At 58.6% G+C, this 56,068-nt stretch carries 57 protein-coding genes, 1 other RNA gene and 3 pseudogenes; 37 read left to right on the forward strand and 24 right to left on the reverse strand.

Annotated features, from left to right (window positions below; genetic code table 11):
• The first annotated feature begins 324 nt into the window (after positions 1-324).
• Both tmaR and G113_RS00695 read left to right on the forward strand, forming a co-directional pair.
• A complete protein-coding gene (tmaR, locus tag G113_RS00690) occupies positions 325-642 on the forward strand; it encodes a PTS system regulator TmaR (RefSeq protein ID WP_005890992.1) in 318 nt (105 codons plus the stop codon).
• A 205-nt stretch (positions 643-847) separates the two neighbouring features.
• A complete protein-coding gene (locus G113_RS00695; RefSeq protein ID WP_005890995.1) occupies positions 848-3,946 on the forward strand; it encodes a transglycosylase domain-containing protein in 3,099 nt (1,032 codons plus the stop codon).
• 70 nt (positions 3,947-4,016) lie between these two features.
• Here the strand turns inward: G113_RS00695 and yjgA are convergent, their stop codons facing one another.
• Positions 4,017-4,541: a ribosome biogenesis factor YjgA gene (gene yjgA / locus G113_RS00700; RefSeq protein WP_005890998.1), complete on the reverse strand. Its 525-nt coding sequence runs from the start codon at positions 4,539-4,541 to the stop codon at positions 4,017-4,019.
• A 112-nt stretch (positions 4,542-4,653) separates the two neighbouring features.
• Here yjgA and pmbA point away from each other — a divergent pair, with 112 nt between their 5' ends.
• Positions 4,654-5,997, forward strand: coding sequence for a metalloprotease PmbA (gene pmbA / locus G113_RS00705; protein WP_005891001.1), 1,344 nt, complete (start codon positions 4,654-4,656; stop codon positions 5,995-5,997).
• A 75-nt stretch (positions 5,998-6,072) separates the two neighbouring features.
• Here the strand turns inward: pmbA and murA are convergent, their stop codons facing one another.
• Genes murA through mlaF form a run of 7 tightly spaced genes read right to left on the reverse strand, consistent with a single transcriptional unit; the run spans position 6,073 to position 10,592 of the window.
• A complete protein-coding gene (gene murA / locus G113_RS00710) occupies positions 6,073-7,329 on the reverse strand; it encodes a UDP-N-acetylglucosamine 1-carboxyvinyltransferase (protein ID WP_005891004.1) in 1,257 nt (418 codons plus the stop codon).
• A gap of 17 nt (positions 7,330-7,346) precedes the next feature.
• The gene (ibaG, locus tag G113_RS00715; RefSeq protein WP_005891007.1) at positions 7,347-7,604 is read right to left on the reverse strand and encodes a BolA family iron metabolism protein IbaG; all 258 of its coding nucleotides are present in this window, start codon (positions 7,602-7,604) and stop codon (positions 7,347-7,349) included.
• A complete protein-coding gene (locus tag G113_RS00720; RefSeq protein ID WP_040318788.1) occupies positions 7,604-7,876 on the reverse strand; it encodes an STAS domain-containing protein in 273 nt (90 codons plus the stop codon). The genes ibaG and G113_RS00720 overlap by 1 nt, the downstream gene beginning before the upstream one ends.
• Positions 7,873-8,505: a phospholipid-binding protein MlaC gene (mlaC, locus tag G113_RS00725; protein WP_005891012.1), complete on the reverse strand. Its 633-nt coding sequence runs from the start codon at positions 8,503-8,505 to the stop codon at positions 7,873-7,875. Before mlaC ends, G113_RS00720 begins: the two co-directional genes overlap by 4 nt.
• A gap of 2 nt (positions 8,506-8,507) precedes the next feature.
• On the reverse strand, positions 8,508-9,005 hold the full coding sequence (mlaD, locus tag G113_RS00730; protein WP_005891014.1) for an outer membrane lipid asymmetry maintenance protein MlaD: 498 nt from the start codon (positions 9,003-9,005) through the stop codon (positions 8,508-8,510).
• A gap of 7 nt (positions 9,006-9,012) precedes the next feature.
• Positions 9,013-9,792, reverse strand: coding sequence for a lipid asymmetry maintenance ABC transporter permease subunit MlaE (gene mlaE, locus G113_RS00735; protein WP_005891016.1), 780 nt, complete (start codon positions 9,790-9,792; stop codon positions 9,013-9,015).
• Complete coding sequence (mlaF, locus tag G113_RS00740) at positions 9,792-10,592, reverse strand: phospholipid ABC transporter ATP-binding protein MlaF (RefSeq protein WP_040318789.1); 801 nt, start codon at positions 10,590-10,592, stop codon at positions 9,792-9,794. The genes mlaE and mlaF overlap by 1 nt, the downstream gene beginning before the upstream one ends.
• Before the next feature lie 205 nt (positions 10,593-10,797).
• On the opposite strand from mlaF, the gene G113_RS00745 reads away from it, so the two are divergent.
• The 10 genes from G113_RS00745 (at position 10,798) to npr (ending at position 17,616) form a co-directional block, all read left to right on the forward strand.
• Positions 10,798-11,793, forward strand: a complete 996-nt coding sequence (locus G113_RS00745; protein ID WP_005891020.1) for a KpsF/GutQ family sugar-phosphate isomerase — start codon at positions 10,798-10,800, stop codon at positions 11,791-11,793.
• Complete coding sequence (kdsC, locus tag G113_RS00750; protein WP_005891023.1) at positions 11,793-12,347, forward strand: 3-deoxy-manno-octulosonate-8-phosphatase KdsC; 555 nt, start codon at positions 11,793-11,795, stop codon at positions 12,345-12,347. The genes G113_RS00745 and kdsC overlap by 1 nt, the downstream gene beginning before the upstream one ends.
• Entirely contained in the window at positions 12,347-12,907 is a 561-nt protein-coding gene (gene lptC, locus G113_RS00755; protein ID WP_040318793.1) for an LPS export ABC transporter periplasmic protein LptC, read from the forward strand. Before kdsC ends, lptC begins: the two co-directional genes overlap by 1 nt.
• On the forward strand, positions 12,894-13,418 hold the full coding sequence (gene lptA, locus G113_RS00760) for a lipopolysaccharide transport periplasmic protein LptA (RefSeq protein WP_005891029.1): 525 nt from the start codon (positions 12,894-12,896) through the stop codon (positions 13,416-13,418). The genes lptC and lptA overlap by 14 nt, the downstream gene beginning before the upstream one ends.
• Positions 13,419-13,421: 3 nt before the next feature.
• Positions 13,422-14,147 (forward strand): LPS export ABC transporter ATP-binding protein, encoded by a 726-nt coding sequence (gene lptB, locus G113_RS00765; RefSeq protein ID WP_005891032.1) that lies wholly within the window; start codon positions 13,422-13,424, stop codon positions 14,145-14,147.
• A gap of 65 nt (positions 14,148-14,212) precedes the next feature.
• Entirely contained in the window at positions 14,213-15,652 is a 1,440-nt protein-coding gene (locus G113_RS00770; RefSeq protein ID WP_005891034.1) for an RNA polymerase factor sigma-54, read from the forward strand.
• Between the two features lie 21 nt (positions 15,653-15,673).
• Positions 15,674-15,961: a ribosome hibernation promoting factor gene (hpf, locus tag G113_RS00775; RefSeq protein ID WP_005891038.1), complete on the forward strand. Its 288-nt coding sequence runs from the start codon at positions 15,674-15,676 to the stop codon at positions 15,959-15,961.
• 2 nt (positions 15,962-15,963) lie between these two features.
• On the forward strand, positions 15,964-16,410 hold the full coding sequence (ptsN, locus tag G113_RS00780; protein ID WP_005891040.1) for a PTS IIA-like nitrogen regulatory protein PtsN: 447 nt from the start codon (positions 15,964-15,966) through the stop codon (positions 16,408-16,410).
• Positions 16,411-16,457: 47 nt separating this feature from the next.
• Complete coding sequence (gene rapZ / locus G113_RS00785; RefSeq protein WP_005891043.1) at positions 16,458-17,324, forward strand: RNase adapter RapZ; 867 nt, start codon at positions 16,458-16,460, stop codon at positions 17,322-17,324.
• Between the two features lie 19 nt (positions 17,325-17,343).
• The gene (npr, locus tag G113_RS00790; protein ID WP_005891045.1) at positions 17,344-17,616 is read left to right on the forward strand and encodes a PTS phosphocarrier protein NPr; all 273 of its coding nucleotides are present in this window, start codon (positions 17,344-17,346) and stop codon (positions 17,614-17,616) included.
• 15 nt (positions 17,617-17,631) lie between these two features.
• Here npr and G113_RS00795 read toward each other — a convergent pair whose 3' ends face one another.
• The 12 genes from G113_RS00795 to G113_RS00850 all read right to left on the reverse strand — a co-directional run bounded on the left by G113_RS00795 (position 17,632) and on the right by G113_RS00850 (position 28,558).
• Entirely contained in the window at positions 17,632-19,536 is a 1,905-nt protein-coding gene (locus G113_RS00795; protein ID WP_005891047.1) for a BglG family transcription antiterminator, read from the reverse strand.
• Positions 19,537-19,662: 126 nt separating this feature from the next.
• Positions 19,663-20,403: a 2-dehydro-3-deoxy-phosphogluconate aldolase gene (gene dagF, locus G113_RS00800; protein ID WP_005891049.1), complete on the reverse strand. Its 741-nt coding sequence runs from the start codon at positions 20,401-20,403 to the stop codon at positions 19,663-19,665.
• Positions 20,403-21,518, reverse strand: coding sequence for a DgaE family pyridoxal phosphate-dependent ammonia lyase (locus tag G113_RS00805; protein ID WP_005891051.1), 1,116 nt, complete (start codon positions 21,516-21,518; stop codon positions 20,403-20,405). The genes dagF and G113_RS00805 overlap by 1 nt, the downstream gene beginning before the upstream one ends.
• On the reverse strand, positions 21,502-22,638 hold the full coding sequence (locus tag G113_RS00810; RefSeq protein ID WP_005891053.1) for an amidohydrolase/deacetylase family metallohydrolase: 1,137 nt from the start codon (positions 22,636-22,638) through the stop codon (positions 21,502-21,504). Before G113_RS00810 ends, G113_RS00805 begins: the two co-directional genes overlap by 17 nt.
• Before the next feature lie 50 nt (positions 22,639-22,688).
• Positions 22,689-23,339, reverse strand: coding sequence for a DUF4310 family protein (locus G113_RS00815; protein WP_005891055.1), 651 nt, complete (start codon positions 23,337-23,339; stop codon positions 22,689-22,691).
• 10 nt (positions 23,340-23,349) lie between these two features.
• Entirely contained in the window at positions 23,350-24,126 is a 777-nt protein-coding gene (locus G113_RS00820; RefSeq protein ID WP_005891057.1) for a DUF4311 domain-containing protein, read from the reverse strand.
• 24 nt (positions 24,127-24,150) lie between these two features.
• Positions 24,151-24,447, reverse strand: coding sequence for a DUF4312 family protein (locus tag G113_RS00825; protein WP_005891059.1), 297 nt, complete (start codon positions 24,445-24,447; stop codon positions 24,151-24,153).
• Positions 24,447-24,812, reverse strand: coding sequence for an SFCGS family glycine-rich protein (locus G113_RS00830; RefSeq protein ID WP_005891061.1), 366 nt, complete (start codon positions 24,810-24,812; stop codon positions 24,447-24,449). Before G113_RS00830 ends, G113_RS00825 begins: the two co-directional genes overlap by 1 nt.
• On the reverse strand, positions 24,813-25,169 hold the full coding sequence (locus G113_RS00835; protein ID WP_005891063.1) for a transcriptional regulator: 357 nt from the start codon (positions 25,167-25,169) through the stop codon (positions 24,813-24,815).
• A 328-nt stretch (positions 25,170-25,497) separates the two neighbouring features.
• Positions 25,498-26,622: an outer membrane-stress sensor serine endopeptidase DegS gene (gene degS / locus G113_RS00840; protein ID WP_005891066.1), complete on the reverse strand. Its 1,125-nt coding sequence runs from the start codon at positions 26,620-26,622 to the stop codon at positions 25,498-25,500.
• 115 nt (positions 26,623-26,737) lie between these two features.
• Positions 26,738-28,096: a Do family serine endopeptidase gene (locus G113_RS00845; protein WP_005891069.1), complete on the reverse strand. Its 1,359-nt coding sequence runs from the start codon at positions 28,094-28,096 to the stop codon at positions 26,738-26,740.
• An 81-nt stretch (positions 28,097-28,177) separates the two neighbouring features.
• Entirely contained in the window at positions 28,178-28,558 is a 381-nt protein-coding gene (locus tag G113_RS00850) for a YhcB family protein (RefSeq protein WP_005891072.1), read from the reverse strand.
• Positions 28,559-28,697: 139 nt separating this feature from the next.
• Here G113_RS00850 and zapE point away from each other — a divergent pair.
• From zapE to G113_RS00890, 8 genes and pseudogenes are all read left to right on the forward strand, one after another.
• Positions 28,698-29,791, forward strand: a pseudogene (gene zapE, locus G113_RS00855) (cell division protein ZapE).
• 267 nt (positions 29,792-30,058) lie between these two features.
• Positions 30,059-30,487: a 50S ribosomal protein L13 gene (gene rplM / locus G113_RS00860; protein WP_005891081.1), complete on the forward strand. Its 429-nt coding sequence runs from the start codon at positions 30,059-30,061 to the stop codon at positions 30,485-30,487.
• A 15-nt stretch (positions 30,488-30,502) separates the two neighbouring features.
• A complete protein-coding gene (gene rpsI, locus G113_RS00865) occupies positions 30,503-30,895 on the forward strand; it encodes a 30S ribosomal protein S9 (protein ID WP_005891084.1) in 393 nt (130 codons plus the stop codon).
• A 288-nt stretch (positions 30,896-31,183) separates the two neighbouring features.
• The gene (gene petA, locus G113_RS00870) at positions 31,184-31,774 is read left to right on the forward strand and encodes a ubiquinol-cytochrome c reductase iron-sulfur subunit (protein ID WP_005891087.1); all 591 of its coding nucleotides are present in this window, start codon (positions 31,184-31,186) and stop codon (positions 31,772-31,774) included.
• A 2-nt stretch (positions 31,775-31,776) separates the two neighbouring features.
• The gene (locus G113_RS00875; protein ID WP_005891090.1) at positions 31,777-32,994 is read left to right on the forward strand and encodes a cytochrome b; all 1,218 of its coding nucleotides are present in this window, start codon (positions 31,777-31,779) and stop codon (positions 32,992-32,994) included.
• Positions 32,991-33,725: a cytochrome c1 gene (locus tag G113_RS00880; protein WP_005891093.1), complete on the forward strand. Its 735-nt coding sequence runs from the start codon at positions 32,991-32,993 to the stop codon at positions 33,723-33,725. Before G113_RS00875 ends, G113_RS00880 begins: the two co-directional genes overlap by 4 nt.
• Positions 33,726-33,812: 87 nt before the next feature.
• On the forward strand, positions 33,813-34,442 hold the full coding sequence (sspA, locus tag G113_RS00885) for a stringent starvation protein SspA (protein WP_005891096.1): 630 nt from the start codon (positions 33,813-33,815) through the stop codon (positions 34,440-34,442).
• The gene (locus G113_RS00890; protein WP_040318791.1) at positions 34,439-34,867 is read left to right on the forward strand and encodes a ClpXP protease specificity-enhancing factor; all 429 of its coding nucleotides are present in this window, start codon (positions 34,439-34,441) and stop codon (positions 34,865-34,867) included. Before sspA ends, G113_RS00890 begins: the two co-directional genes overlap by 4 nt.
• A 66-nt stretch (positions 34,868-34,933) precedes the next feature.
• Here the strand turns inward: G113_RS00890 and dolP are convergent, their stop codons facing one another.
• Genes dolP through G113_RS00910 form a run of 4 tightly spaced genes read right to left on the reverse strand, consistent with a single transcriptional unit; the run spans position 34,934 to position 38,373 of the window.
• Positions 34,934-35,491, reverse strand: coding sequence for a division/outer membrane stress-associated lipid-binding lipoprotein (dolP, locus tag G113_RS00895; RefSeq protein WP_407919092.1), 558 nt, complete (start codon positions 35,489-35,491; stop codon positions 34,934-34,936).
• Between the two features lie 25 nt (positions 35,492-35,516).
• Positions 35,517-36,107, reverse strand: a complete 591-nt coding sequence (locus G113_RS00900) for a D-sedoheptulose-7-phosphate isomerase (RefSeq protein WP_005891102.1) — start codon at positions 36,105-36,107, stop codon at positions 35,517-35,519.
• Between the two features lie 9 nt (positions 36,108-36,116).
• On the reverse strand, positions 36,117-36,518 hold the full coding sequence (locus tag G113_RS00905) for a YraN family protein (protein ID WP_083940338.1): 402 nt from the start codon (positions 36,516-36,518) through the stop codon (positions 36,117-36,119).
• On the reverse strand, positions 36,430-38,373 hold the full coding sequence (locus tag G113_RS00910) for a penicillin-binding protein activator (protein ID WP_005891106.1): 1,944 nt from the start codon (positions 38,371-38,373) through the stop codon (positions 36,430-36,432). Before G113_RS00910 ends, G113_RS00905 begins: the two co-directional genes overlap by 89 nt.
• Before the next feature lie 79 nt (positions 38,374-38,452).
• On the opposite strand from G113_RS00910, the gene rsmI reads away from it, so the two are divergent.
• From rsmI to ftsZ, 16 genes and pseudogenes are all read left to right on the forward strand, one after another.
• Positions 38,453-39,295, forward strand: coding sequence for a 16S rRNA (cytidine(1402)-2'-O)-methyltransferase (gene rsmI, locus G113_RS00915; protein WP_005891108.1), 843 nt, complete (start codon positions 38,453-38,455; stop codon positions 39,293-39,295).
• A gap of 208 nt (positions 39,296-39,503) precedes the next feature.
• Positions 39,504-39,889: RNase P RNA component class A (gene rnpB / locus G113_RS20200), an RNA gene on the forward strand.
• A gap of 376 nt (positions 39,890-40,265) precedes the next feature.
• Positions 40,266-40,723: pseudogene (gene mraZ / locus G113_RS00920) on the forward strand (division/cell wall cluster transcriptional repressor MraZ).
• Positions 40,724-41,662, forward strand: a complete 939-nt coding sequence (rsmH, locus tag G113_RS00925; protein WP_005891112.1) for a 16S rRNA (cytosine(1402)-N(4))-methyltransferase RsmH — start codon at positions 40,724-40,726, stop codon at positions 41,660-41,662.
• A gap of 3 nt (positions 41,663-41,665) precedes the next feature.
• Positions 41,666-41,980 carry a cell division protein FtsL gene (gene ftsL / locus G113_RS00930; RefSeq protein WP_005891115.1) on the forward strand — a complete coding sequence of 105 codons (315 nt, stop codon included), beginning with the start codon at positions 41,666-41,668 and terminating at the stop codon, positions 41,978-41,980.
• Positions 41,977-43,722 carry a peptidoglycan glycosyltransferase FtsI gene (locus tag G113_RS00935; protein ID WP_005891119.1) on the forward strand — a complete coding sequence of 582 codons (1,746 nt, stop codon included), beginning with the start codon at positions 41,977-41,979 and terminating at the stop codon, positions 43,720-43,722. The genes ftsL and G113_RS00935 overlap by 4 nt, the downstream gene beginning before the upstream one ends.
• A pseudogene (gene murE / locus G113_RS00940) lies at positions 43,667-45,198 on the forward strand (UDP-N-acetylmuramoyl-L-alanyl-D-glutamate--2,6-diaminopimelate ligase). The gene G113_RS00935 and the pseudogene murE overlap by 56 nt, the downstream one beginning before the upstream one ends.
• On the forward strand, positions 45,195-46,550 hold the full coding sequence (locus tag G113_RS00945; RefSeq protein WP_005891126.1) for a UDP-N-acetylmuramoyl-tripeptide--D-alanyl-D-alanine ligase: 1,356 nt from the start codon (positions 45,195-45,197) through the stop codon (positions 46,548-46,550). Before murE ends, G113_RS00945 begins: the two are co-directional and overlap by 4 nt.
• Entirely contained in the window at positions 46,544-47,626 is a 1,083-nt protein-coding gene (mraY, locus tag G113_RS00950; protein ID WP_005891129.1) for a phospho-N-acetylmuramoyl-pentapeptide-transferase, read from the forward strand. Before G113_RS00945 ends, mraY begins: the two co-directional genes overlap by 7 nt.
• Before the next feature lie 2 nt (positions 47,627-47,628).
• Positions 47,629-48,912 (forward strand): UDP-N-acetylmuramoyl-L-alanine--D-glutamate ligase, encoded by a 1,284-nt coding sequence (gene murD / locus G113_RS00955; RefSeq protein WP_005891132.1) that lies wholly within the window; start codon positions 47,629-47,631, stop codon positions 48,910-48,912.
• The gene (ftsW, locus tag G113_RS00960) at positions 48,909-50,093 is read left to right on the forward strand and encodes a cell division protein FtsW (protein ID WP_005891135.1); all 1,185 of its coding nucleotides are present in this window, start codon (positions 48,909-48,911) and stop codon (positions 50,091-50,093) included. The genes murD and ftsW overlap by 4 nt, the downstream gene beginning before the upstream one ends.
• Entirely contained in the window at positions 50,090-51,184 is a 1,095-nt protein-coding gene (gene murG, locus G113_RS00965; RefSeq protein WP_005891138.1) for an undecaprenyldiphospho-muramoylpentapeptide beta-N-acetylglucosaminyltransferase, read from the forward strand. Before ftsW ends, murG begins: the two co-directional genes overlap by 4 nt.
• 108 nt (positions 51,185-51,292) lie before the next feature.
• A complete protein-coding gene (gene murC, locus G113_RS00970; protein WP_005891140.1) occupies positions 51,293-52,747 on the forward strand; it encodes a UDP-N-acetylmuramate--L-alanine ligase in 1,455 nt (484 codons plus the stop codon).
• A gap of 96 nt (positions 52,748-52,843) precedes the next feature.
• Positions 52,844-53,596, forward strand: a complete 753-nt coding sequence (locus G113_RS00975; protein ID WP_005891142.1) for a cell division protein FtsQ/DivIB — start codon at positions 52,844-52,846, stop codon at positions 53,594-53,596.
• Positions 53,577-54,836 carry a cell division protein FtsA gene (gene ftsA, locus G113_RS00980; protein WP_005891144.1) on the forward strand — a complete coding sequence of 420 codons (1,260 nt, stop codon included), beginning with the start codon at positions 53,577-53,579 and terminating at the stop codon, positions 54,834-54,836. Before G113_RS00975 ends, ftsA begins: the two co-directional genes overlap by 20 nt.
• A gap of 40 nt (positions 54,837-54,876) precedes the next feature.
• Positions 54,877-56,028, forward strand: a complete 1,152-nt coding sequence (ftsZ, locus tag G113_RS00985) for a cell division protein FtsZ (RefSeq protein ID WP_005891146.1) — start codon at positions 54,877-54,879, stop codon at positions 56,026-56,028.
• Positions 56,029-56,068 lie beyond the last annotated feature (40 nt).

Genomic DNA, 56,068 nt, shown 5'->3' on the forward strand with positions numbered 1-56,068 from the left:
CAGTCGCAGCGATGTGACTGGCCAGAAGAAGCGGATGCTTCTTATTGGTAGCAAGACCTTAAAAGCCCGCTCTCACGAGCGGGCTTTTTTGATGCCTGCGATTTGGGAAAGAATAGATCCGTCATGTTACCTTCTGCTTACTTCCTCTTTCCAAATCATATGTTTACTGGCAAGACCTCTGGCGTTAGCACGCAATAGGCTTGTATCTGTCATATAACTCGGTAGAGTAAAGACATGTGATGTTCGCCTGCTTTTCCGATGATAGTCTTTCGCATCAGGTGTAACCTTCCCCGCTTTTATCAACCTTGAGTCAGTGGTATCGATATGGAACAAGTAAATAAATCTACTTTTAGCGATGTATTGGAATACGTGCGTATGTCTCGTCGTCAGAACAAGCTCAAGCGCGAGATCACCGATAATGAGAAAAAGATCCGTGATAACCAGAAGCGGGTACTGCTGCTCGATAACCTGAGTGACTACATTAAACAGGGCATGAGCATCGATGAAGTTCAGGCCATCATTGCCAACATGCGCACCGACTATGAAGAGCGGGTTGATGATCATATCATCAAGAATGCAGAGCTCTCCAAGGAGCGCAAAGAGCTGAGTACCAAGCTGAAAGCGATGAGCTCGCATAAATAATCCATCCAGGATAGATATATTGAACACCGGCTTATCGCCGGTGTTTTTGCATGAGTAGAGAGGGTTGGCGCGAGACAATTGACTCCCATTTTGGAAGTAGGCTTGTTACCATCGGCACGAAGCGGTGAATAGTTTTCAAGCCATTGACTTGAAAAGACTAAGCTTGAGTGAAACACAATAAATTGCGTAACCATGGTGGGCAAATATGGGCGCATTACAACGGACGGATCTGGATACAGTGGCACCTCAAGAGTTTCCCGTCCCGCCAGAGGGCGGTTCCAAAAAGCGCAAGCGTCGCCCCTGGTGGCGTTGGTTGCTTTGTCTGTTCATCTTGCTCTGCCTGATAGCGGCAGGCCTGTTGATCGCTTACGAAATGAAAACCTCCAAGTTGCAGTCGCAAGAGATTTCCCGCTATGCGACTAGGCTGACCTATCAGGTCGAACCTGGGCCGAGCAAACAGATTATCTTCCCGGACGATGGTCCCTTTGATAAACGGTTAGGCTATGTCTTGTTGCCCATGATGCAGGAGCGTTTGCTTCAGCGGGGCTATGAGGTGAGCGCACAGGTACGTTTCTCCGATGCGCTCTACGACTATGCCAAGCGCGGTTTCTTTGTGCCATATACCGAAAAGGTGCAGGCTGGTCTGACCTTGCATGACTGCCGAGCCGAAGCTTTCTACGATTTCCATTATCCCAGTTATTACTACCCGGATTTTGCCTCGATCCCGCCTCTGGTCGTGCAGTCTTTGTTGTTTATTGAGAATCGCGATCTGCTTAGTAATGAGGAGCCTTTGGCTAATCCCGCCGTTGACTGGCCACGTTTTACCAAGGCGGCCGTCTCCCAACTTGGCAAGGCGCTGGATATGGAAGGGCAGTCTGCGGGTGGCAGTACCCTGGCTACCCAGGTGGAGAAATACCGGCACTCACCCGATGGCTTGACGGTCTCGCCGACCGAGAAGATCCGTCAGATGATTTCAGCCAGCGTGCGGGCTTATCGCCTGGGTCCCGAGACGCTGGAGGCGCGCAAACTGGTTGCCTGGGCCTACCTCAACTCTGTTCCCTTGTCGGCGGCGCCTGGCCATGGCGAAGTGCATGGGCTGGGAGATGGTCTCTGGGTATGGTTTGGTGCCGATGTGGCCGAAGTGAATCGTCTGCTCGACCCCTCTCTCAATCAGGATGCCTCTCTGGACGATAAGGGGTTGGCGCTGCGTCAGGTGGTCTCCTTGATGATCGCTCACCGTCGCCCCTCCTACTACCTAGCCCAGGGGCGTGATGCCCTGTCCACTCTCACCGACAGCTATCTGCGTCTCTTTGTGCAAGAGGGCATGATTACCCCGGATCTGATGGCTGCCGCGTTGAAGGCCAACATCAAATACCGGGATTTCCTGCAGTCTCCGGCCATTACCAAAGTCAACAACAACAAGGGATTGCAAGTCGCTCGCACTCGCTTGAGCCGCCAGCTCGGGGTACAGCTGTACGATCTGGATCGTATGGATTTGACCGCCGAGACCAGCCTTAACATGCCACTGCAAAAAGAGATCACGGGCTACCTGCATCAGCTGGCCGATCCTGTCTTTGCCGAGAAGGTTGGTTTATTTGGTGAGCGGTTACTCTCGCCGGAGAAGACGGGGGATGTGCGTTATAGCTTTACCTTGTTCGAAAAATCCCAGGATGGTTTCAAGGTTCGGGTACAGACGGACAACACGGATCAGCCTTTTGACATCAACGAAGGCAGCAAGCTGGAACTGGGCTCTACCGCCAAGTTGCGGGTGCTGACGACCTATCTGCAGATAGTTGCCGAACTGCATGACAGCTATGCGACTATGCCGGTCGAGAGCCTGCGCAAGCTGGATCTATCTCCTCAGGACAATATCAGCCGCTGGGCTGTATCCTATCTGGCCTCGGCCAAGGATAAGAGCCTGCCCGCCATGCTGGAGGTCGCACTGGACCGCAAATATTCAGCCAGCCCCTATGAAGGCTTCTTCACCGGCGGCGGCATGCACACCTTCAACAACTTCAACAAGTACGATAACAATCGCAATCCCTCGATCCGTGATGCGCTGCGCGAGTCTCTCAACTTGCCATTCGTGCGTCTGATGCGCGATCTAGTGCGCTACACCCTTTACAAGGAAGGTAACCGTACTCAGCTGCTCAAGGATGACCGGGATCCGCGCCGTACCGAGTACCTCACCCGGTTTGCCGACAAAGAGGGGCAGACCTATCTGTTGCGCTTCTGGCGCAAATATCGCGGCAAGACGCCGACCGAGCAGATAGATACCTTCCTGGACGGCTTGAGGCCCAGCGCCAGCCGTCTGGCGGCGGTGCATCGCTATCTCTATCCGAATGCGGATCTGCCGACCTTTACCGCCTTCCTGGATGCCCGTCTGCCCAAGGTGCTGCGCATCAAGCTCAATGACAAGCGTATCGCCCAGCTCTATGACTCTTATGGTCCTGGTCAGTATTCACTACCGGATCAGGGCTATATCGCTCGGGTGCATCCCCTCGAGCTCTGGCTGGTTTCCTATCTCAAGGCCTATGAGAAGGCGACCTTCGCCGATGCGGTCATGGCGAGCCGGGATGAGCGTCAGGAGGTTTATAGCTGGCTGTTCAAGACCCGTCATCGCAGCGCTCGGGATACCCGGGTTCGCACCATGCTGGAGGTGGAGGCCTTCCTCGATATCCATCAGCGTTGGGTCAAGCTCGGCTATCCGTTTGATCACCTGGTGCCCTCTCTGGCCACAGCGTTGGGCAGCTCGGGCGACAGGCCAGCGGCTCTGGCCGAGCTGATGGGCATCATTCAGAATGATGGTATCCGGGCACCTACCTTGCGCATCGACCACCTGTCGTTTGCCAAGGGCACGCCATTCGAGACCGAGTTCGAGCCACTCCATACTCAAGGTGAGCGAGTACTACCCTCAGAGGTGGCGACAGCCCTGCGAGGAGCCTTGTCCAGGGTCGTGGAAGGCGGTACGGCCCGGCGCATCTCGGGTGCTTTTACCCTGGCCGATGGCACTGTACTGACGATGGGGGGCAAGACGGGGACAGGGGACAACAGGCTCGAAACCGTAGGGCGCTATGGCAATGTCACCAGCTCTTTGGCTCGCAACCGCACGGCAACCTTCGTGTTCTACATAGGAGAGGATCACTTCGGTACCCTGACCGCCTATGTACCCGGCAGTCAGTCAGACAAGTTCCGCTTCACGTCGGCGCTGCCGGTACAGGTACTCAAGGGCATGGCTCCCTTGCTCACACCGTATCTGGTGCCTGGAACCCAGACCCAGTGTCTGGCGCCAGTGCCTGGTTGAGAAGATGCTAGATATGAAAACGGGGCCTTTCGGCCCCGCTTTTTATGGTGCTACTCGTCCAGCAGTCAGCTTACAGCTGGTCTTCTATCTCGCCACGCAGGTACTGATAGATCTCGCGAAACGCCGCAGGCGGCTTGTTATGTTCGCGCTCTTTCTTGGCATTGCGGATCAACTGACGCAGCTTCTGGCGATCCAGTTCATGGAACTGTGACATCAGCTCGTTGAGTGCCTCGTCCCCTTCATTGATCAAGCGCTCGCGCCACTGCTCGAGACGGTGCAGGCGAGCATTGATGGTGGAGTGGCGATTCTTGAAAATCGACAGCGCTTCAGTGATGGGCGCAATGTCGCGACTGCGCATCAGTTTACCGATGAACTGCAGGTGACGGCGGTATGACTCATCCTTCTTGGGCTTGAGTTTACGACCCAGTTCGATGGCGTCGGCCAGCTCTTCGTCCAGTGTGATGCGTTCCAGCTCACTGTGGCTGAGATCGACGAGATCATCACCCATTTGCTGCAGTATCTCGGCCTCGCGCTTCAACTGGCTCTTGCTGGGGCCCCAGTCATCCAACTCTTGCTCATCGTTAAAGTGGCTCATTATTCTTCATATCCTGTCATTCGCGTTTGGTTGATATGTTACCAGTTTCTCCCGCTGGGCGCAGGGGTCTGATATGCTTAGCCCCCTTCCTTTCTTCACGCAGACTTGAGTTATGACGCAGCAAGACGAAATCCGCCAGGATCAGACGCAACTGGAGGCCGTGGTGGCCGAGGCGCTTGAGATTGCCAAAGGGCTGGGCGCCTCGTTGGCGGAGGTCTCTATCAGCAAGCAGACCGGTTTGTCGGTCAATACCCGCGGCTGCGAATTGGAAAGCATCGAATTCAACAAGGACGGGGCCTTGGGCATCGCCGTTTACCGCAATGGCTGCAAGGGCTCCTCCTCGACCACGGATCTGAGCAAGTCAGCCATCCGCGCGGCTGTCGAGGCGGCCATCGAGATTGCCCGTCACACCTCGGCCGATGATTGTGCTGGCCTGGCCGAGCCCGATCTGCTCGCCTGGGATGCCCCGGATTTGCAGCTCTGCCACCCCATAGAGCTGGATCCCCAGCGCGGCATCGCGCTGGCAATCGAGTGCGAGCGTCTGGCCCTGAATCGCGACAGCCGGATCAAGCACTCCGATGGCGCCGGTTTCTCCAGTCACCTCGGCATCAAGGTCTATGGCAACAGTCACGGTTTTGTGAAGGGTTATGCGGCCTCGCGCAATTCCCTGAGCTGCATGCTGATCGGCGAGCAAGATGGCGACATGCAGCGCGATTATGGTTACTCCTCCAGTCGTGATCTTGCCGGGCTCTGGAGCCCGCAGCGCATCGCGGACGAGGCGGTAGAGCGAACTGTCGCCCGCCTTGGTGCCCGCAAGATAACGACCCGCCATGCCCCCGTGCTCTTTCACCCCGATACCGCAGCTGGCCTGTGGGGGCATTTGGTCATGGCCATCAGTGGCGGCAATCTCTATCGCAAGTCGAGCTTCCTGCAAGGTCGGCTGGGCGAACAGATCCTGCCTGCGTGGCTCAGGATCCAGGAGTTCCCTCATCTGCTGGGTGGCTTGGCCAGCTCGCCCTTCGATGGTGAGGGGGTTCGAACCCAGGATCGCGACATCATCCGCGATGGCAGCCTGATGAGCTGGTTGCTCACCTCCTACTCCGCGCGCAAGCTGGGATTAACCACCACGGGCCATGCCGGTGGCATCCACAACTGGCAGGTGTCAAATACGGGTCAGGATTTCCAGACACTGCTCAAGGAGATGGGCACGGGTCTGCTGGTGACCGAGCTGATGGGGCAGGGCGTCAATATCGTCAATGGTGACTACTCTCGTGGTGCGGCAGGGTTCTGGGTCGAGAATGGCGAGATAGCCTACCCGGTCGAGGAGATCACCATCGCGGGCAACCTCAATGACATGTACCGCCAGATAGTGGCGGTCGGTACCGACGAGGATGAACGTTCCAGCCTCAAGACAGGTTCAGTGCTGGTTGAGAATATGAAGCTGGCCGGCCACTGAGTCTTGCCCAGCACGGCAAAATAAAACGGCCCCCTCGCCAGGCGAGGGGGCCGTTTTTGTTGGCCGAAAGAGCGTTTACTCTTTGATGCGCTCGATACGGCCACCCAGGGCCTGCAGCTTGTGCTCTATGTCTTCGTAGCCACGGTCGATGTGATAGATACGCTCGACTATGGTCGTGCCTTCGGCGACGAAACCGGCCAGTACCAGGCTGGCTGAGGCACGCAGGTCGGTGGCCATGACCTGGGCACCCTTGAGCTGTTCGGTATCACGGCAGATGGCAACGTTGCCCTGCAGCTCGATGTCTGCCCCCATACGTACCAGCTCTGGCACGTGCATGAAGCGGTTCTCGAAGATGGTCTCGGTGACCATGCCGGTGCCTTTGGCGACGGCGTTCAACACGGTGAACTGAGCCTGCATATCGGTCGGGAAGGCCGGGTAGGGGGCCGTCTTGATGGTGACCGGCTTGAGGGTGCGGCCTGTCATATCCAGGCTGATCCAGTCTGAGCCCTTCTCGATGAGCGCGCCCGCCTCCTCCAGCTTGACCAGCACAGCTTCCAGCAGGGAAGGATCCGTCTTGCGGCAGACAACTTTACCGCCAGTGACGGCGGCACCGACCAGGAAGGTACCGGTTTCGATGCGATCCGGCTGGACGCTGTAGGCGCCTCCGTGCAGCTTCTCAACCCCGTCGATGGTCAGGGTATCTGTGCCTGCTCCCTGAACCTTGGCGCCGAGCGTGTTGAGGAAGTTGGCCAGATCGACCACTTCCGGCTCACGGGCGGCGTTTTCGATCACGGTACGACCCTCAGCCAGGGCTGCGGCCATCATCAGGTTCTCGGTGCCGGTGACGGAGATCATATCCATCAGTATGTGGGCACCCTTGAGGCGACCATCGACGCGAGCCTTGATGTAGCCATCTTCGATGGCAATCTTGGCACCCATCAGCTCCAGACCGTGCACGTGCAGGTTGACCGGACGGGCCCCAATGGCGCAACCGCCAGGCAGGGAGACATCTGCGGCACCGAAGCGTGCGGCCAGGGGGCCGAGCGCCAGGATGGAGGCTCGCATGGTCTTGACCAGCTCATAGGGGGCGACGTGGTTGTTGACGGCTCCGGTCAGCACGGTCACGTTGCCATTGACCTTGGTGCTGGCACCCAGCATCTCTAGCAGCTTGAGGGTGGTGCCGACGTCTTTGAGGCGGGGCACGTTGGAGAGCTGGATCTCTTCGTCACACAGCAAGGTGGCGAACAGGATCGGCAGGGCAGCGTTTTTGGCGCCGGAGATGGTCACTTCGCCGTTGAGGGTGCAACGACCATCGATCTTGAATTTGTCCATGTTACTTAAATACCAAATCAGGAGGGCAGGATAAATTTGCGTTCACGGGCCCACTCGGTCGGCGTAAAGGCCTTGATGGAGAGGGCATGAATGGCGTTGGTGGCGATCTTGTCCATCAGCGGGGCGTAGATGGCCTGCTGCTTCTTGACTCGACTCATGCCGTCGAACATGTCGCCGACGGCGATCACCTGATAGTGACTGCCATCCCCTTTGACGTGCACTTCGGACAGGGGCAATGCCTCTAGGAGTAGTGCTTCAATTTCAGAGACTTGCATTATGCGTCCTCGGTTTGTTGCGCAATGGGTTGAAAAAGACCGACGACCCCGTACAGGGTCGCCAGGGTATATATGTCGGCGGTGGCGTTGATCAACTGAGGTTGACTACCCCTTGCCAGTGCGGCCTTGGCCCACTTGACCAGCAGTGCCAGTCCGGCGGAGTCGAGCCGCTCGACCCGGCTCAGGTCCAGACTATCTTGCTGCCACCACTGGTCGCGGCTCTGCCACAGAGTGATGACCTGCTCGGATTGCAGGTCGGTACCGAACATCATGATTTGAGGGCCAGCGGCTTGGCATTGTGGGCCTGCAGCTGGGCAATCACGGCGTCTATGCCATTCTGGCGGATCAGGCCACCGAGCTCGCTCTGCTTGGCGGAGAGCAGGCTGATGCCTTCGGCCACCATGTCGAATGCTTTCCACTCACCGGTCTTGTTGTTCTTGCGCAGCTTGAATTCGAGGAAGAGATCGGGCTTGCCACTCTCCTTGACGCTGACGCTGACCGCCGTGATGCTGCCGGTCGCGGGCTTGCCCGGTTCGACCTTGACCACTTGTTTGTCAAAATGGGCAAGGGCATCGGCATAGGAGCTGACCATGTATTCGGTGAACACCTGCACGAAGGCATCACGCTGGGCCGGGGTGGTCTCTTTGATCTGGTTGCCGAGCACCTTGTAGGCGGCAAAGCGGGTATCTATGTAAGGCAGCAGCTCTTCACGAATGATGACCCGCAGATGATCCGGGTTCTGCTTGATCTGACTCTGATCGGCCTTCAGGCGAGCGAACGTCTGCTTGGCGGCGGTATCGACCAAGGCGTAGGGGTCGCTCGGGTAGCTCTCTGCCTGGGCAACCAAGGAGAACAGTATGCTGGCCATCAGCCCGAACAGCAGGGTCATTTTTTTCAACATGGTTACTCCTTGTTGGTATCGTCTTTGCTATCGGAAGACTGGCTGTACAGGAATTTGCCAATCAGGTCCTCGAGCACTATGGCGGACTTGGTGTCTTCTATGGTGTCGCCATTCTTGAGCATGCCCGTTCCCATCTCCTCGTCGGAGAAACCGGGTACCAGACCAATATACTGCTCGCCGAGCAGACCAGAGGTCAGGATGGAGAGCGTGCTGGTTTCAGAGAATTCTCCGGCGCTCTTTTGCATCTCCAGAGTGACAACGGGCACCTGGTTTTTGCTGTCCAGAGTGATATCACTGACTCGACCGACTACCACACCGCCCACCTTGACCGGCGAACGTACTTTCAGGCCGCCGATATTATCGAAATGGGCGCGCAGGGTATAGGTTTCTCCCTCCGGTTTAAAGCTCAAACCTGCGACTTGCAGTGCCAAAGCCAGAATGGCTGCGATGCCGGCCAGCATGAAGGCGCCAACCAGGAATTCTACTTTGCTGAACTTCATCTTTACCTTATCCAAACATGATTGCGGTGAGTATAAAATCCAGGCCGAGCACGGCCAGGGAGGAGTTGACCACGGTGCGGGTCGTGGCCTGGCTTATCCCAGCCGAGGTGGGCTTGGCATCATAGCCGTTAAAGAGCGCAATCCAGGTGACGACCAAGGCGAAGATCACACTCTTGATGGCGCCCTGCATTATGTCGTCCTGCCAGTCTACCGCGGCCTGCATGGCTGACCAGAAGCCACCCTCATCGACTCCTAGCCAGTCTACACCGACTAATTTGGCACCCATGATGCCGACCAGGCTGAACATGAAGGCCAGCAACGGCATGCTGATGACGCCTGCCCAGAAACGGGGCGCTACCACACGGCGCAGGGGATCGACCGCCATCATCTCCAGGCTGGAGAGCTGTTCGGTCGCCTTCATCAAGCCTATCTCGGCGGTGAGCGCTGAACCGGCTCGCCCTGCGAACAGCAGAGCCGTCACCACAGGACCCAGTTCACGGAGCAGGGAGAGGGAGACCAGCGGCCCCAGACTGCCTTCCGCACCGAAGTCTTTCAGTACGTTGTAACCCTGCAAGGAGAGCACCATACCGATGAAGAGACCGGAGACCAGGATGATGGCGACCGATTGCACCCCCACTACATAGAGCTGCTGGATAAGCAGCGGGAAGTGTTTGCACGGTTGCGGGCGACCAGCCAGGGCGTGAAACAGCATGATGGTCGCTCGTCCCATGGCGGTCAGAGACTGGATCCCGGATCGCCCCAACTGGGTTATTTGACTTATCAACATCATAGATCCTGTAGCAGTTCGCCAGCCGGGAAATGAAATGGAACCGGACCATCGGGCAGCCCCTGCAGGAACTGTTCGACCTCTGGGTTGCTGTCTTCCCGCAGCTGTTGGGGGGTGCCCTGGGCCACTATCTTGCGATTGGCGATGATATAAGCGTAATCGGCAATGCTCATCACCTCGGTGACATCGTGAGTGACGATCACGGAGGTGATGCCGAGGGCGTCATTGAGCTCGCGGATGAGTTTGACCAGCACCCCCATGGTGATGGGATCCTGGCCGACAAAGGGCTCATCGAACATGATGAGGTCCGGATCCAGGGCGATCGCTCTGGCCAGGGCCGCACGTCTGGCCATGCCGCCAGATAGCTGGGAAGGCATCAGGGATGCTGCACCGCGCAGGCCGACCGCTTCCAGCTTCATCATGGCGATGGTGTGGATCAGCTCCTCGGGCAATCCGGAGTGCTCACGCAGGGGGAAGGCCACGTTGTCAAACACCGTCATACCGGTAAAGAGGGCACCACTCTGGAACAGCATGCTCATCCGCTTGCGCAGGGTATAGAGGCGGCTGCGCGACAGGCTGGGCACATCCTCACCGTCAAACAATATGGTACCGGCATCGGGTTTGAGTTGACCGCCGATCAGCCGCAGCAGCGTGGTCTTGCCGATCCCGCTTGGCCCCATCACAGCAGTCACCTTGCCACGGGGTATGGTGAGGCTGATGTTGTCGTAGAGCAGGCGATCGCCGTGACTGAAGCTGAGATCGGAGATGGTGATCAGATCGTTGTTCAAACAATTGTCCATCGGGTGCAAATGAAGAGCGAATTTTATGGGCTAGTCTAGGTCTAAGCAACAGTAAGGAACAACTATTGAGCAGGCAGGCCCGCTTTGTCGGTGACAGTTTCCGGCCTTTACTCCCCATCATGTTCGCCAGAAACCATCAGATTCGCTTATCTGGGCAGACTTTTTTATAATCCCGCAGCTAATTTCGGCCCGGAGCTGTCCCTATATGTCTGTCAAGCCTGAAAACCTGTCTGAAATGTTCGATTTTCGTCGCAGTGCCAAAGCGGTGCTGAACATAGAGAAACAAGCCATTGAGGGCTTGCATCAGTACCTGGATGAGACGTTCGTGCGAGCCTGCCAGCTGATGCTGAGCTGCGCTGGCAAGATAGTCGTCACTGGCATGGGCAAGTCCGGCCATATAGGCAACAAGATTGCCGCCACCCTTGCCAGCACTGGCACTCCCGCCTTCTTCTTACACCCCGGTGAAGCCAGTCATGGCGATCTTGGCATGATCTCGGCTGGGGATCTCATCATCGCCATCTCCAATTCAGGGGAGAGCGACGAGATCCTGGCCCTGCTGCCGGTACTCAAGCGCCGTGGTATACCGCTCATTTGCATGACCGGTAACCCGACCTCTACCATGGCCAAAGAGGCGAATGTGCATCTCTGCGTCAGGGTCGAGCAGGAGGCCTGTCCCCTGGGACTGGCTCCCACCTCCAGCACCACGGCTACGTTGGTGATGGGGGATGCCCTGGCGGTTGCTCTGCTTGAAGCCAGGGGGTTCACCGCCGATGACTTCGCGCTCTCCCATCCGGGGGGATCCCTGGGCAAGCGTCTGCTGCTGCGGGTTGGCGATTTGATGCATGCCGGAGATCTGTTGCCCCAGGTGGGGATAGATGCCACCATCAGTCAGGCCTTGCTGGAGGTGAGCAGCAAGGGTCTCGGCATGACGGCCGTAGTCGATGCCGATGGTCTGCTGGCTGGCCTGTTCACCGATGGAGACCTGCGCCGCATTCTGGATTTGCGGGTGGATATCCACAGCACGTCTATCGCGCAGGTGATGACAGCCAACTGTGTTACCGTAAGACCAGAGATGATGGCTGCCGAGGCGGTAAAGCTGATGGAAACCAAAAAAATCAATGGCTTGTTGGTAGTTGATGCGGACAAACGACCGCTCGGTGCCTTCAACATGCACGATCTGCTTAAGGCGGGAGTGATTTGATGCAACAGATTGCGACGCCTTATGGTCCAGTGACGGCAGGCCAGTATGAGAAGGCTGCCCGTATTCGCCTGCTGGTGTGCGATGTGGATGGCGTACTCTCCAATGGCCTCATCTATATGGGCAATGATGGCGAAGAGCTCAAGACCTTCTGTACCCGGGATGGGGCAGGCATGAAGGCCCTGATGAAGGCGGGGATTGAGATAGCCATCATCACCGGCCGCAACTCGCGGATCGTCAGCAACCGGATGGCGAGCCTCGGAGTCAAGCATCTGGTACAGGGGGCGGAGCAGAAGTTGCCCCATTTTGAAGCCCTACTGGTCAAGCTGGGTCTGGATGCCACCCAGGCAGCTTATATGGGGGATGACACCATAGACCTGCCCGTGATGCAGGCTTGTGGTTTGGGGGTTGCGGTTGCCGATGCCCATCCGCTGGTGACCTCCCGCGCCGATCTCGTCACCCGTTTGGGAGGCGGTATGGGGGCTGTACGCGAGCTGTGCGATCTCATCTTGCAAGCTCAGGGTCATGCCGATGAGCTGGCTGAGGTATCGGCATGATCAATCGCCAGACCCTGCTGTTCGCCGTGCTCTTCCTGGTTACCTTGGCCATCTGGCAGCTGGGGGACGTCACCCTGGCGCCGCCGGCCGCGACCAAGACAGAGCATTATCAGCCGGACTTCATTGCCAAGGATCTGGTGACTACCCGCTTCGACGAGACAGGCAAGCGTAGCGAGCGGCTGGAATCTGTCTATGCAGAGTATTTTCAGCTGCTCGAGCAGGCTACGTTCGACAAGCCCATCGTCTATCTGTTCGATGACAAGGGCAAGGAAGAGTGGAAGGTGACCGCCGAGACAGGAGTGCTCAACACGGACGACAACGTGATACTGCGCGACAAGGTGCATCTCGATGGCCTCTTGCCTACCTCCTTCATTTCCACTCTGGATACACCCTATCTGGAACTGGACTTGGTGACTCAGGATGTGAGAAGTAATCGGCAGGTCAACATAGTTGCCAAAGAGTTCCAGACCGAGGGCGTAGGCCTGAAGGGCCATCTGGATCGCAAATATTTCGAATTACTGGATCAAGGTCATGCCATCTATTTCAATGAAAAACGTTAACCTGGCCGTCCTGGCGCTGCTGCTGTGTGGCGGCGTCCATGCTAAAGAGTCCGACTTCGCCGAGAAGGTGTATGTGGATGCAGTCAAGCAGATCGCCGAGATGCAAGACAACCGTGTCACCTTCAGTGATGATGTGATCATTACCCAGGGCACCATCAAGATTAAGGCCGACAAGGTCGTGGTGATCCGCTCCGGCGAGCGGGGGGCCGAGGTGATGACAGCCTATGGCAAGCCAGCCACCTTCTTCCAGATCCTGGACAACGGCAAGCCGGTCAATGCGCACGGTGACAGCATTCGCTATGAGCTGAAGAACCGTCTGGTGACCATCACTGGCAATGGCGAGCTCAAGCAGGAGGACAGCCAGGTCAACGGGGACCTCATCCGCTATGACATCGTCAAGCAGAAGATGATTGCCGAGAGCAAGGGTGAGACCAATCGTGTCAAGACGGTGTTCCTGCCTGACCAGGTTGAGAACTTCGACAAGCCCGCCGACAAGAAGCAGGACAAATAAATCATGGCCGTGTTGAAAGCAGCAGGGCTGCAGAAGAGCTACAAAAAGCGCATGGTGGTCAGTGATGTCAGCCTGGAAGTTGGTACCGGTCAGATAGTGGGCCTGCTCGGTCCTAACGGTGCGGGCAAAACCACCTCTTTTTACATGATCGTCGGCCTGGTGCAGCGCGATGCGGGCCTCATCACCATAGATGAGCAGGATATCAGTCTGCAGCCCATGCATATCCGTGCCCGCAATGGCATCGGCTATTTGCCTCAGGAAGCGTCCATCTTTCGCCGTCTCTCCGTCTATGACAACCTCATGGGGGTCATGCAGACCCGCAAGGAGTTGAGTCGGGAGGAGCGCGAAGACAAGGTTGAGCAGCTGCTGGAAGAGTTCAGCATCACCCACATTCGCGACAACCTGGGCCAGAGCCTGTCCGGTGGCGAGCGCCGCCGGGTCGAGATTGCCCGTGCCCTGGCCGCCGAACCGCGCTTCATCCTGCTGGATGAACCCTTTGCCGGGGTGGATCCCATCTCAGTCATCGACATCAAGAAGATCATCCAGCACCTCAAGGAACGGGGCTTGGGTGTGCTTATCACGGACCACAACGTGCGAGAGACGCTGGACGTATGTGAGAAGGCCTATATCGTCAGCCATGGCCAGATGATAGCGGAAGGCACCCCTGCCGAGATCCTGGCCGATGAACAGGTCAAGCGTGTCTATTTGGGCGATCAATTCAGTCTATAGTAAGGGGAAATTGCCCTTTGCTTGCTGATGACCGCCTCGCTGAATATAAGGATATCCCGACGTAGATGAAGCCGACACTCCAGTTGCGCCTCGGTCAGCAATTGACCATGACGCCACAGTTACAACAAGCGATTCGTCTGCTCCAGCTCTCCACATTGGAACTTCAGCAGGAGATCCAGCAAGCCCTCGACAACAACCCCCTGCTCGAGCAAGAAGAGGCCGAGCTTCAGGAGACCCATGCAGAGGTCAAGCAAGACGAGAGTCAGCTCGACAGCAGCGATGCCATGGCCCAGGAACAGATGCCCGATGAGTTGCCGGTCGACAGCAGCTGGGATGACGTCTACTCCGCTGGTACCGGTCAGAGTGCGGGTCCTGTCTTTGAGGGAGAAGACAGCGTCTACCAAGGTGAAACCACCGAGAACCTGCAAGATTACCTGCTGTGGCAGATGCGACTCACCCCTTTTAGCGATGTTGATGCCGCCATCGCCCTGGCCATCATCGATGGCATTGACGAGTCCGGTTACCTGACCAGTACCCTGGAGGATATTCGGCAGGCGGTGACCAGCGAAGAGGTTGAGGTCGAGCTCGACGAGGTTGAAGCCGTGCTCAAGCGGGTGCAGCATTTCGATCCGGTTGGCATCGCCGCGCGCTCTGTGCAAGAGTGTCTGTTGATCCAGCTTGGCCAATTCAGCCCAGATCTGCCCTGGCTGGCCGAGGCGCAGGAGGTGATTGGCGAGCACATGGATTTGCTGGGCAATCGTGACTATCGCACCCTGGCGCGCAAGACCCGTCTCAAGGAGGGGGATCTCAAGGAGGTCATCGACCTTATCCAGCAGCTCGAGCCGAGGCCCGGCAACAGGGTAGTGCAGAGTGACTCTCAATATGTGATCCCGGATGTGTCTGTCATCAAGCGTCAGAATCGCTGGGTGGTGGAGCTCAATCCGGATTCGGCACCGCGCATTCGGGTCAACGAGACCTATGCGGCCATGGCCCGCCAGGCGCGTACCAGTCAGGATACCCAATTCATTCGCTCCCATCTGCAAGATGCAAAATGGTTCATCAAGAGTCTGGAGAGCCGCAATGAAACTCTGCTGAAAGTAGCCACTTGCATAGTGGAGCAGCAGCAGGGGTTCTTTGAATATGGCGAAGAGGCCATGAAACCCATGGTGCTCAACGACATCGCCGAGGCGGTCGAGATGCATGAATCGACTATTTCCCGGGTGACGACCCAGAAGTACATGCATACCCCGCGCGGCATCTTCGAACTGAAATATTTCTTCTCAAGTCACGTCAATACCGAAGGAGGAGGTGAATGCTCATCGACTGCAATTCGCGCCTTGATCAAGAAGCTGGTGACGGCGGAGAACCCGGCGAAACCGTTAAGTGATAGCAAGATCGCGGATTTGTTGGCCGAACAGGGTATTATGGTGGCACGACGCACGATCGCCAAATACCGTGAATCCTTGTTGATACCACCGTCCAATCAGCGCAAATGCCTGGTTTAGGCAAAACAAAAGGAAGACGTTATGCAAATTAACTTGACCGGACACCACGTAGAGATCACCGAAGCGCTACGTGATTATGTGAATACCAAGTTTGCCAAACTCGAGCGTCACTTTGACCAGATCAACAATGTTCACGTGGTATTGAGCGTAGAAAAACTGAACCAGATTGCCGAAGCCAAGCTACACGTCAACGGGGGCGAAGTGTTCGCCAACTCACAGCATGCAGACATGTATGCCGCGATAGATACCCTGATCGACAAACTTGATCGACAGATCATCAAGCACAAAGACAAGTTAAATCAAAAATAACTATGCAACTTGAACACATACTGAGTCGGGACTGCACCAAGAGTGCGGTCCCTTGTACCAGCAAGAAACGCGCCCTGGAAATCATCAGCGAACTGGCCGCCGAGCGGCTGGGGACCTCACGCCAGGCTCTGTTCGAATGCCTGCTTGCCCGCGAAAAGATGGGCAGTACCGGCATCGGTGCCGGGATCGCCATTCCCCACGGCCGTATCGGTGACGAGTTTCCGCCAACGGCTGTCCTGATGACCTTCGCAGACCCCATTCCCTTCGATTCCATCGACAATCAGCCCGTCGATCTGCTCTTTGCCTTGCTGGTGCCGGAGAGTGAGTGCAAGCAGCACCTCAAGACTCTCTCCCTGATGGCATCCAAACTTGGTGACAAGGCGGTATGCCGCCAGTTGCGCCAGGCCAGCAGCGATGATGATCTCTATCAGATCATGATCTCCGCCTGATGGGCATCACTCAGCTCTAATCATTCCTTGTTGTGGGAGGGCGCAAGATGCAGCTCATCGTAGTCAGTGGCCGATCCGGGTCGGGCAAGACAGTCGCCCTGCGGGTACTGGAAGATCTCGGGTATTACTGTGTCGACAACCTGCCGGTCAATTTGTTACCCCAGCTGATCGTCTCGGTACAGAGTCAGTACGACAGGCTGGCGGTCAGCATAGATGTGCGTAATTTGCCCAGCGATCCGGAGCGGCTCGATACGCTACTGGCGCAGGTGCGCAATGATGGTCGGGTGCAGTACAGCAGCTTCTTCTTCGATGCGGAGAACAGCACCCTGCTCAAGCGTTACGGCGAAAGCCGCCGGCTGCACCCGCTGTCACGCAAGAGTCTCTCGTTGGACGAGGCGATCCGTGAGGAGACCCACCTGCTGGCGCCGATCTCGGCCAGTGCCGATCTGCGCATCGACACCACAGGGCTCAGCATTCATGACCTGAGTGAACTCATCAAGACCCGGGTGCTTGGCAAGAAAGAGAACGAGCTGGTGCTGGTGTTCGAGTCGTTTGGCTTCAAATACGGGATACCCAAGGATGCCGACTTCGTGTTCGATGCCCGCTTCCTGCCCAACCCGCACTGGATCCCTGAGCTCAAGCCTTTTACCGGCAAGGATGAGCCGGTGGCTCGCTACCTGGCCAGCCAGCCGGATGTGATGCAGTTCACCCTGCAGATAGAGAATATGCTGGCGACCTGGCTGCCAGCCCTGGAGCGCAATAACCGCAGCTACCTCACGGTCGGCATTGGCTGTACCGGTGGTCAGCACCGATCGGTGTTTATCGCCGAGCAGCTGGCCCGCACCTTCGAGGGGCTCGGCAAGAACGTGCAGATCCGCCATCGCACTCTGGACAAGCGCGACCCGCAACATTGATGGCCCAACGGGAGGTCAGATGACAGTTTCCGCCTCGGTAGAAGTGAAGAACAAGCTGGGCATGCATGCGCGTCCGGCCATGATGCTGTTCGAGCTGGTACAGGGTTTCGATGCCCATGTGCTGCTGCGTAACGAAGAGGGGGTCGAGGCCGATGCCGACAGCGTCATCGGCATGCTGATGCTCGATTCTGCCCAGGGCAAACAGGTGGAAGTGCAAGCCGAAGGGCCCCAGGAAGAGGCGGCCTTGGCCGCAGTGGTGGCGCTGTTCACCTCGGGTTTCAACGAGGAGTAGGATTGCCCCCTTTAGCTAGTGGGGGCCTGTGCGTGCCAGCGCCTTGAAACTGGCGAAGTTTTCACAGGCCAGCAGACTCTTGCTGGCTTTCTCGTTCATCAGGCTGATGAAGAGATCATACAGGCCCATTGCCTCCTCATAGTCCCCCTTACTGATGGCCAGCACGAAGATGAGGCCGGCACTCTCGCCATTACCCCACTCTATGCCTTGTGGCGCCAGCACCGTATAGACGCAGGTTCGCTTGGCCAGCAGTCCGAGGGAGTGGGGCAGGGCTATGCCTTCCCCCAGCATGGTGGAGACGATGGCTTCACGCTCGAACAGGGAGGCGCGAAAGCCGGTCTCGACCATCTCTTCCGCTTCCAGCTGTTCACAGACTCGCGCCAGCAGCTGATGTTGGCTCATGGGCTCATCGAGGATGAGAAAGTGGCGCTCGCTGAAGTATTTGTCGAGCAGGTAGGGGCGGGTGCGGTCGATCAGCACCAGCTTGCCAAGCTGCTCCAGCTGATACTGGGTAGGGAAAGGATTGACCTGTACCACGGGGATGCCCTTCTCGCTCACCCGTACCGTGCTTATCACGAAATCCTGCTCCAGCTTGCCCAGCATCTCGTAGTCGCGCACCGAATCCAGAGTGGTAAACCTCAGTTGGGGGTATTCACGTCTGATGCTGGCTTCCAGTACCCGGAAGGTCGCGTTGCCTGCATCGCATAGCAGCAGGGCATGCGGGCGCCGCTCGTAGCCAATGTCGTAGTGACGTTCCAGTCCGACCCCTATGTGGATCACCAGGTAGCCTATCTCGTGGTCGGTGAGGCGATAGGGCGTTTGCCTGATCCACTCGGAGATGGCGGCAAGGGTGATGTCGTAGGCGAGGGGGTAGTGCTGCTTGATGTGCTCGGCCAGCGGATTATGGCTGCCTACCTGGTATTTGACCCGCAGCAACATAGTGCTGATGTGGGTGAGCAGATCCCCGCGTAATTGGGGATCGTGACGAAGGTCGTAGGGGAAATGCTGGTGGATATAGTCGAGCAGGTGGCTGACGAGCCGCTGACTCTCTGCGGTCATGGCTGGATTGAGCAGGGGGTTGTCGGCAATGACCCGCGCCTGGATCTGGATGGCCAGACAGGCCAGCTCGCTCGCACCTGGCGGCGTAAGGCTGGGCAGTTCCGCGAAGATGTCTCCGGCCGCCGCCAGCATGCTGTCGGTCAGGTCTTCGGTATCGAATTGAGCCAGTTCATGACCTGCGGCCAGCCGCAGCAAGGCGACGGCGCAATAGATGGTCAGCTGCTGCAGCCCCTCATCGGTCAGTCGTAACCGGTGGCGACCGAGCTGCTCGTGGATGCGATTGCCGAGCACCTCCAGGGTCTTGCTGGGACACAGGGTTGGCAGCAGACTCTGCAACTGGGTGTTATGAAGCAGCTCTTGAGAAAGCAGCTGGGTCAGGCAGGCGCGGATCGCCGTCTCCTCGCCCTGGATGCGCATGCCCAGACGGGCCTTGCTCTCTATGGTCAGTCCGAAATGAGCCAGTCGCTCGCGTACCTCCGCCATGTCCCCCTGCAATGCCGCCCGGCTCAGATACCAGGTATCGGCCAAGTCCTCCAGCCGGATCCCCTGTTCGGCACTGAGCAGCATGACCTGCAGGTGCAACACCCGCTCCCGGCTGGTCCGTGGCAGGCTCGCCTCTTGCTGGCGGCTGGCAAGCAACGCATCGAAGAGCGCCTGGTTGTAGATCTTGAGCTGATAACCGGCCCCACGTTGATGAATGAGGTGAGCGCCGTGGTTGGCGATCAGCTCATTGAGGGTCGAGACATCGGTGCGTACTGTGCGGGTCGAGACCTGCAGGCGGCGCGCTAGCTCCTCCTGGGGCAAGGCTTGATCGCGCAGGGCATCCAGCAACTGGTTCAGACGGGGAGTAGGAAACTTCATAAGGGGACTGGGTCGCTCCGATCTGGCCATGAGGGGATGAGGGATGGGATCATATCGACAAATCGTTCAATAGCCCAACCCGACCAGCTGAGTCGGGTTGGGTGCTCGCCAGCGTCTACCGCGATATCAAGCCAGCAAGCGCTTGACGGTGGCTAGCAGGGTGCGCACATCCTCTGGCCGGGTCTCACCACTGGCCTGGTCGATGATGGAGCTGTAGATGTGCGGTATCACCTTTGCCACCCCCGCCTCCAGGGCAATGCGCACTATCTCCTCGAAGTTGTCGAGATCGATGCCGCCGGTGGGCTCCAGCCAGAAGTCATGGCGGGCGCACGCCTCGGCCACAGCCACATACTCATCCCGGCAGGCGAGACCATTCATGGGGAAGAACTTGACCGAGCTGCCGCCCATGTCTTTCAGCAGGGCGATGGCGGTAGCGATGGGGACTATGCCATCGGCCTGCTGGGCACTGAGGGCGCCGGTGGAGATCTTCACCATGCCGGGGATGCCAGTCGGGGAAATGAGACCATTGACCAGGCTCTCGCTCTGACCAAGCAGCGCCCGGCTGGCGCCGACACCGGTAAACACCTGATTGACGTGTTGAGGCTGCAACTGGCCTGCCAGCTCGGCGACCATGGCCGACTGTTTGGGATCGCCCGCCCCCAGACCGATGGAGAGGGCATTGTTGATGCGGCCCGCATAGTCGCACATGTCTGCCACCGCACTTGGGACATCGGGGTAGCTCTTGGAGAGGACGCCGACCAGCACGTGGCCCTCGGCGGCTTCATAGACATCGACGGCATTCTGCTTGGAGCCCGCCAGCACATTGAGGCAGACGCGGTCACGGTAGTAGTTGGGGGTGAGGGACATTAACGGGTCTCCTGGACAAGGTGAGCGATGGCGGTATGGATCTGGTCGAGCTGGGCTGCGCTGACGCTGCGTACGTCTATCTCGATATGGCCTTCATTGGCTTTGTAGCCGCGACAGTAGATGGCCGGATTGCCCCCTTGCAGGCGCTGCACCAGCTGGGTCGTATTCATTGGGAGTCTGGCATGGTCGAAGGCAATGTCGGTGCGGGCTATGTCTCGTCCGGCACTGTCCCAGATCACGCTGGCGCTGACGCCCGGCAGTTGATTCAACTGCTCGATGAAAGGGGTCATCTTGGCGACCATGGCGGCGCCGCTCTCCTTCTCGCGGGCTAGGTAGCGCTCTATGGCATGGGTCAGGCCGAGGATCCCCTCCTTGCCGACCTTCATGGCACGGCCGATGCCGTTGCTTTGCTGCTTGACCCACTCCACATACTGATGCTTGCCGAGTACCAGGCCACTGGTTGGGCCCTCGATGGCCTTGGCGCCACTGTAGATGACCAGGTCGGCCCCGAGTCGATAGTAGAGCTGCAGATCCTCCTCGGCCGCCGCATCGACGATGAGCGGCAGCTGGTGGGCCTGGGCCACGTCGACCGCCTCTGCGACCGACAGCATGCTCTTCTGCACGCAGTGGTGGGATTTGATATAGAGGATGGCGGCGGTATTGGGCGTAATGGCCGCCGTCAGCTGGGCCGGACTGCATTCGTTGGCATAACCCGCCTCGACCAGCTTGCCGCCGCCGAGGTTGATCATGGTGCCAACCGGGGCGCCGAAGTTCACGTTATGGCCCTTGGCCAACACGATTTCGCTTGGCACCTGATGCGGGTGGGCATGCAGCTGTTCCAGACGGTAGGGATCGCCGCGCACTATCATGGCGGCCACCGATTGGGCGATGCCAGCGGAGGCGCAGGAGACCACTACGGCATCCTCTACGTCCAGCAGGCGGGCGATATAGGCGCCGGTCTTGTTGACCAGATCCTTCACCTCGAAGTAGTGATCCAGGCCGAAGTTGACCGCCTCGACCACCTCATGTTCCGGGGTGGATACCCCGAGGATGGTCATGCGGCCGGAGGCGTTGATCACCGGCTTGAGGTCATATTTTTCATAGACGGAAGACATGATGAGATTCCCCATATTGAGTCAGAGTCAGTTTGCCGGCCACCAGAGCGGCGACAGGCATCAGCTGGTGGTCGCCGCTGCGGTGCTGCGCCTCGGTATCGGCGAACAGGTGCGGCTGGTGGGCCAGCTCGAACAGGGTCAGGTCGGCATCGGCCCCCACCGTCAGCCGCCCCTTGTCATGGAGGCGCAGGGCATCGGCGGCTCGGTCGGTGACGCAAGCGATGACCCGATCCAGAGGCAGGCCGATGGCCAAAAATTTGGACATGACGTGGGCCAGGCTGTAGACGGGGCCCTTGATGCGGTTTTTGCAGTAGATATCCGAGCTGATGGTGTCCGGCAGCACGCCTGCCTTGATGGCCTGCTCTGCCACCTCGAAGCTGAAGCTGGCGCCGCCGTGGCCTACGTCCATCAGCAAGCCGCGAGTCATGGCACTGCGCACTGAATGCCTGAGCTCTCCGGCAGGAGTCAGAATGCGATTGGGCTTGCCGTTATAGCAATGGGTCAGCAGATCGCCCTGGCCGAGCAGGGCGACCAGCTCATCCAGATCCGGCGGGGTGTTGCCCACATGCACCATGAGCGGCAGATTGCCGTTGTCGCGCTGGATCTGCTTGGCGATGCGCAGCGGCGCCAGGCCGTTCTCGCCCACCACGCTGCCACTCATCCGAGCCTTGATGCCGACGATGAAGCCGGGGTGACGGCGGATGGCCGCCTGGGCCAGGTCCGGATCGATGTCGGTGCGGTTAGCCAGCTCATTTTGACGCAGCAGACCGATGCGGGAGATGTTGAGCAGGGCATGGACCCGGGTCTGGCATTGCTCCGTCAGTTCCTTGAACTCGTCCACATCGTCGGCGCCGGTGCTGCCGGCGTCGATGACGGTGGTGACGCCGGCTTCGACTCCTATCTTGTCCGGCTCATCCTGATAGATGGGGGACTTGGAGTAGCAGTGGGTGTGGGAGTCTATCCAGCCGGCGCTGAGATAGAGGTTGCCAGCGAGATCCAGTTCGCGGCTGGCCTGGGCCGTGCCGAGTTGGCCGAGGGCGGCAATCTTGCCCGCTGCAATGGCCACATCGGTCAGCTCGCCGCAGGCCAGGCGTGCTCGCCTGAAGATGATGTCGTACATAGGATGCCTCGCAGGTTCTGTTCGCCACCTTGGGGTGGCGAACAGAAGGGTCAGGAGATGGCGATCGGGAAGAAGGCTCCCAGCAGCATGGCGCCGAGTATGGCTCCGCCGGTGATGGGTTTGCCCCAGAGGTAGAACAGCAGGGCACCAAACAGGGATCCGAGTCCAATGGGGATGGAGGCCCCGATGGCGGAGAGGATGATCAAGGGGCCCAGGAAGCGGCCTGAGCTGTTGCCTGCCCCCATCATCACATCTGCCCCGTAGGTCGAGTCACTCTGGTTCACGGTAAATTTGCGCGCCAGTATGATGAGGCCGCCGATGGCGAGACCAATGACCATGCCGGTTGCAAGCGCGGCGCCAAAGTTCTCCACCGGGTACATGATGCCTGCGCCCATCAGCAGGGCAGGGATCCCCAAACCAACCCCGGTCTGGATGGCCCCGCCTATGTCGAGTATCCCCACCAGGGAGCCCTCGATGATGCGGGCAAACAGGAAGCTGGCCCCGAAGGCGGCGACGGCACCATAGACGCCGGTATCCATGCCAGCGCGCAGCATGGAGACGAAGGCCACTTCGTTGAAGGCACCCACGCCATAGAGGTAGTACATGTGGGTACCGGCAAAGACACCGGCCGAGAGCAGCCCGATGAAGATGGGGAAGGACCAGTCGGCATACCAGAAGTTGTTTCTCAGTTTCTCATCCATGGGATAGCCCTTATTTGCTGCTAAGCAGGTTATGGACGTTATCCAGCCACAGGGGGATGCCCAGGTGGAAAGACTCAATCAGTTTCATGTCGAAGCCGCGGAAGAATCCGCTCAGCACGAACAGCAGCACGATGGCGGTCATCATTACCTTGGTGACATGGTTCCAGCCGCTCTCTTCCACGCCTTTACCGATCAGGATGCCAAGCACCAGGCCCGGTACTGCGTTACCCATGATGAGCTGGGCCAGCCCTCCGAAGATGGTGGCCCAGAAGCCGGACTTCTTGCCCGCTTCTATGGCCGCCAGCCAGAAGATCACCGGCATGATGGTGTTGACCAGCAGGTTTGCGGCGGGGACCAGCACCTTGACCGCGGTCACCTGCAGCGCCTCTGGTACGGCGGCTGCCGTACTGTTGAGGAAGGCAACCACGATGGCACCAATGATGCCGCCAGCGATCGCCATCTTCTTGGGATCGTGCAAGGTCGTGGCCAGATCCCGGTTCTTGATCATCAACACGGCCGTGGCCCAGTGGGGGATGATGCGGTGATCCACGTCCTGGGTGAAGGCACCGGCCGCCACGGTTGAAGCCCAAGCGTTGAAGAAGAAGCCCAGACCGAAGGAGAAGTGGGAGGCAGGATCCCCTTCACAGGAGTTGAGCTCCCCCAGGGTACGAAATGCCCCCATGCCCTGTACTGTCGGTGCATGGAACATGCGGGCCGCTCCGGCCCCAACCCCGACCCCCACCAGGCCGCCGATGATCAGCGACTTGATAAAAATGATTAGAAACATGCAACCTATCCTTTTTGAATCGCGTTACACCCGGGTGAAGTCCACCTGTCGGGTATCGATCGCGTTGATGCTGACCTGGATCTCGAGTTCGACCCGAAATTCGTGGCGTGTCCGTGGCAGGAAGAAGAACAGGAACTTCTCGACCCGGGTCGACTCCTCTGCCTTGAGCACCTTGACCGCGAGCGGTTCGACCCGCAGCAGCACCTGCTCTGTCTCCTTGAGCAGGTTTTGCTGCACCTTGCTGAGCGCGGCGGCAAAGGCTTGTTGCCGAGTGGAACCCTTTCCGCTCACGACCACCTGGCTGGTGAACTGGTGCTGCATCAGGCGCGCCCGTGCTTCTTGGCGAAGGCTTCGATCAGCTTCTGACCCAGCTCTTCCTTGTCCATGAAACCGAAGCCGAGCACCACACAGCCATCATTGATGGCGGTGACGCCCTCTTCGACGGAGCGCATGCCATAGCGGCACTTATAGCCGTATTTGGTCTGGGCCGTGATGGCGCCAGCGCCGCCGCTGCCACAGAAGGAGATGCCAAGATCCGCCTGCTCCTTGTTCATCACATCGCCAAGTTTCATGTCCGCGGCCATGCCGGGGATCACGGTGACCTCGGCCCCGGCCGCACTGGCACCGGCTCCTACTTTCTGACCTTTACCGAGACGATCGCCGATCACGAGTTTGATAGCTGACATTTAGTGGTCTCCTTTGACTGAGCTGAGTTCATTTTCTTTGGCCACTTCGAAGTGGACAGATAACAGATGGGCTTCTTCATAGGCCAGGTTGTCTAGCCAGGCGACGACCTGTTCGGCCAGCCGCAGTGACAGGGGGGAGATCTCGTCAAACAGAGAGAGATCCACTTCCGGCAGGGCTTCGCCACTGTAAGAGCGCCACACCATGGCCTTGACGTGGGAGGCGAGCATCTGCTGCTGCACGTCATTGGGTACTATTCCGCGCTCGGCGAGCAGGGGATAGATGCGGGCCAGGGTATCGGTACTCTTGCGCGCTATCTGCGGGCTGCTGGGGGTGAGGCCGTGATTACTTGCTTGCAAAGTCTTCTCTCCTGATGACGACGAGATGGTGACGACGAGATATGGGATTACCCTATTCCTCCCCGGGAGGGACAGGGAGGCAGGCTTTTTCCACAAGCAAATGGAAATTCGGCGTCAGCGGTGCTGAGGGAGGGATTTTCTTGACCTGGATCCGGTGATTGGGTGTCAAGGGGGCTGAGGATGTGAGCAACCTCACAGCTCGGTGGCGCAAGCGCTTGCGAAGCCAGGTGCAGGAAGTGTGACCTTGTTCACATCAGGGAAGGAGGGCAGTGGGGGCGTGGGAGTCAGATGGCGGACGGAATGAGTCCCGTCCGCCTCAGGGTCAGGGTCAGCTGGCGCTGGCCGCACTGGTGGCGTCTTGCTGGTTCTGGTAGCGCAGGTCTTCTTCTATGGTCACCGTCAGTTCGAGAGGCTTGCCGTCGCGGATCACCGAAATCTTCATCTGGGCGCCGGGTCGGCTCTCGACAATCCTATCCATGGCGGCCCGGACGCCGCTGATGGCCTCGCCATTGATCTTGAGCAGCACATCCCCTCGTTGCATACCGCCCTTGGCGGCAGGGCCGGCAGGATCCAGGCTTTCGACCACCAGGCCACGCAGATCACCCAGGTTCATCATGCGCGCCACTATGGGATTGATCTCGACGCTGGAGATGCCGAGATAGCCACGGATGACCCGGCCATTGGCGATCAACTCGTCCATGATGCGTTTGGCCAGGCGATAGGGGATGGCGAAGCTGATACCGTAGCTCTCCTGGTTGCCGTTCAGGTGATAGGCGGCGGTGTTGATACCGACCAGGTTGCCATTGGTATTGACCAGGGCCCCCCCTGAATTGCCCTCGTTGATGGCGGCATCGGTCTGCAGCAGATCCTGACGGCCATTGCTGTCAGGCCCCATGCTGGAGAGACCGAGGCGACCCGTGGCGCTGATGATGCCCTGAGTGATGGTCTGACCGACGTTATAGGGGTTGCCGATGGCGAGCACCACATCCCCGACGTCTGGGCGAAGATCGGGATCCTGGGGGATCACCGGCAGGTTGTCTGACTCGATATAGAGTACGGCCAAGTCGGTGAGCTTGTCGGTACCGACCAGCTCCGCGCTGTACACTCGGCCATCTTGCAGTGCGACTATGATCTGGTCCGCATCGGCGATGACATGGTAGTTGGTCAGCACATGGCCACGCTGGTTCATGATGACCCCGGAGCCCAGCCCCTGGGGCCTGAGTTCGGCTTTCTCGCCACGATTTCCGGCGAAACTGCGGGTGTAGATATTGACCACGGCAGGACCTGCGCGGTGGGCGGCATAGGAGAAGCTCATCTCCCGGCTGTTACTGATGAGGTCGGGCAGCAGGGCGCCGCCTTTGAGGCTGGGGAAGAACAGCAGTAATAGGGCCGCGACCATGAGGCCAAAGGCGATTGACTTACCCAAGTAGCTGATCAGAGGTGGGATTTTCATTTCATTCTCATTGCGGCTCGCTGCCAGCAGAGAATAACACTAACGGTGAATAAAAATCACCCGCGACCTGAGTCGCGGGTGATTGGGGTGACGGCTCGGCTCGATCAGGACGGGATCAACGGATCACCAGGTAGAGAGAGGAATCGCCGCGCTGGATGTTGAGGGCCAGTACATCCGGCTTGTTCTTCAACGCCTTGGTCAGGTCGGCGAGGGCATTCACCCGCAGCCGGTTGACCCCGATGATCACATCCCCCTTCTGCAAGCCGGTAGCGGCTGCCGGGGAGCGCGGATCTATCTCGGAGACGGCCACGCCAGCCACGGGATCCGTGGTGGTGCTCAGCTTGGCGCCTTCCAGTGCCGGATGCAGGGCGCTGGCACGCACCTCGCTGTCATCGGCCTGTTTCAGGGTAACCTTGACGCTCTCCTCTTTGCCGTCGCGCACTATGCCGAGGGTGACTTGCTTGCCGGCGCCCATGGTCGCGATTTTGGCACGCAGTTCCCCAAACGAACGTATGGCCTTGCCATCAATGCTGGAGATGATATCACCGGCCTTGATGCCAGCCTTGTCGGCTGAGGAGCCCGGCATGACCTGGTTGACGAAGGCGCCATTTTGCTTGGTGGAGCCGAAGGTCTTGGCGAGATCGGAGGTCAGTTCGGCGCCTGTGATACCCAGTTGGCCACGGCGTACCTCGCCGAACTTGATGATCTGCTCGGACAGGTCGCGCACCATGTTGGATGGAATGGCAAAGCCAATGCCAATGTTACCGCCGTTCGGACCCAAGATGGCGGTATTGATACCGATCAGCTCGCCACGCAGGTTGAGCAAGGCCCCACCTGAGTTACCCGAGTTGATGGCTGCGTCAGTCTGAATAAAGTTTTCGAAGTTCTCTATGTTCAGACCGCTCCGTCCCAGGGCGGAGACGATGCCAGAGGTGACCGTCTGACCCAGGCCGAAGGGGTTGCCGATGGCCAGGGCATAATCCCCGACTCTCAGCTCGTCGGAGTCAGCCATCTTGATGGCAGTCAGGTCATCAGCCTTGATCTGCAGCAGAGCGATATCGGACTGCTTGTCCTCGCCAATCTTCTTGGCCGTAAACTCGCGGCCATCCTTGAGGCTGACCTTGATCTCGTCCGCCTCGTGGATGACGTGAGCATTGGTGATCACATAGCCTTTCTTGGCATCAATGATGACCCCGGAACCGAGTGCCTGGAAGGGTTGCTCGCTGACCTGTTCGTCAGGCATGTTGGGGCCGAAGAAGAAGCGGAATTGCTCGGGTAGACGCTGTCTGGTGACTTTCTTGCCAGAGACAGAGATGTTGACCACCGCAGGGGTCACCTGTTCCAGCACGGGGGCCAGACTCGGGATATCCTGGTTTCCCATCAGGGAAGGCAGTGCCGCCTGGGCAGGGGCCGCAGACATGGCGATACCGACGCTGAGGGCTAGTACGCTGAGCAGAGAAAGAGGTTTACGCATATGAATAACAGCTCCCAGTTGATTGACAGTGCTTTCGCCAAGAATCTGACTACGGATCAAGGCATTAGTTCAAAGAAAGTGTCAGCTGGATTGCTTCAACAGGCCTGAGGCACTGCCGGCATAGTCCCGTGGAGGCAGACCTTGGCTCTCTTCATCAGGGGCAGGCGTTTCTTCGACCTCAGATTCACGGAACAGTGGCTCCTCGGCCTTGGCCAGGAACTTGCTCTGCTCGGCCATGTGGCGGTAGAGAGTCTGGTACTGCTCGGCCAACTGCTCCATCAGGGCGGCGCTGTCGGCAAAGTGGTTGTTGATCTGGCCTTGGTAACTTTCCATGTCCTTGCGGGCAGTGTTGAGTTCGCGCTCGAGGCGACCGGCATCACGGCTACGCACCGAGAAACGACCAATCAGGACTCCGATAATCAGGGCGGCAACGGCCAGCAGGATCCCATTTAACAGACTCATAGATGCTCCTTGTTACAGCTAATTCAACATGTGGATGAAGGCCCGGAATGGCCGTCAACCCTGGAGGCACTATACCGTGCGCCCCGGGGCCGTGATACTCTTTTGTCCTCTATTCAGGGACTTGGAGACGTTTGACAGGATGACCCCGCAGCAAAAATATCAGCAAGATCTGCAACGTTCTGATTTTCAGGCCGATCCGGCCCAGGCGATGGCAGTGGCACATCTGGAGCGACTCTATCAGGATTTGTGCGCTCCCCCGACTCCGACCAGATCCCGTGGTTGGTTGGGCTGGTTGCAAAAACCGCCAGCCGTCATACCTGTTCGGGGATTATATATGTGGGGTGGTGTTGGTCGGGGCAAGACCTGGCTGATGGATATTTTTTTGATGCCTTGCCTGGTCATCGCAAGTTGCGGGTGCATTTCCACCGCTTCATGCACAGGGTACATGATGAACTCAAAGGCTTGACCGGTCAGGCCGACCCCCTCAATCTCATTGCCAGCAAGCTGGCCAGTGAGACAGACATCATCTGTTTTGATGAGTTTTTCGTCTCCGACATCACGGATGCCATGTTGCTTGGCACCCTGTTCCAGGCTCTGTTTGGCCACGGCGTCGTGTTGGTGGCGACCTCCAATATCCCCCCGAAGGATCTCTATCGCAATGGTCTGCAACGGGCACGTTTTTTGCCGGCGATAGCGCTTATCGAGCAGCACTGCGAGATCCTCAATGTCGATGGGGGAGTCGATTACCGGTTGCGGACCCTGGAGCAGGCCGAGATCTATCACCACCCCCTCGACGGGGAAGCAAGATCCAATCTGGAGCGTTACTTCCAGCAATTGACCGGCCAGAAACAGGCATTGCCATCGGCCATAGAGGTGAATCATCGTCAGTTGCAGACATTGGGGGCCGAGGAGGGGCTGCTCTACATTAGCTTCGAGCAACTCTGCCGCAGCGCCCGCTCCCAGGGGGATTACATCGAACTGTCACGACTATTCCATACCGTGCTGCTGGCCGAGGTGCAGCCGATGGGGTCTTCATCCGAGGATGCGGCGCGGCGCTTCATTGCCATGGTCGACGAGTTCTATGAGCGTCACGTCAAGCTCATCATTTCGGCAGCTGTCCCCATGACGGAGCTCTATAGCGGAGGTCTGCTCAGCTTCGAGTTCAAACGTTGTCTTTCACGCCTGCAGGAGATGCAATCGCACGAATACCTTGCCAGAGTGCACCTTCCTTAGTCACAATACCCGCGCCTGCCAGTCGATGGGCATCTGCGGCAGGTAGGGTCGGGCGACATTTGCAAACTTCATGGCAGTGAAATTAGCAGGTGATATTTAAGGCAACTTCACTTATAATCGCCCGGCCCACGTTACAGCTGTCGATAAGACAGCAATACTTTAAAGCTTTACTTGTATTCGAAGGGGTACAGGTAGGCCATCGTTTGTTGTTTGTGGGAGAGCCCCCATAAGCAATTGGGTCTGTAACAGGTAATTGGGTTTAACTTAATGAAAACTTTCGTTGCCAAGCCAGAAACCGTAAAACGTGACTGGTACATTGTGGACGCAGAAGGTAAAACTCTGGGTCGTATCGCAACTGAGATTGCTGCTCGCCTGCGTGGCAAGCACAAAGCTGAGTATACTCCGCACGTTGACACCGGTGATTACATCATCGTTGTAAACGCTGAGAAGGTGCATGTTACCGGTAAGAAATTTACCGATAAAATCTACCATTCTCACTCCGGTTTCCCGGGTGGTATCAAGTCAATCAGCTTCGACAAGCTGATCAAGCGTAAACCGGAAATGGTAATCGAAGCTGCTATCAAAGGCATGCTGCCGAAGGGTCCTCTGGGCCGTGCCATGTTCCGTAAACTGAAAGTTTACGCAGGCGCCGAGCATGCTCATGCTGCTCAGCAACCTCAAGTACTGGATATCTAATCGGGAACTGGCAACATGGCAGAAAATCAATACTACGGTACCGGCCGTCGCAAAAGCTCCACTGCTCGCGTCTTTATCAAAGCGGGTAGCGGTAAAATCGTAATCAACCAGCGCTCCTTGGAGCAGTACTTCGGTCGTCCGACTGCCCGTATGGTAGTTCGTCAGCCGCTGGAACTGGTTGAAATGACCGAGAAACTGGATCTGTACATCACCGTTAACGGTGGTGGCATCTCCGGTCAAGCTGGTGCGATCCGTCACGGTATCACTCGTGCTCTGATGCAGTACGATGAAACCTTGCGCGGTGAACTGCGTAAAGCAGGCTTTGTTACTCGCGATGCCCGTAAGGTTGAGCGTAAGAAAGTCGGTCTGCACAAAGCTCGTAAGCGTCCGCAGTACTCCAAGCGTTAATTCGCTTTTGGTACTCACTCTTTCGAGTGTTAAAAAAGCCTGGCAGCCGCCAGGCTTTTTTTATTGGTAACATTTTAATGGCCATTGCTAACCTCACGTCACAAAAGACAAAAAATTGTGTCTTTATTGTTTTTGCCCTTCGCTTCTCTTTCTTGTCAATTTGTTATCTTTTCTTTAAAATTTCCTCGATTTTTCTGTGACAATTGTAACTCCTGCTTCCGCCACTGTTGTCACAGGGGAACAGGGACATTATAAGAATGCGCCGAGTCCACATGGGAGAGTTTTTGGATGAGCAATGCGCCAGTTGATACCGGCCGCCGCAGATTTCTTACCTGGTCAACGATAGCCGTTGGTGGGGTAGGGGCTGCTTTTACCGCAGTGCCGTTTATAAAATCATGGAACCCGAGTGCCAAGGCCAAGGCTGCTGGCGCTCCGGTTGAAGTCGACATTAGCAAGTTGGAGCCGGGTCAACTCATTCGTGTTGAATGGCGCGGCAAACCGGTCTGGGTGGTCAATCGTTCCAAGCAGATTCTGGATGGCCTGCCGACGCACGACAACCTGTTGCGCGATCCAAAATCCGATGAGCCCCAACAGCCTGACTATGCCCACAACGGATACAGGTCCATCAAGCCGGAAATCTTTGTGGCTGTTGGTATCTGTACCCATTTGGGCTGCTCCCCAACCTATCTGCCAGACAGTTTCGGTGAGCAGGTTGAAGGGGTCAGCTCTGGCTTTTTCTGCCCCTGTCATGGTTCCAAATTCGACATGGCCGGTCGCGTGTTTCAGGGGGTACCTGCCCCACTGAATCTGGTGATCCCGCCGTACCAGTATCTCAGCGACACCACCATCCTGGTCGGTGTCGATGGCAAGGAGGCCTGACCATGTTTGCCAAATTGATGGGCTGGATCGATTATCGTTTTCCGCTCACGGCCATGTACAACGACCATATGGCCAAGTACCCGGCCCCGAAAAACCTGAATTTTTGGTACTTCTTCGGATCCCTTGCCATGTTGGTGCTGGTCAACCAGATCATCACAGGCATCTGGCTGACCATGAACTACAACCCGTCGGCTGAGGGTGCCTTTGCCTCCGTCGAGTACATCATGCGGGACGTGGATTACGGCTGGCTGTTGCGCTACATGCACAGTACCGGTGCCTCCGCCTTCTTCGTGGTGGTCTATCTGCACATGTTCCGTGGTCTCATTTACGGTTCTTATCAGAAACCCCGTGAGCTGCTGTGGATCTTCGGCATGCTGATCTTCCTGGTGTTGATGGCTGAAGCCTTCATGGGATATTTGCTGCCCTGGGGACAGATGTCCTTCTGGGGGGCTCAGGTCATCATCTCCCTGTTTGGCGCCATCCCGGTGATTGGTGACGATCTGACCCTGTGGATCCGGGGTGACTATGTTATCTCGGGGGCAACCCTCACCCGCTTCTTTGCGCTCCATGTCATCGCACTGCCGTTGGTACTGGTGCTACTGGTCGCCATGCATATCCTGGCGTTGCATGAGGTGGGATCCAACAACCCGGACGGGATCGAGATCAAGACGCACAAGGACGAGAATGGCTGGCCACTGGATGCCGTTGCCTTCCATCCCTATTTCACCGTCAAAGACATGATTGGTGTGGCCGGTTTCCTGTTCTTCTTCTGCGCCATCATCTTCTTCAAGCCGGACATGTGGGGTTACTTCCTCGAGAAGCCGAACTTTGAAGTGGCGAATGGCCTGAAGACGCCAGCGCACATTGCTCCGGTTTGGTACTTCACGCCCTTCTACGCCATCTTGCGTGCGGTACCGGACAAGTTGCTCGGCGTCATCATGATGGGGCTCTCCATCGTCGTGCTGTTCTTGCTGCCCTGGCTGGATCGTTGCAAGGTGCGTTCGGTACGCTATCGCAGCATGCTGCACAAGCTGAACATTGCTCAGTTTGTGGTCTGCTTCGTCATCCTCGGAGTATTGGGGGTCTTGCCTTCCACGCCGACCTTGACGTTGGTTGCGCAGATCTGTTCACTCGGCTACTTCGGATTCTTTGTCCTGCTCTATTTCTATAGCAAGAACGAAAATACCAAGCCGCTGCCGGAGAGGATCACATTCAAATGAAAAGGATAATCTTTGCTGTGCTCGCTCTGCTGCCAGGGTTGGCCATGGCAGCGGGTGCCAGTGTACAACTGGACAAGGCTGACTATGACCTGAGCGACAAGGCGTCTTTGCAGCGTGGCGCGACCACCTTCATGAACTACTGTGCGGGTTGCCACTCGACTCAATATCAGCGTTACAACAGGGTGGCTGAGGATCTGGGGATCCCCGAAGATCTGATGCGGGATAACCTTATCTTCAACGGTGCCAAGGTGGGGGATCTGATGAAGAGCTCCATCTCCGAGAAGGATGCTGCCCGCTGGTTCGGCGCATCACCACCGGACTTGACGCTGGTCGCCAGGGTGCGTGGTGCAGACTGGGTCTACACCTACCTGCGTTCTTTTTACGTGGATCCGACTCGCCCGTTTGGAGTGAATAACCTGGTGTTCCCCTCTGTGGGCATGCCCCATGTATTGGAGCCGCTGCAGGGTACTCCGCGCCTGGAGCAGGAGACTCGTCTGGTCGATGGGCAAGAGGTGCACGAGACCATCGGCATCAAATCCGATGGCAATGGCGAAATGACGAACGAAGAATATGATCAGACGGTGCTGGATCTGGTAAACTTCCTGGTCTACTCGGCTGAGCCGGTCAAACTGGAGCGCGAACGCATGGGCTTCTGGGTGCTGGGCTTTATCGCTATCTTCTTCATCTTCACTGTGCTGTTGAAGAAGGAATTCTGGCGCGACGTTCACTAAGCGACCAGATCCGAGTAATATAATGCACGGCAATGAGGTCCAAGTTACTTCATTGCCGTTTCTGCTTTTTAATGACGGGAGGGTTCAATGGCTGTAGCTGCCAATAAGCGTTCGGTAATGACGCTGTTTTCCGGTGCCAACGATATGTTCAGCCATCAGGTGCGCATTGTCCTGGCGGAGAAGGGTGTTAGCGTAGATATCTGCCAGGTTGACCCGAGCAACTTGCCGGATGAACTGGCTGAGCTGAACCCGTACAACTCAGTGCCGACTCTGGTTGATCGTGAGCTTGCACTCTATACCTCACGCATCATCATGGAGTATCTGGACGAGCGCTTCCCTCATCCGCCACTGATGCCTGTTTACCCGGTTGCCCGTGGTAACAGCCGTCTGATGATGCATCGCATCGAGCTGGACTGGTACAGTCTGGCCGACAAGATCATGGCAGGCACCGATGTCGAGGCGGCACGCAACGAGTTGCGTGACAATCTGCTGGCCATCGCCCCTATCTTTGGTGAAATGCCTTATTTCATGAGCGAAGAGTTCGGTCTGGTCGACTGCTACATGGCCCCGTTGCTGTGGCGTCTGCCAAGTCTGGGCATCGATCTGGGTGGTCGCGGCGCTAAAGAGCTGAAGGCCTACATGGTTCGTCTGTTCGAGCGCGAGTCCTTCCAGGCATCCCTGACCGAAGCTGAGCGCGAGATCCGCTCCGGTATATGAGTATGGAACCGACAATGACCCCGAGTCGCCCGTATCTGTTGCGGGCGTTCTTTGACTGGCTGCTGGACAATGACCTGACGCCTCACCTGGTGGTGAACGTCAACATTCCCCATGTGCAGGTGCCACTGCAATTTGCCCAAGATGGGCAGATCGTGCTGAACATCGCGCCGCGAGCGGTAATGCAGTTCCACATGGATAATGATGCCATCAGCTTCAGCGCCCGCTTTGGTGGCGTGTCCCAGCAGGTTTATATTCCCATGGCGGCCATCATGGCCATCCATGCCAGAGAGAACGGTGTTGGTACCTTGTTCCCGCCGGAGCCAGCGTATGACCTCTGGCTGGAGCAGGCTGATGAGGAGCAGGTACAGCCTGATCCTGAACCGCCGCGCCCCACTGGCAGGCCGAGTCTTACTGTCATCAAGTAATCTCATGGACCAATAAAAAACGCAGCCAATCGGCTGCGTTTTTCTATTTAGGAGTTGAGAGTGGCGTCACTCCTGAGCGTACTCGAACGCCTTGATGACCCGGGTCACGCCGCTGACGTGGCGGGCAATCTCGACAGACTGTTCTGCTTCCTTGCGGGTCACCAGACCGATCAGAAAGACCTCGCCGTTCTCTGTCACTACTTTGACCTTGGTGCTGTCAAAGCCCTTGGCGGCCAACATGTCGGCACGCACCTTGGAGGTGATCCAGGAATCATTGCTGCGAGTACCTATGCTGACGGGTTTGCCGAGGCGCAACTCGTTGTAGACGTGGCGTACCCCTTCAATGCGGCCAACCGTCTGCCCCGCACTCTGCTTGTAAGCATCGGTCGGTGTCTGGCCGACTAGCAGCACGCGGCCATTGTTGCTATAGACGCTGATCTTGCTGGCGGCAGAGAGTGCCTTGTTGTCTGCCAGTAGATTGGCTGCTTTCAGCTCTATGGCCTGATCGTCCCACTGGGTACTCAGGGTGCGGCGGTCACCAGCACTGTTGGCCGTACCGGCAGCTCCACCAACGACCACGGCAGCGCAGCCTTGCAGCAGCAGGGAACCGGTCACCAGGACCATGATTAGGGGCGTCTTGTTCAAGATGTTAATCCTCTTGTTGCGGGAAGAGCGTCTGATCGATGAGATCACACAGACAATGAAGGGTCAACAGGTTGACTTCCAAAATACGCGGTCGACGGGCAGATGGTACCCGGATCTCGACATCGTTAGGGCCGAGCAGGCCTGCCATCTCGCCGCCGTCACCACCGCTCAGCACCACTATGGTCATGTCACGGGAGAGGGCAGCTTCGGCCGCCTTGATCAGACTGCGGCTGTGGCCAGAGGTGGTAATGACGACCAGGATGTCGCCGGGTTGACCCAAGGCACGGATCTGTTTGGCATACACCTCTTCGAAGCCGTGGTCGGTGGCAATGGCACTGATGGTTGCCATGTCGGCGGTCAGGGCCATGCCGGGCAGGGAGGGACGCTGGGTTTCGTAACAGTTGACCAACTCACTGATGAACAGCTGGGCCAGGGCTGCGGAGGGACCGTTGCCACAGGCGAGTACCTTGTGGCCATTGAGCAGGCAGATGGTGATCATCTGCGCCGCAGTATGGATAGCATCCGGCAGCGCCTCCGAAGCGGCGATCTTGGTTTGAATGCTTTCTGTGTAGTTCTCTTTGATGCGATCTGTCATGGGACCCTCTTAAAAGGCGTTCTGGATCCAGTCTGGCTGGTTGCCCTCGAACGCCAGCACATCGAATCGACAGGCCTGGCTGGCCTCGTTGATGCCATGGTGCGTCAAATAGTGGCGGGCGGCTAGCATGAGCTTGCGTTGTTTGGCCGGAGTGACCGAGGCGGCGGCGCCGCCATGGTCGTTATCGGCCCGATATCTGACCTCGACAAACACCAGGGTATCACCCTGGCGCATGATGAGATCCAGTTCGCCGCCACGGCAGTGATAGTTGCGTTCAATCAGTTGCAGACCCCGGGCCTGCAACCAGTTGGCGGCGACTAACTCAAAGTGCTGTCCCGGACGCGGTGGTGTCGCTGCTGTCTGAAACAGGTTCAGGCAATGCTGTATCAGGGGCTTGAGTCTGCTCTTCATCACTGGGCTCCGAGGGCGCAGGAACGGCCTCCTGTTCCATGCCGATGGGGTTGCCTGTGGCGTCGAGTAGCTTGCCATTCTGGTAGGTGGCCCAGCTCTGCTCCCGTTGCACTACGCCATCCTGGCTGATGCTGAGCTGACCGCTCAGACCCGGCTGTTTCATGGCGCCGACGGCGCGCATCTGTATCAGATTGGGGCTCAGGCTAACCGCATCATAACCCAGGGCAAACAGGCGCAGCAGGTCACCTTGGGTCTGTGGCCAGAGCAGTTGGGCCTTGCCACGCAGCTCGTTGAACTCGCCCAGCATCAACGGCATATCGCCGATGCGCAGACCATTGAGCTCCGAGGCTACCTCGGTAGCGCCACTGTCATAACCGCGGGGCCCAGTGAAGATAGGGAGACTGCCCATGGGATTGACCGAGATATCCACATAGGGTTTGACCATCCGGGTCTCCAGGTTATTGGCGATCAGATAGACGACATCGATGCTGCGCGGCGTCTCATCGGCGAGCTGCATGATCTCGCCCGCCCGGGCAGTGGAGCGACCGCTCAGGGCATTTTTCACCATGCCCGGTACCTCTTTGCGGGAGGTAAAGGTCGCGACCACGGGTTTATCCTGACTCAGACCGCTCCAGGTCTGCTCGAACGCCTTGATGCTGCCATAGCCAATGCGGCCCTGGGTGGCTATCAACAGCGGCTTGCGATAACCCTGGCCGAACAGGTAGTTGGCGGCCTGGCTCGCATCAGCGGCGGCGGAGAGGGAGAAGTAGAAGGTGCTGTCATTGACTACTGGCTTGTCCAGCTCGTTCAAGGCGAGCACGGGCACGGTCGGATTGAGCTTGAGCAGCTCTTCGACCCTGTCCTTGAGCAAGGGACCGATGATCATGTCGGCACCATCCTTGATGGCCTGCTGGTAGAGCTCGCTGACCGATTTGGTCTGGGTGTCGTAGAAGTTCAGGCTGTACTGGCCGTGATGCTCCTTGTAGGACATCAGCATGCCGTTGCGGATTGCCGAGCCCTGCGACTCCAGATTGCCGGACAGGGGCAGGAACACGGCTATCTGCTGCGGGGCCAAGCCAGTGGTACTGGCCAGATCGCCAAGACCGGCCGGCATGTCCTGCTGGGCCGGATGATTCGGGAAGTCACGCTTCCAGCCATCCAGCTGGCGAGCAAGCTGGCTCGGTTGGGCCCCAAACTCGTTGACCAGGGCCGCCAGGCGCAGCCAGCCGGTGGTCACATCGGGTGCCGGAGCTTCTTCCAGTGCTTGCAGGGTCGTGGGGGTCATGCTCTTGAGCAGGGACCAGATCTGCTGATGATTGGTGGCGATCTCCTCTTTGACCAGATAGGGCTCCAGCAAGATGAGAGACTTGGCGGCACCAAACTTGTTGTTGATGTCGAGCTGCAACACTGTGCGTTGGCGATACCAGTCACGCTGGGTATCGGCGTCGAGTTCCACGGCGGGCTTGCCTTCGAGCAAGATCAGCGCCTGATTGGCATTGCCCTGGGCGAGGAGCACATGAGCCTCAAGCAACTGTGCCTGTGCCTGCTGCTGTGGTGTCTTGGCCTGCTTTTGCAACTGTTGCAGCAAGGCCTGAGCCGGATTGAGCTGGCCTTGAGCCAGATAGCTGCGCGCAGCCAGGGTTTGCCAGACGAAGGCTTCATCCGGCTTGGCCGGATCCACCTTGGCCAGATAGGCCTCCGGATTCTGGGTCAGTTTGGCAAAGCCAGAAAGGCCCCCTTCCTGTCCAGAGGGTTGATTGGATTCCGACGCGCAACCCGCCAGCAGGATAGCTGCGAGTAGGATGCCGAAGAGTCGTGATACACTTAGCTGCTTTGTAACCCGGTTCAAGTTCATTCCCCGACCAGTGTTGAAGTTACCCATAGTGTAAACGGGCCAATATGGCGACACAATTGTCGGGATGCTCGGAGATCCCATGAGTGACATCCCAACCCTCTATATAGTCCCCACTCCCATCGGTAATTTGGCAGATATCACCCAGCGTGCCCTCGATACGCTGCGCCGGGTCGATCTGGTGGCGGCCGAGGATACTCGCCACACCGGCATACTGCTCAAACACTACCAGATATCGGTGAGCAGCTTCCCTTTGCATGATCATAACGAGCAGCAGAAGGCCGAGGTGTTGATAGCGAAAATCAAGGAAGGCAAGAGTGTAGCCCTGGTATCGGATGCGGGCACACCGCTGATCAGCGATCCCGGTTATCACCTGGTCACCCGCTGTCGCGAAGCCGGGGTCAAGGTAGTGCCACTGCCGGGTCCCTGTGCCGCCATCACGGCGCTCAGTGCCGCAGGTCTGCCGACCGATCGGTTTGCCTTTGAAGGTTTCCTGCCAGCCAAGAGCAAGGGCCGCGATGACAGGTTGCAGGCCGTGATTGAGGATACCCGCACCCTGGTGTTCTACGAATCACCCCGCCGGGTTCAGGACACAGTGGAAGCGATTGCTCGCATCCTCGGGGAACGCCAGGTTGTGGTGTGCCGCGAGTTGACCAAGACCTTTGAGTCCATTCACGGTCTGCCTGCCTCCGAAATGCTGGTCTGGCTGGGCGAGGATGAAAACCGTTGCCGCGGTGAAATCGTGCTGGTGGTGGCCGGGGCGAGCAAGACGGAAGAGGATTTGCCCGCCGAGGCGATCCGTACCCTGGGTCTGTTGGTGGCCGAGTTGCCGCTCAAGAAGGCGGCCGCGCTGACAGCCGAGATCCATGGGGTGAAGAAGAACGCACTTTACAAGTACGGACTGGATCACCACCAGAAAGAATAAATAGCATCGTCGGTTCGGGTCACAGGGTCATCCTCACCATGAGGGGCTATGACGAAGGTCGCATCTACCAACCTGACCTGGCAGCCCATCGATGGGGGCGGCTTGATGGCAGTATTACTCTAGAATGGGTCACCATATCGTGAATAAATGCCACAATCGGCAATTGCCGGTTTACCCCGGGCTGCGGACAGGGCTATAATCCGCGCCCGGAGTCGGCTGGACAATCGCTGCTTCGTCGTTGTGCCTTTCGGGGCAGACGGGCGGAGGGGAGGAAAGTCCGGGCTTCATAGGGCAGGGTGCCAGGTAACGCCTGGGAGGCGTGAGCCTACGACCAGTGCAACAGAGAGCAAACCGCCGATGGCCCGCAAGGGATCAGGTAAGGGTGAAAGGGTGCGGTAAGAGCGCACCGCGCGTCTGGTAACAGTTCGTGGCACGGTAAACTCCACCCGAAGCAAGACCAAATAGGCCCCTATTGGCGCGGCCCGCGTTGGGGGCGGGTAGGTTGCTTGAGCCAGTGAGCGATTGCTGGCCTAGAGGAATGATTGTCACCGGGGCAACCCGGAACAGAACCCGGCTTACAGGCCGACTCCGACCTAATTTCAGAAAGCCCTGTGTATATGCACAGGGCTTTTTATTTTATCTACCTCATAAGAATAATGGCGTGAGGTAAATTGCTAATCTGCTTGCGAGATAACATGGCCTTTCTATAAGCAAACGGGGTTGCTGGCAAGACAGCAAGCTTGATCTCGGGTTGTATGGAATTATTCTGCTTATTTTTCCAGCAAATAACTTGTGGAAAATCAACTCACTTAATCTGCCCTCGCCAAACACTGCGTCAATATGTTCCCCGCCGCAAGGATCCTTGCTTGAAAAGCACTTTACTCGTCCTTAAACTTCACAGTGGAGAAAAGTGGATCAAAGTGGTTTTTCTGGGCAGAGACCCACCATTTATTCATTGGGGATGGCTAATTTGTTGCGTGGTGCTCACGCCATCAGCCTGGATGTCAAAGGGCGACTGGCGATTCCGACCAAATACCGTGATTGGCTGCGCGACGAATGCGACGGCCAGCTGGTCTGTACCATCGATATTGCCCACCCCTGCCTGCTGCTCTACCCCCTGCACGAATGGGAGGAGATAGAGCGCAAGCTGAAGACACTCTCCAGCATGGATCCGGCACAGCGCCGTCTGCAGCGTTTATTGCTTGGCCATGCGACCGAATGTGAACTGGACGGCAATGGCCGTCTTTTGCTCTCCCAGCCACTGCGCAGTCATGCCGGGCTGGATAAAAAATCATGCTGGTGGGTCAGCTCAACAAGTTTGAGTTGTGGGACGAATCCCGCTGGCAACATCAGATAGATACCGATATCGCGAGCCTGCCCGAGGATGACTGGGCAGGTTCGGATCGTTTACAGGATTTCTCGCTATAAATGAGCCAAGCCGCTGAACACATCACAGTGCTGTTGCACGAAGCCGTCGAAGGTCTGGCCATCCAGCCGGACGGCATCTACGTCGACGGCACCTTTGGCCGTGGCGGTCATTCCCGTCTCATCTTGGAAAAGCTCGGCCCCCATGGCCGCTTGATTGCCATCGACCGCGATCCTCAGGCCATTGCCGAAGCCGCCAAGATCCAGGACACCCGCTTCGAGATAGTCCATGGCCCCTTCTCCGGTATCACCGACTATCTCAACGAGCGCGGTCTGCTCGGCAAGGTCAACGGCTTCCTGCTGGATCTGGGAGTCTCTTCCCCCCAGCTTGACGATGCAGAGCGGGGCTTTAGTTTCATGAAAGACGGCCCCCTCGACATGCGCATGGACCCCACCTCGGGGCAGAGCGCTGCGCAGTGGCTGGCCAAGGCGGATGTCGATGACATCGCCTGGGTATTGAAGACCTTCGGTGAAGAGCGTTTCGCCAAGAAGATAGCCCGCGCCATAGTGCACGATCGCGCCACCGAACCCTATGTGCGCACCCGCCCACTGGCGGAGATGATTGCTAGGGTCAACCCGAGCAAAGAGAAGGGCAAGCACGCCGCCACCCGCAGTTTCCAGGCGATCCGCATCTATATCAACAGTGAGTTGGATGAGATAGAGACGGCCCTCGATGGTGCCTTGCAGGCGCTGGCCCCGGAAGGCCGTCTGTCGGTCATCAGTTTCCACTCGCTAGAAGATCGCCTCGTGAAGCACTTCATCCGCAAACATGAGAAGGGTCCGGAAGTTCCCCGTGGCATCCCCCTGACCGAGTCCCAACTGGCCGGTGGTCGCAAGTTGAAGTCGGTTGGCAAGGCACTCAAGCCGTCTGACCATGAAGTCAGCGAAAACAGCCGTTCACGCAGCTCTGTGCTGCGGGTTGCCCAGCGGCTGGCGGATTAAATCATGAGCGAGCCCCGCGTTCACCTCGGCAAGGAGATAGTCCAGGACCTCTGGCGTCACAAGTTGCAGATAGCGTTGGCGGTTGCCGTGCTGCTGACCTCCTTTGCGGTGATCCTGGTGACCAACATGACTCGGGTCATGACGTCGACCCAGAACGATCTCATGGCCGAGGAAGACAGGCTCAATATCGAATGGCGTCACCTGTTGCTGGAGCAGGGCACCCTGGCCGAGCACTCCCGCGTGGCGGCTCTGGCCATGGACAAGTTACAGATGGCTCGCCCATTGGTGACCACTGAGAAGGTAATTAACCAACCATGAAACGCAAGACGCCAGCCAAGGCGCAGGCCAAAGCCCCGTCACTCTATCCGTGGCGTTTTCGCACCCTGGTGTTCTTCATCGGGATCGCGTTTGTCGGGCTGATCTTGCGTCTGGCCTGGATCCAGGTGATTAACCCGGACCGGCTGCGTCAGGAGGGAGACATGCGCTCCCTGCGCACCACCTCCACCCAGGCGGTGCGCGGCATGATCACGGATCGCAACGGCGAGCAGCTCGCAGTGTCCGTGCCGGTTGAGGCAGTCTGGGCCGATCCCAAGACGGTATACGAATCCGGCTCCATCCATAACGAACGGGCCTGGCTGGCACTCTCCGCCGTGCTGAAGGTCGACATCGATGTGCTCAAGCGCCGTATCTCCAATCCCAAGAAGCGTTTTGTTTACTTGCAGCGTCAGGTGACACCCGCGGTGGCCGAGTACATCAAGGGTCTCAAGCTGGGAGGCGTCTTCCTGCGTCCCGAATCCCGCCGTTTCTATCCCACAGGAGAGATCAGCTCTCATCTGGTTGGGGTGACCAACATTGACGGTCACGGCATCGAAGGCATAGAGCGTAGTTACGACCAGTGGCTGACGGCAACCGCAGGCGAGCAGCGGGTACGCAAGGATCGTCAGGGCCGGGTCATCGAGCGGCTCGGTGTGGTCAAGGAGGGCAAGAATGCCAACAACCTGACCCTGAGCATCGATCAGCGGGTGCAGGCGCTGGCATACCGCGCCCTCAAGCGTGCCACTGACGAGAACAAGGCTACATCTGGATCTTTGGTCATGCTGGACGTCAAGACCGGCGAGGTGCTGGCCATGGTCAACACGCCCTCCTACAACCCGAACAACCGCGGTCAGTATCAAAGCTTCCGGGTGCGCAACCGAGTCGTGACCGATACCTATGAACCGGGCTCCACCATCAAGCCGCTGATCCTGCTCAGCGCCCTGCAGGCCGGTGTGACGAGCTGGAAGGATCACATCCAGGGTGGCCCGCTCTACATTGGCGCCAAGCAGATCCGAGATGTCAGCATCCACAGCGCCAACAACCTGTTCGACATACTGCGTTACTCCTCCAACATCGGCATGTCGCGCATCGCCCTGCGCATGCCGGCTCAGGAGATGATCAATACCCTCAGCCTGTTCGGCCTTGGCAATGACACCGGCAGTGGCCTGATCGGGGAGAGTCTGGGGATGTTGCCCCAGCGCCGGCGCTGGTCCGATATCGAGCGTGCCACCCTGTCGTTCGGTTATGGCCTGCGGGTGACGCCGCTACAACTGGCTTCCGCTTACGCCACCCTGGCCAATCAGGGCAAACGGGTGCCCATCTCCACCATCAAGCTGGACAAGGCACCCAGGGGAGAGCAGGTCATCGATCACAACAACGCCAAGGCCATGATGCAGGCGCTTGAGTTCGTGGTCGACAATGCCATCCCCAAGGCCAAGGTGCCCGGCTACCGCATCGGCGGCAAGAGTGGTACCGCCAAGGTGGCGGTCGCCGGTGGCTATGGCAAGGACTACATGGGCTGGTTCGCTGGCTTCGCGCCGGCCAGCGATCCCCGCTTCGTTATGGTGGTGGTGATCAACGAGCCCAAGGGTAGCGCCTATTACGGCGGCGCCGTCGCGACACCGCCCTTCGCCGAAGCCATGGGCGGCGTACTGCAGCTCTACAACATTCGTCCCGATGCGGTGCCCAATGCGCCGCCCCCTTCGCTCGCCCAGATGGAGGCCGCCGTTGTCCCTCACACTTGATGCACTTGTGCGCCCCCTTGGCATTGCAGCCCAGGCGCTCCCTCTGACCGACATGCAACTCGATAGCCGACGGGCGGGCCCGGCTGTCTGTTCGTGGCGCTCAAGGGTCATCAGGTCGACGGCAGGCAGTTTATCGAGAAGGCGGTTGCCCAGGGGGCGAGCGCCGTGCTGTTTGAGGAGGATGGGGAGTTCACACCGCCTGCGCTGAATGTGCCGTGCATCGGTATTCGCGATCTGCCCGCCAGGCTATCGGGTCTGGCCGGGCATTTCTTCGGCGAGCCGGCGGCGGTGCTGGATTTGATCGGCATCACTGGCACCAATGGCAAGAGCACCACCGCCCTGCTGGTCGCCAACTGGCATAGCCTGTTGGCCAGCGATCGGGGCGGCAAGGCCGCCGTCATGGGCACCATAGGCAATGGTCTGTTTGGTGAGCTGATTGAAGCTGCCAACACCACCGGTAGCGCCCTCGAGGTGCAGGCCAATCTGGCGGCCTTGCGGGATAAAGGCGCCAGTCTGGTTGCCATGGAGGTCTCCAGCCACGGTCTGGTTCAGCACAGGGTCGCCGACCTGCATTTTGCCGCCACTGTTTTCACTAATCTGAGTCGGGATCACCTCGATTATCACGGCACCATGGCCGCCTATGGCGAGGCCAAGGCGCTGCTGCTCAAGCAGGTCGACGCAGCGAATGCCGTTATCAATCATGATGACCCGCTCGGGTGCGAATGGTTGAACCTGTATCCCCAGGCGGTGGCCTTCGGCACCAATGGCCCGATTGAAAACCATCCTGGGCGACAGTTGACGGCGCAGGATCCCCAATTTCATCAGCAGGGATTCAGTTCTGCCATTAACTCCAGCTGGGGGAATGGTGTATTATCCGCACCCTTGCTCGGCCGCTTCAACGTCAGCAATGTGCTGGCCGCCATGGGGGTCATGCTGGTGCTCGGCCATGAGCTCGAGCAGCTGCTGGCGACCGCTCCCCGCTTGCAGGGAGTCACGGGGCGCATGGAGTGCTTCGGTGGTGGTCAGGTGCCGCTTGCTGTGGTCGATTATGCCCATACCCCGGATGCGCTGGAGAAGGCATTGCAGGCCCTGCGGGTGCACTGCGAGGGTCGTCTGTGGTGCATCGTCGGTTGCGGCGGTGACAGAGACAGCGGCAAGCGTCCCATGATGGCTGCCATGGCAGAGCAACATGCGGATTGCGTGATCCTGACCGATGACAATCCCCGTACCGAATCGCCGGCCCGCATCATGGCTGACATGGTGGCGGGTCTTGCCGATCCTGACGCCGTGACCATAGAGCACGACAGGGTCAAGGCCATCGAATTCGCGTTGGCGCAGGCGAGCAAAGAGGACATCATCCTGGTGGCCGGTAAGGGGCACGAGGATTATCAGATCATTGGTACCGACAAGCGGCACTACAGCGATCGGGAGACCGTCGCGGCCGCCTTGCACACTTTATTGGAGTCATTCACATGATGACCCTCAGGCTTGCCGAACTGGCGCAGGCACTCGATGCCCGGTTACTGGGTGAGGACGCAGAGATCACCGCGATCAGCACGGATACCCGTACCCTGGGTCCGGGCGCACTTTTCGTTGCCTTGCGCGGTGAGCGTTTCGACGCCCATGATTTTTGTGAGCAAGCCATGGCGGCAGGCGCCAGCGCCTTGCTGGTTGAGCGCGAGCTGCCCTTGGCCATTCCCCAGTTGATAGTGACGAACAGCCTCAAGGGGTTGGGTCTGCTCGGTCGACTGGTGCGCGAGCGCGTCAATCCCAAGGTGCTGGCCATCACCGGCAGTTGCGGCAAGACCACGGTGAAAGAGATGGCGACCGCCATACTGCGCCATGAAGGCGAGGTGCTGGCCACCGCTGGCAACTTCAACAACGAAGTGGGCGTACCGCTCACCCTGCTGCGCCTCGAGGCGCAGCACCAGTTTGCGGTGATGGAGCTGGGTGCCAACCACCCGGGGGAGATCGCCTGGACCACCTCCCTGGCCCGGCCCGATGCCGCCATCATCAACAACGTGGCGGCGGCTCATCTAGAAGGTTTTGGCTCCCTGGAAGGGGTGTTCCATGCCAAGAGCGAGATTTTCCAGGGCCTGGGCGAGGGTGGCACCGCCATCGTCAATGCCGACAACGAGTTCTGGCCCCAGTGGCGGGAACGGGGCATTCGGTGCGCCTTCTCCCTCGAAGATCAGAGCCAGCCCTTCCATGCCCGTGACATAGCGCTCAACGGGCAAGGCTGCGCCGAATTCGTGATGGTGACCCCGCAGGGAGAGTTGACCCTGACCCTGGCCATTCCCGGTCGCCACAACGTGGCCAATGCCCTGGCCGCCGCCGCGGGCTGCCTGGCACTGGGGGCGTCGCTTGCCTCGGTCAAGGCGGGGCTGGGGCAGATGGCGCCGGTCAAGGGCCGCTTCTGCGTGCGGCGCTGGGGTGAACTGACCCTGATTGATGACACTTACAACGCCAGTGTGGAGTCCGTACTGGCCGGCATCGATGCCCTGACCGCCATGGGTGGCTACAAGGTGCTGGTGTTTGGTGACATGAAAGAGTTGGGTGAGGAGTCTGCCGCGCAACATGCCCGGGTTGGACGCCACGCCCGCGAACGCGGCCTCGACGCCGTGCTGACAGTGGGTGAACAGAGCCGCCACACCGCGGATGCCGCGGGCGGCCGACATTTTGACAACAAGGCGTCCTTGTATGACGCGCTGGCACAGATGATAAACACAGAGCAAACCATCTCGATTCTGGTGAAAGGGGCGCGCGGTTCGCGCATGGAAGAGATAGTCAACATGGTCGCCGACCATCAGGAGCAAGCCTCATGCTAGTCTGGCTGGCGGAATTACTCACCCCGCACTTCACCTTCTTCAATGTCTTCTCCTACCTGACGCTGCGTGCCATCTTGTCGATCATCACCGGTCTGACAGTGGCGCTCTGGATGGGGCCGCGCCTCATCCGTCGCCTGCAAATCATGAAATTCGGCCAAGTGATCCGCAACGACGGTCCGGAATCCCATCTGAGCAAGAAGGGTACCCCGACCATGGGCGGGCTGATGATCATTGCCGCCATCTTCATCTCCGTGCTGCTCTGGTGCCGTCTCGACAATCCTTATGTCTGGCTGGTGCTATTCGTGCTGGGCGCCTATGGTGCCATCGGCTTTGCCGATGACTACCTCAAGGTGGTGCGCAAGAATACCGACGGCCTGATCGCCCGCTGGAAGTACTTCTGGCAGTCGGCGGTCGCCCTGGCGGTGGCGATCTTCCTCTATGCCACGGCGACCCATGACGGCCAGACCCAGCTGGTGGTGCCCTTCCTCAAGGATGTGATGCCCCAGCTCGGCCTGATGTTCATCGTGCTGACCTATTTCGTCATCGTCGGCACCTCCAACGCGGTCAACCTGACCGATGGTCTGGATGGTCTGGCTATCATGCCGACCGTGATGGTGGCAGGGGGCTTTGCCTTGATCGCCTGGGCGACCGGCAACGTCAACTTTGCCAGCTACCTGCACATCCCTTATGTGCCCTATGCCTCCGAGCTGGTGATTGTGTGTACCGCCATCGTAGGGGCGGGTCTGGGCTTCCTCTGGTTCAATACCTATCCGGCCCAGGTCTTCATGGGGGATGTGGGCTCACTGGCCCTGGGCGGCGCCCTGGGTACCATAGCCGTACTGGTGCGCCAGGAGTTTCTGCTGGTGATCATGGGAGGCGTCTTCGTGATGGAGACCGTCTCGGTGATCCTGCAGGTCGGTTCCTACAAGCTGCGCGGGGTACGCATCTTCCGCATGGCGCCCATCCATCACCACTACGAGAAGAAGGGCTGGCCCGAGCCGCGCGTCATAGTGCGCTTCTGGATCATCACTCTGATGCTGGTGCTGCTGGGTCTCGCCACCCTGAAGGTGCGTTAATCATGGTCATCATCATAGGTCTGGGGAAAACCGGTCTCTCTTGTGTCGATTATTTCCTCGGCCGTGGTGTGACCCCCCTGGTGATGGATACCCGTCGCAATCCCCCTGGTCAGGATCAGCTCCCGGCCGGGGTTGAACTCATTGAGGGCCTGGATGAGGCCTTGCTCACCCAGGCGCATCTGATAGTGGCAAGTCCTGGTATCGCCCTGGCGACGCCCGAACTCAGGGCTGCCGCCGAGCAGGGTGTGGACATAGTCGGCGACATCGAGTTGTTCGTGCGTGAGACCCATGCCCCCGTCATCGCCATCACCGGCTCCAACGGCAAGAGCACAGTCACCACCCTCGTGGGTGAGATGATTGCCGAAGCGGGCCTCAAGGTTGGTGTGGGGGGCAACATAGGTACCCCTGCGTTGACCTTGCTCAAGCAGCCGATGGATCTTTGTGTGCTGGAGCTCTCCAGCTTCCAGCTGGAAACGACCCACAGTCTGCGGGCCGTCGCCTCCGTGGTGCTGAACCTCTCGGAAGATCACATGGATCGCTACACAGGCATGGCCGATTACCGCGCCGCCAAGCAAGAGATCCATCAGCACTCACAACACATTCTGGTCAATCGGGATGATGCCCTGACGCTGCCCGACGTGGGCGAGCTATGGCAGAGTTTTGGTCTGGATGACAAGAGTTATGGCCGCACCCTGTGCGAGGGGCGCTTGTGGCTGAGTCTGCATGGCGAGCCGCTGCTGCCCGTGGACGAGATGAAGATCGTCGGTGCCCATAACCAGGCCAATGCCCTGGCCGCCATGGCCCTGTGCGATGCGGTGGGTATTCCCCGTGAGCCGCAACTGGCCGTGCTGCGGCGTTTTGAAGGCCTGCCCCACCGCGCCCACTTCGTGCGTGAGGTCGGGGGAGTACGCTGGATAAATGATTCCAAGGCCACCAACGTGGGCGCGACCCTGGCCGCGGTGGCAGGCGTGCGTGAGTCGGTCAAGGGTCGCCTGCTGCTGCTGGTCGGTGGCCAGGGCAAGGGCCAGGATTTTGGCCCGGTGCAAGACCTGCTCGGCAGCCAGATAGATAAGATGTACTGCTTTGGTCAGGATGCCGACATACTGCTGGCGCTGGGTGAACAGACTGAACGGGTCGCTGACCTTGAGGCCGCCGTCGCCAAGGCCGCTGCCGATGCCAAGCCCGGTGACTGGGTGCTGCTGGCCCCGGCCTGCGCCAGTCTGGATCAGTTCAAATCCTTCGAAGCACGGGGCGATCGCTTCACCGAACTGGTGCTGGCCCTATGAACGCCCTGCGCGCAACCCTGGCTTTCCTGCAACGGATCCTGCTCCCGGCCCGGCCCGGTGCGCTCTACGATCGCCAGTTGGTGGTACTGGGGTTCTCCCTGATGGCGGTGGGACTGGTCATCGTGGCCTCGGCCTCCATCCCGGAAGGGATTGCGCTGGCCAACGATCCCTTCATGTTTGTGAAGCGTCACGGCCTGTTTCTGGTGATGGCGCTCGGTATCTCCTGGTTTGTCCTGCAGGTGCCCATGGCTCGCTGGCAGCAATACAACGGTCCCATGCTGCTGCTCGCCATCCTGATGCTGGTGCTGGTATTGCTGGTGGGGCGCAGCGTCAACGGCTCAGTCCGTTGGTTGCCCCTGGGCCCGTTCAACCTGCAACCGGCGGAATTTGGCAAGCTGGCCCTGTTTGTCTATCTGGCGGGTTATCTGGTGCGCCGTCAGAACGAGGTGCGCGAGCGCCTCATCGGCTTTATGAAGCCGATGGCCGTGCTCTTCCTGGTGGCCGTATTGCTGCTGGCCCAGCCGGATCTGGGCTCTGTGGTGGTGATGTTTGTGACATCCCTGGGCATGCTGTTCCTGGCTGGGGCCCGTATGGGTCAGTTTATCGCCCTCATTTTGGTCGGCGTCAGTGCCGTGGTGACCCTGATCATCGCCGAGCCTTATCGGATGCGGCGGGTAACCTCCTTCCTCGACCCCTGGGCCGATCCCTTCGGCAGTGGTTATCAGCTGACCCAGTCGTTGATGGCGTTTGGTCGTGGTAGCTGGCTTGGCGAGGGGCTCGGCAACTCCATCCAGAAGATGGAGTACCTGCCGGAGGCCCACACCGACTTCGTGTTCGCCATCCTGGGGGAGGAGCTCGGTTATCTCGGCGTGCTCGGTGCACTCTTCCTCATCTTCGCCCTGGCGTACAAAGCGCTCAAGCTGGGCCATCAGGCGCTGGTGGCCGACAAGCTCTATGAGGGTTATCTCGCCATCGGTATCGGCATCTGGTTCAGTTTCCAGACCTTCGTCAACGTCGGAGCCGCCAGCGGCATGATGCCGACCAAGGGGCTAACCCTGCCGCTAGTCAGCTATGGCGGCTCGAGTCTCATCATCATGACGGTCGCGGTGAGCATGTTGATCCGGATCGATTTCGAATTGCGCCAGGCCAGTGCCCAGGCGCGTGTGCGGGAGGTTGCGTGAGTAGCAAGACGTTGTTGGTGATGGCCGGTGGTACCGGTGGCCATGTGTTCCCCGGCTTGGCGGTCGCTGACCGGCTCAAGGCCCAGGGCTGGACCATACATTGGCTCGGTACGGCGGATCGCATGGAGGCCGAGCTGGTGCCTGCTCATGGCTACCCCATCTCCTTCATCGACATTCAGGGGGTGCGTGGCAATGGCATCAAGCGTTTGCTGGCCGCCCCTTACCGCATCGTCAAATCCATACTGCAGGCTCGCCAGGTACTGAAAGAGATCAAACCCGATGTGGTACTCGGCATGGGGGGCTTCGCCTCGGGGCCGGGCGGCGTGGCGGCCTGGCTGTCCGGTATTCCTCTGCTGCTTCATGAACAAAACGCCGCAGCCGGCATGACCAACAAGCTATTGGCACGCCTCGCCAAGCGGGTGTTGATGGCTTTCCCTGGCGCGTTTGCTCCCAGCAGCCGCACCGCAGTGGTCGGTAATCCAGTGCGACCGGAAGTGGTGGCGTTGCCGGAACCGGCCAATCGGATCAGCACTCAGCCTGCCCCTCTTCATCTGCTCATCATTGGTGGCAGCCTGGGTGCCAAAGTGCTTAACGAACAGGTCCCTGCCGCGGTCGCCGCCGCCGGGGTGCCCATCGAGGTGCGTCACCAGACCGGCAAGGGGAACAGGGATGCCGTGGCCAATGCTTATGCAGCCCTGGGCCAGGCGGCGGAGGTGAGCGAGTTTATCAAGGAGATGGCCGATGCCTATGCCTGGGCCGATCTCGTGGTGTGTCGCGCGGGGGCCCTGACCGTCTCCGAAGTGGCCGCTGCCGGTGTGGCCGCCATCTTTGTGCCACTGCCCCATGCGGTGGACGATCATCAGACCCGTAATGCCCTGACCCTGGTCGATGGCGGTGCAGCCGAATTCCTGCCCCAGACAGAGCTGAGCCCCGCTACCCTGGGTGCCCGCCTCAGCTGGTTGGCCGGGCGCAGGGAAATCCTGTTGAACATGGCCAAGGCGGCGCGGCGCGTCGCCATTATCGATGCCGCAGAGCGTGTTGCCGATGAGTGCAAGCGGCTCGCAACTGGGCAGAGTGAGAAAGCATGCTGATCAAGATTGCACAGGCCAAGCCATGCAGTCTTACCCCTCAATGTATTGAGGCCGCAGAGCGCGTTGCAGATGAGTGCACGGGACTGGCGGCAGAGTTAAGAGAGAATTATGAACAAGGTTGAACTGGCAAAACTGCGTACCGTGATCCCCGAAATGCGCCGCGTGCGTCGCATCCACTTTATCGGAATAGGTGGTGCGGGCATGGGGGGCATTGCCGAGGTGCTGGCCAACGAAGGCTATCAGGTCTCCGGCTCTGACTTGGCCACCAATGCCGTGACCGAGCGTCTCGCCAGCCTGGGCGCCCAGATCTTTGTCGGTCACAGTGCCGAGCATGTAGATGGTGCCAGCGTGGTGGTAGTCTCCACCGCCATCCATACCGACAACCCCGAGTTGCTGGCTGCCCGCGAACAGCGCATCCCCGTGGTACGCCGTGCCGAGATGCTGGCCGAGCTGATGCGTTTTCGCCATGGTATCGCCATTGCTGGCACCCATGGCAAGACCACGACCACCAGTCTGGTGGCCAGCATCTATGCCGAGGCGGACCGGGATCCCACCTTCGTCATCGGTGGCCTGCTCAATAGTGCCGGTACCAATGCCCGTCTGGGGAGCAGCCGCTATCTGATCGCGGAAGCGGATGAGAGCGATGCCTCCTTCCTGCATCTGCAACCCATGGTTTCCATCGTGACCAACATCGAAGCGGATCACATGGACACCTATGGCGGCGACTTCTCCAAGTTGAAAGCAACCTTCATCGAATTCCTCCATAACCTGCCTTTTTACGGTTTGGCTGTGGTATGTGTTGACGATCCCGTTGTCCGTGGCATGCTGCCTGAGATAGCACGTCCGACCCTGACGTATGGTTTGAGTGACGATGCCGATGTGCAGGTGCTGGACTTCGTGCAAACCACTCATCGCAGCAGCTTCCGCGTACGCCGTAAAGATGCCGGTGAGCTGCAGGTCGCCCTGAACCTGCCGGGTGTGCACAATGCACTCAATGCCGCTGCCGCAATCGCGGTTGCGACCGAAGATGGTGTCAGTGATGAGGCCATCATCAATGCCCTGTCCAAGTTCGAAGGGGTGGGGCGCCGCTTCCAGCAATATGGCGAATTTGAGACCGGGCGTGGCAAGGCCATGCTGGTGGACGACTATGGCCATCACCCGAGCGAAGTGAAGGTCACCATCAATGCCGCGCGGGCCGGCTGGCCCGAGAAGCGGCTGGTGATGGTGTTCCAGCCTCACCGTTACAGCCGTACTCGTGATCTCTATGAAGATTTTGCTGACGTGCTCTCCAAGGTGGACGTCTTGATGATGCTGGAGGTCTACGCCGCCGGTGAAGAGGCGATCCCGGGGGCCGATGGTCGCGCCCTGTGCCGTTCCATCCGTTCCCGTGGCAGCCTGGAGCCGGTTTTTGTCGCCACGCCGGATGATGTGCCGGCCGTGCTGGCGGATCTTATCGGCGAGGGGGATCTGGTGCTGACCCAGGGGGCTGGCAACGTGGGGGCGTTGGCCCGACGTCTCGGCGAGATGAAATTGAGCATAGAGAGCATGAAATCCGGCGCCTGAGGGCCTAATGAGTATTTTGACCGCCAAGCCGGGGCCTATATAATGGCGCACCCGGCCCGGCAGGCGGTCTGGTCACGTTTTACGGGGATATGACGGGTGGAGGCAAGGGCACAAGGGCGCACCAAGGGTGGCTTCATCATCGGGGTGGCATTTTTCCTCCTGGTGATGGCGGGTCTCTACCAGAGTGCGCTGGACGTAAAGGATTGGCTGACAGATGCCAACCGGTTGCCCATCAGTGCCTTGCTGGTACAGGGGCAACACCAATATATCAAGGCGGAGGAGTTGCGCAGTGCCGTGCTGGATGGCGATGCGCCACGCAACTTCTTCGAGATGGATGTGAATGCACTGCAGGCGCGCCTGACGGCGTTGCCTTGGGTCGCCCAGGTGTCGGTACGCAAGAAGTGGCCCGACAAGATCAAGGTCTACCTCACAGAGCAGAAGGTGGCGGCTCGCTGGAATGGCAGCCGTTTCGTCAATGCCAAGGGTGAGGTGTTCAGTGCACCAAATCGGGTGAAGAGCCCCCTGATGCAACTGTCAGGCCCTGATGACCAGGCTGCCAAGGTGCTGGAGAACAGCCGCCAATTTGAGGCGCAGCTGGCAGAGCGAGGTTACAAGCTCAGTGCGGTCAATCTGACCCCACGTTACGGCTGGGAACTGACGCTGGATAACAATATTCAACTGTTTGTGGGGCGTTCGGATATGGCGCTCCGTCTACAGAGATTTATCGATGTCTTCCCGATCATCGAACCCCGTGAGCAAGTGGCTTATGTGGATCTTCGATACGACACCGGGATGGCGGTTGGCTGGAAGAAGAACGAAGAGAAAGCGCATGACCAAAACCGCAGATAGAAATCTGATTGTCGGGCTGGATATCGGCACCACCAAGGTGGCGGTTCTGGTGGGCGAAGTGCTGCCGGACGGTGAACTCAATGTCATCGGCATGGGCAGCCATACCTCTCGCGGCATGGACAAGGGCGGGGTCAACGATCTGGATTCCGTGGTCAAATCCCTGCGCCGTGCGGTGGAAGAGGCCGAGATGATGGCCGACTGCCAGATTAGCTCCGTCTATCTGGGCTTGTCTGGCAAGCACATTGATTGCCGTAACGAGACCGGCATGGTGCCCATCTCCGATGAGGAAGTGACCCAGGAGGACGTGGATAACGTCATCCACACCGCCAAGTCGGTGCGTTTGTCTGATGAGCTAAGGGTGCTGCACGTGCTGCCCCAGGAGTTTGCCATCGACTACCAGGAGGGCATCAAGAACCCGGTTGGTCTGTCCGGTGTGCGGATGGCCGCCAAGGTGCACCTGATCACCTGCCACAACGACATGGCTCGCAATATCGAGAAGTGTGTCGAAAAGGTGGGACTGAAAGTCGATCAACTGATCTTCTCTGCGTTGGCGTCCAGCTATGCCGTCTTGACTGAAGACGAGAAAGAGCTGGGAGTCTGTGTGGTCGATATCGGTGGTGGCACCATGGACATGTCGCTGTTTACTGGCGGCGCCCTGCGCCATACCAAGGTGATCCCTTACGCCGGTAGCACTGTCACCAGCGATATCGCCTATGCCTTCGGCACGCCGCCGCTGGATGCCGAGGCTATCAAGGTGCGCTACGGCTGCGCCTTGGGCCGCCTGGTCAGCAAGGAAGACAATATTGAAGTGCCCAGCGTCGGTGGACGCCCGGCCCGCAGTCTGCAACGACAGACCCTGGCCGAGGTGATAGAGCCGCGCTACACCGAGCTGCTCTCCATGATCAATGACGAGCTGGTGAAGGTACAAAGCGAATTGAAACAGCAGGGGGTCAAGCATCAGCTGGCCGCCGGTTTGGTACTGACCGGTGGTGCGGCCCAGATCGAAGGCATAGTGGAGTGCGCAGAGCAGGTATTCCAGTGCCAGGTCCGGGTCGGGGAACCCATGAATGTGCGCGGATTGAGCGATTACGTGCAGGCACCAGTCTACTCGACCGCGGTCGGGTTGCTGCAATACGGCCGTACCCATCAATCCACAGGCAGTAGCAACGATTATACCGCCAAAGCAAGCGTCGGTGGGCTGGTCAAACGGGTCAGCAACTGGTTGCGTGGCGAGTTCTAAAAGATTTTGCTGAGTCAGGCAAATAAAGCGGAGAGACAACATGTTTGAATTTATGGATAGCCACACGGACGAAGCTGTCATCAAGGTGATAGGCGTGGGTGGCGGCGGCGGCAACGCAGTCGAGCACATGGTTCGTCAAAACATCGAAGGTGTTGAGTTCATCACGATCAACACCGACGCCCAGGCACTGCGCAACTCCAGTGCCAACACCACATTGCAGATCGGTAGTGGTATCACCAAGGGATTGGGCGCAGGTGCCAGTCCGGATGTGGGTCGTGAAGCTGCCCTGGAAGACCGCGAAGCGCTGCGTGAGCTGCTGACCGGTTCCGACATGGTGTTCATCGCGGCTGGCATGGGCGGTGGTACCGGTACCGGTGCCGCTCCCGTCGTGGCCGAAGTGGCCCGCGAGATGGGCATTTTGACCGTCGCCGTGGTAACCAAGCCATTCTCGTTTGAAGGCAAGAAGCGGATGGGCTTTGCCGCCCACGGCATCGAAGAGCTTTCCAAGAATGTCGACTCCCTGATCACCATCCCCAACGACAAGTTGTTGAAGGTACTGGGTCGTGGCATCTCCCTGCTGGACGCCTTCAAGGCGGCCAACGATGTGCTGCTGGGTGCCGTACAGGGCATCGCCGAGCTGATCACCCGTCCGGGCCTCATCAACGTCGACTTCGCGGATGTGCGTACCGTGATGCGCGAGATGGGTACCGCTATGATGGGTACTGGTTCTGCCTCCGGTGATGACCGTGCCGAAGAAGCTGCCGAGAAAGCCATCTCCAGCCCGCTGTTGGAAGACGTGGATCTGGCCGGTGCCCGTGGCATCCTGGTCAACATCACCGCCGGCATGGACATGACCATCGAAGAGTTCGAAACCGTGGGTAACGCGGTCAAGGCCTTCGCCTCCGAGAATGCTACCGTGGTGGTGGGTACCGTTATTGACCCGGAGATGCAAGACGAGCTGCGGGTGACCGTGGTTGCGACCGGTATAGGCGCAGATCGCAAGAGCGACATCACCCTAGTCAAAAACAACATGGTACAAGAGCGTCCGGCCCGTCAGCCCCTGATCAGCGAAGCCCTGCAGTCTCGCGTGATGGAAGAGGCCCCGGCCAAGGCGGTGAATGCCGAGCCACAAGCTCGTCGTGAGCCTGATTATCTGGATATTCCGGCTTTCCTGCGCAAGCAGGCAGACTAAGCCTCTAACGGGGCTGGTTTGTTTGTTGTTTAAGGAATGT

This window comes from Aeromonas molluscorum 848, from assembly GCF_000388115.1.
In the GTDB taxonomy this organism is placed as follows: Bacteria; Pseudomonadota; Gammaproteobacteria; order Enterobacterales; family Aeromonadaceae; genus Aeromonas; species Aeromonas molluscorum.

Bases quoted from the DNA above. Each gene is read 5' to 3' on its own strand.
- murC (WP_005891140.1), top strand. From the start codon at position 51,293: ATGAACAAGGTTGAACTGGCAAAACTGCGTACCGTGATCCCCGAAATG.
- G113_RS00695 (WP_005890995.1), top strand. From the start codon at position 848: ATGGGCGCATTACAACGGACGGATCTGGATACAGTGGCACCTCAAGAG.
- rpsI (WP_005891084.1), top strand. From the start codon at position 30,503: ATGGCAGAAAATCAATACTACGGTACCGGCCGTCGCAAAAGCTCCACT.
- G113_RS00850 (WP_005891072.1), bottom strand. From the start codon at position 28,558: ATGAGTCTGTTAAATGGGATCCTGCTGGCCGTTGCCGCCCTGATTATC.
- mraY (WP_005891129.1), top strand. From the start codon at position 46,544: ATGCTAGTCTGGCTGGCGGAATTACTCACCCCGCACTTCACCTTCTTC.
- mlaC (WP_005891012.1), bottom strand. From the start codon at position 8,505: ATGTTGAAAAAAATGACCCTGCTGTTCGGGCTGATGGCCAGCATACTG.
- G113_RS00910 (WP_005891106.1), bottom strand. From the start codon at position 38,373: ATGAACTTGAACCGGGTTACAAAGCAGCTAAGTGTATCACGACTCTTC.
- ibaG (WP_005891007.1), bottom strand. From the start codon at position 7,604: ATGCAAGTCTCTGAAATTGAAGCACTACTCCTAGAGGCATTGCCCCTG.
- mlaF (WP_040318789.1), bottom strand. From the start codon at position 10,592: ATGGACAATTGTTTGAACAACGATCTGATCACCATCTCCGATCTCAGC.
- ftsZ (WP_005891146.1), top strand. From the start codon at position 54,877: ATGTTTGAATTTATGGATAGCCACACGGACGAAGCTGTCATCAAGGTG.
- ftsL (WP_005891115.1), top strand. From the start codon at position 41,666: ATGAGCGAGCCCCGCGTTCACCTCGGCAAGGAGATAGTCCAGGACCTC.
- rplM (WP_005891081.1), top strand. From the start codon at position 30,059: ATGAAAACTTTCGTTGCCAAGCCAGAAACCGTAAAACGTGACTGGTAC.
- G113_RS00745 (WP_005891020.1), top strand. From the start codon at position 10,798: ATGTCTGTCAAGCCTGAAAACCTGTCTGAAATGTTCGATTTTCGTCGC.
- degS (WP_005891066.1), bottom strand. From the start codon at position 26,622: ATGAAAATCCCACCTCTGATCAGCTACTTGGGTAAGTCAATCGCCTTT.
- G113_RS00770 (WP_005891034.1), top strand. From the start codon at position 14,213: ATGAAGCCGACACTCCAGTTGCGCCTCGGTCAGCAATTGACCATGACG.
- sspA (WP_005891096.1), top strand. From the start codon at position 33,813: ATGGCTGTAGCTGCCAATAAGCGTTCGGTAATGACGCTGTTTTCCGGT.
- hpf (WP_005891038.1), top strand. From the start codon at position 15,674: ATGCAAATTAACTTGACCGGACACCACGTAGAGATCACCGAAGCGCTA.
- G113_RS00795 (WP_005891047.1), bottom strand. From the start codon at position 19,536: ATGAAGTTTCCTACTCCCCGTCTGAACCAGTTGCTGGATGCCCTGCGC.
- rsmI (WP_005891108.1), top strand. From the start codon at position 38,453: ATGAGTGACATCCCAACCCTCTATATAGTCCCCACTCCCATCGGTAAT.
- kdsC (WP_005891023.1), top strand. From the start codon at position 11,793: ATGCAACAGATTGCGACGCCTTATGGTCCAGTGACGGCAGGCCAGTAT.
- murA (WP_005891004.1), bottom strand. From the start codon at position 7,329: ATGGACAAATTCAAGATCGATGGTCGTTGCACCCTCAACGGCGAAGTG.
- rsmH (WP_005891112.1), top strand. From the start codon at position 40,724: ATGAGCCAAGCCGCTGAACACATCACAGTGCTGTTGCACGAAGCCGTC.
- G113_RS00805 (WP_005891051.1), bottom strand. From the start codon at position 21,518: ATGTCTTCCGTCTATGAAAAATATGACCTCAAGCCGGTGATCAACGCC.
- ptsN (WP_005891040.1), top strand. From the start codon at position 15,964: ATGCAACTTGAACACATACTGAGTCGGGACTGCACCAAGAGTGCGGTC.
- rapZ (WP_005891043.1), top strand. From the start codon at position 16,458: ATGCAGCTCATCGTAGTCAGTGGCCGATCCGGGTCGGGCAAGACAGTC.
- tmaR (WP_005890992.1), top strand. From the start codon at position 325: ATGGAACAAGTAAATAAATCTACTTTTAGCGATGTATTGGAATACGTG.
- mlaD (WP_005891014.1), bottom strand. From the start codon at position 9,005: ATGAAGTTCAGCAAAGTAGAATTCCTGGTTGGCGCCTTCATGCTGGCC.
- petA (WP_005891087.1), top strand. From the start codon at position 31,184: ATGAGCAATGCGCCAGTTGATACCGGCCGCCGCAGATTTCTTACCTGG.
- G113_RS00900 (WP_005891102.1), bottom strand. From the start codon at position 36,107: ATGACAGATCGCATCAAAGAGAACTACACAGAAAGCATTCAAACCAAG.
- G113_RS00875 (WP_005891090.1), top strand. From the start codon at position 31,777: ATGTTTGCCAAATTGATGGGCTGGATCGATTATCGTTTTCCGCTCACG.
- G113_RS00830 (WP_005891061.1), bottom strand. From the start codon at position 24,812: ATGTCAGCTATCAAACTCGTGATCGGCGATCGTCTCGGTAAAGGTCAG.
- lptB (WP_005891032.1), top strand. From the start codon at position 13,422: ATGGCCGTGTTGAAAGCAGCAGGGCTGCAGAAGAGCTACAAAAAGCGC.
- G113_RS00945 (WP_005891126.1), top strand. From the start codon at position 45,195: ATGATGACCCTCAGGCTTGCCGAACTGGCGCAGGCACTCGATGCCCGG.
- dagF (WP_005891049.1), bottom strand. From the start codon at position 20,403: ATGTCCCTCACCCCCAACTACTACCGTGACCGCGTCTGCCTCAATGTG.
- ftsW (WP_005891135.1), top strand. From the start codon at position 48,909: ATGAACGCCCTGCGCGCAACCCTGGCTTTCCTGCAACGGATCCTGCTC.
- G113_RS00810 (WP_005891053.1), bottom strand. From the start codon at position 22,638: ATGTACGACATCATCTTCAGGCGAGCACGCCTGGCCTGCGGCGAGCTG.
- G113_RS00935 (WP_005891119.1), top strand. From the start codon at position 41,977: ATGAAACGCAAGACGCCAGCCAAGGCGCAGGCCAAAGCCCCGTCACTC.
- G113_RS00845 (WP_005891069.1), bottom strand. From the start codon at position 28,096: ATGCGTAAACCTCTTTCTCTGCTCAGCGTACTAGCCCTCAGCGTCGGT.
- G113_RS00720 (WP_040318788.1), bottom strand. From the start codon at position 7,876: ATGATGTTCGGTACCGACCTGCAATCCGAGCAGGTCATCACTCTGTGG.
- npr (WP_005891045.1), top strand. From the start codon at position 17,344: ATGACAGTTTCCGCCTCGGTAGAAGTGAAGAACAAGCTGGGCATGCAT.
- ftsA (WP_005891144.1), top strand. From the start codon at position 53,577: ATGACCAAAACCGCAGATAGAAATCTGATTGTCGGGCTGGATATCGGC.
- mlaE (WP_005891016.1), bottom strand. From the start codon at position 9,792: ATGTTGATAAGTCAAATAACCCAGTTGGGGCGATCCGGGATCCAGTCT.
- G113_RS00825 (WP_005891059.1), bottom strand. From the start codon at position 24,447: ATGCAGCACCAGTTCACCAGCCAGGTGGTCGTGAGCGGAAAGGGTTCC.
- G113_RS00905 (WP_083940338.1), bottom strand. From the start codon at position 36,518: ATGAAGAGCAGACTCAAGCCCCTGATACAGCATTGCCTGAACCTGTTT.
- murD (WP_005891132.1), top strand. From the start codon at position 47,629: ATGGTCATCATCATAGGTCTGGGGAAAACCGGTCTCTCTTGTGTCGAT.
- dolP (WP_407919092.1), bottom strand. From the start codon at position 35,491: ATGGTCCTGGTGACCGGTTCCCTGCTGCTGCAAGGCTGCGCTGCCGTG.
- yjgA (WP_005890998.1), bottom strand. From the start codon at position 4,541: ATGAGCCACTTTAACGATGAGCAAGAGTTGGATGACTGGGGCCCCAGC.
- lptA (WP_005891029.1), top strand. From the start codon at position 12,894: ATGAAAAACGTTAACCTGGCCGTCCTGGCGCTGCTGCTGTGTGGCGGC.
- G113_RS00880 (WP_005891093.1), top strand. From the start codon at position 32,991: ATGAAAAGGATAATCTTTGCTGTGCTCGCTCTGCTGCCAGGGTTGGCC.
- pmbA (WP_005891001.1), top strand. From the start codon at position 4,654: ATGACGCAGCAAGACGAAATCCGCCAGGATCAGACGCAACTGGAGGCC.
- G113_RS00890 (WP_040318791.1), top strand. From the start codon at position 34,439: ATGAGTATGGAACCGACAATGACCCCGAGTCGCCCGTATCTGTTGCGG.
- G113_RS00820 (WP_005891057.1), bottom strand. From the start codon at position 24,126: ATGTTTCTAATCATTTTTATCAAGTCGCTGATCATCGGCGGCCTGGTG.
- G113_RS00815 (WP_005891055.1), bottom strand. From the start codon at position 23,339: ATGGATGAGAAACTGAGAAACAACTTCTGGTATGCCGACTGGTCCTTC.